Origin of the sequence: Acinetobacter sp. 22323 (genome assembly GCF_052044895.1) — a bacterium.
GTDB lineage: Bacteria > Pseudomonadota > Gammaproteobacteria > Pseudomonadales > Moraxellaceae > Acinetobacter > Acinetobacter schindleri.
In genome coordinates, this window is sequence record NZ_JBQEOL010000017.1 from 1 (window position 1) to 57,671 (window position 57,671).

A 57,671-nucleotide genomic window follows, 5' to 3' on the forward strand; every position below is an offset into this window, starting at 1 on the left:
TAAGCTGTCATTAAAAAGTAAACATGTATTCTTTTCCGAATTGGTTTGATACTCTCTCCACCCATTGCTCTATTTTATCAGCTGTCATGACTTGAAAATCTCGCCAATAATATTTCATCTGCTTCCATACCATCTCGATTCGATTTAACTCAGGGCTATAAGCTGGAATAAAATACAAATTCGTCGAAAAGTTACTTTTAAGTAGCTCTCTGTAATCAGCCATCTTTTTACTTCTATGAATCGAGGCATTATCAACAATAAGAACCAATGGAAGGTTATAAGTCTGTTTTACTTGTTGAGCTATTCCAGTTAAATAGGCATAAAACCAAGTGCTTGTAACAGACTCTTGTAAACAACTTGTCACCAGTTTCCCCGTTGAAAGCAAACACCCCATGACATTAACTCGTTTTAATCTTATTGCATCAACCGCATGAACATCACCTATCTTTGTCCACGCATAGCGGTTATCAGGTGTAGATGAAAACCCTGTTTCATCAACATAACCTAATATAATTTCACCACGTGCCGCTTGCTCTCGTAATTTTTCAATCTGCTGTGTTGCTTGTTCAAATGCAATCGGATCTCTTTTTTTTCAAGCTATGACGGGTACGCTTGAAGACCATACCTGAATCACGTAAAAACTTACGAATGGTTTCAACAGACACGGACACTTCGTATTCTTCATGTAGTTTGACTCGGATTTGTTCTGCATTGAGTGGACTTGTATTGACCCAATCTAGGATTTTCGCCTGATAGTCTGAGATCAATGTATTGGGCCGACCTGAGCGATGACCTTCTTTAATCGATTCAAACTCATACAATTCCCAACGTCGGCGTTGTAGCCTTATGGTTTCTGGGATACGTTCTTGTAGAGTGGCAACTTCCGCAACACTTTTACCTTCAGAAAGCCAGAGAATAGTTTGGGCACGTTGTCTTTCACGCCAATGTTTTGCATGCTTGGCCAGAAAAATGAGTCGTTCTCGCTGTTCTAAACTAAGTGGTACAGAAACAATTCGAGGCATGTGTGAACATCTGTTAACTAAAAAAACTTTTTCGCATGATTAGTTATTTTTGTCAACTTATATACATCGGTATCAAAACTCAGTTCACGCCCCGCCAGACCACTTAAAAAACGGCGCAATTGTTCGGCACGGGACACTGTCCGCTTATAGGGAATCAAGGAGTGGGTGGTAATTGCACCCGAATTGATCATCGGATTTTTTGGAATATTGGAATCCTTCTCCAGTGAAATCTGGTTAAAGGCTTCGCCCGAAGGTTCCACGCCTACTTTTTCCATGACCTTGGTCAAGCCAACTTTCTGCAAAGCCAGAGCATAAGCAAAGGGCTTGGACATGGACTGCATGGTAAACTCAACTTCGTCATCACCGGTGGAATAGATCGTGCCATCTACGGTAGAGAGCGCCAAAGCGAACTTATCCGGGTCTACGGCTGCCAGCTCAGGAATATAATCTGCCAGGGCACCTTTTTCATTGTCACGGCAGGAAGTTAAAACATGCTTGAGGTAGTCTGGCACCGGTGTTTTATCGAATGAGCTTATTCCAATTCACTATTATTTTTAATTAACATACCGGTTTTCAGCTTAAGTACCAGAGTGAAAAGGTAATTTTCTGCATATCCATGTTATCGGACGCATTCCCTGTACGGGCAATTCTCCAGAAATGAATTGCATTTTTAAGTATTGTTATTTTTATTGAAGTTTTAAGAGACATAAAAAAGGGCGCTCCTGCCCTTTTTTAATCTGGATGATTTATTTTACTTTGGTTTTACGGATCATCTTGTACAGAACTTTTGGTGAAATACGTGAAACCAGTACGCCCAGTTTTTCTTTCTTCCCACCGACCACAATGTATTCCTCGCCCTGCTGTAATGCTCTCACTGTCTGTTTAGCAAAATCATCAGCCTCTAAACCATTTTCAATCGCCTCGTCCTGCCTGGCTTGCGGTTTGCCTTCACCATTTAAGGCATTAAAAGAGACATTGGTTTTGACAAAGCCCGGGAAAATCACCGAGACCTGAATACCCTGATCCGCCACTTCAGCACGCAGGCTATTCGCCCACATATGTATTGCACCTTTGGCAGCGGAATAAGATGCGCGATACTGGGTGCCGAGCAAACCTGCTACACTGGAAATAAATACAATACGTCCAGACTGCTGTTTCAAGAAAGTTGGCAAGACCGTTTTAGTCAAATACACCTGCGAGAAATAATCCACTTCCATAATGGCGCGTTCAGTCTGCATGGTGGTGTCGGCAATCAGGGCACGCTGACTTAAACCGGCATTATTGATCAACCAGTCAATCCGGCCTTTATTTTCCAAAACCTTGGCATAGGCTTTTTCTACTTGGGTTTCATCGGTAATGTCAGCAATGACAGACAGATGCTGATCAGGATTAGGCAAACTGAGACGCACATTTTCCAGTTCTTCAAAACGGCGTGCCGTTAAAACTACCTGCGCTCCCTGTGACGCACATTCCTGCGCGACTGCCTTACCAATCCCTGAAGATGCTCCGGTGATCCAGACCACTTTTCCATTTAAACTTTCCAGCTTTGCCATTGATCCCTCTATCTCTTTTAAATATCCGATGTCTGTTTTACTTCATCTTCTAAAAACGCTAAAAAATGCTCAAAGTAATGACTGATGGTCGGTGCATCATACAGGCTTCCCAACTTGTCAAAACGCTTATAACCGAGCTGCGTAGTTAAATGAATCACACCATTCAGGGTTTTATCAACCACCATATTGAACTTCAGCATGTTTTTGGGTTGACGTACCAGATGGGTAACCCCCTGATCCACCACTTCAATAAAGGTCTTTAAGGCAGGTGAAACACAATGATGATTGCCACTTTCCATTTCTTTTACATAGCGGAGTAATTCGATCGCCAGCGTCTTCTGAATGGGATAACGCACGTAATAATCGCCTTCAATTTCATGGGTCATTTCATAAAGATAATTCACCATGGGAATCAGCCGTTCATTGCCAAAAAATGAGACTGACCATGGCATATATTTACGTGTAGTCTCGACAATTTGCTGGACGACTTTTTCAGACTCGCGATCCGCAGAATTTGAAAGACGCGCAAGGCGGCCAAAGACCTGATCAATAATTTCACAGGCAATATCCGTGAGGTTTTCACCCAAGGCTTTGGACAGACTGGTTTGATCACCACTATTGAGACGGGAATGAATATCGCGGAAACGATAGTGAGTTTCTGGCTGTATTTTCAGGGAAATGTTATAGCTCATCTTCTTATCCTTAATATTCATCTTGTTATTTAAATTTTGTGATGAGTTGTCTGGCGCTGTTGCTATCATACGATGAGTTCAGCTTACTGCCAATTGCTTAAAGTTTGCTTTTGGTTAAGCTGCCGCAGCCGCCATTTTTTTTGCTACAATAGATGCAATTTTTTATCCACTTTTGATCTGTTCGAACTATGACTGATTCAGCGCAAAATATTGCTACAACTTACGATCCGACCGAGATCGAGAAAAAATGGTACCAAACCTGGGAAGAGCGCGGTTACTTCAAGCCGTCTGAAAAAGGCGAGTCTTTCTGTATCATGATTCCGCCACCAAACGTCACCGGTAGCTTGCACATGGGTCATGGTTTTAACAATGCCATCATGGATGCCTTAACCCGTTATAACCGTATGTCAGGTAAAAATACGCTCTGGCAACCGGGGACTGACCACGCAGGTATTGCAACGCAAATGGTTGTAGAGCGTCAGTTGGGTGCACAAGGCATCAGCCGTCATGACTTGGGGCGTGAAAAGTTCATCGAAAAAGTATGGGAATGGAAAGAACAATCAGGCGGTAATATTACCCGTCAAATCCGCCGCCTAGGTTCTTCAGTTGACTGGTCTCGTGAACGCTTCACCATGGATGAAGGCCTATCTAACGCAGTGAAAGAAGTGTTCGTTAAACTGCATGAAGAAGGTCTGATTTACCGCGGTAAACGCTTGGTGAACTGGGACCCTAAACTGCAAACTGCCCTGTCTGACCTGGAAGTTGAGTCTGATAAAGAAGAACAAGGTTCACTGTGGCACTTTAAATATTTCTTTGAAGACAAGTCACTACGCACCCACGATGGTAAAGATCACATTGTTGTGGCGACGACTCGTCCTGAAACATTGCTCGGTGATACAGCGGTTGCGGTTGCCCTAGATGATGAACGCTATGCACACTTGGTGGGTCAAAACATCATCCTGCCGATTACAGGTCGTGCTGTTCCAATCGTTAAAGATGAATATGTCGACAAAGAATTCGGTACAGGCTGTGTAAAAATCACCCCTGCGCACGACTTTAACGACTATGAAGTGGGTAAACGTTGTGAATTGCCTATCATCAACATCTTCAATAAAAATGCTGAAGTTCTTGCTGAGTTTGAATACATCGCAAAAGCGGGCGAGCAAATTTCTAAAACCATTCCTGCACCTGCGGACTATGTTGGTTTAGAGCGTTTTGAAGCACGTAAAAAGTTAGTAGAACAAGCTGAAGCTGAAGGCTGGTTAGACCAAATTCAACCTTACACATTGAAACCACCTCGTGGTGACCGTTCAGGTGTGATCGTTGAGCCGTTATTGACGGATCAATGGTATGTGAAAATCGCGCCACTTGCGAAACCTGCAATTGAAGCGGTTCAAGATGGTCGTATCAAGTTCGTTCCTGAGCAGTACAGCAACATGTACATGGCGTGGATGAACAACATTCAAGACTGGTGTATCTCACGTCAATTGTGGTGGGGTCACCGTATCCCTGCTTGGTACGATGCAGAAGGCAATGTTTACGTGGGTCGTGACGAAGCTGAAGTACGTGCGAAAAATAACATTCCTGCCGATGTTCAATTGAACCAAGACGAAGATGTACTGGATACCTGGTTCTCATCTGGTCTTTGGACATTCTCAACCTTAGGTTGGACAGGTGACGCTGCGAAAGATAAAGAAAACTATTTCTTAAATACTTTCCACCCGACTGATGTATTGGTAACAGGTTTCGACATCATCTTCTTCTGGGTTGCTCGTATGATTATGCTTACGATGCACTTCATGAAAAATGAAGATGGTACACCTCAAGTACCGTTCAAAACTGTGTATGTACATGGTTTGGTACGTGATGGTGAAGGTCAGAAGATGTCTAAATCTAAGGGGAACGTGCTTGACCCCCTCGATTTGATTGACGGTGTTGATCTTGAAACTTTAGTACAAAAACGTACCACAGGTTTGATGAACCCGAAACAGGCAGCGAAGATCGAAAAATCAACCCGTAAGGAATTCCCTGAAGGCATTCAATCTTACGGTACGGATGCAGTTCGTTTCACCTTCTGTGCGCTTGCCAATACGGGTCGTGACATCAAGTTCGACATGAAACGTGTTGAAGGTTACCGTAACTTTGCCAACAAAATCTGGAACGCAACGCGTTTCGTGATGATGAATGTCGAAGGTCAAACGATTGGTTCAGAAGCACGTCAAGACCTTTGGGAATTGCCTGAACAATGGATCGTAAGCCGTCTGCAAAAAGCGGAACAAGCGGTGCAAACCGCATTTGCAACCTATCGTCTAGACTTGGCTGCGCAAGCGATTTACGAGTTCATCTGGAATGAATACTGTGACTGGTATGTTGAATTAACCAAACCAGTTCTGAACGATGAAAATGTGTCTGAAGAGCGCAAAGCTGAAGTTCGTCGTGTTCTTCTTTCTGTGATGGAAGCATCTTTACGTTTGGCTCATCCGTTGATGCCGTACCTGACTGAAGAAATCTGGCAAACCCTTGCGCCGAAACTGAACATTGTTGGCGAAACGGTTATGTTGGCGCCATACCCTGTTGCTGACGAAGCGTTGATGAATGACCAAGCTGAAGCAGATATGCAATGGCTACAAGGTTTGATTGGTGCGGTACGTAACATCCGTGGTGAGATGGGTCTAGGTAATGCTCGCTTGTTGCCTGTACTTCTTCAAAATACCACTGATGCTGAAAAAGCACAGATTGCTCGTATTGAACCGTTGTTTAAAGCATTGGCAAAAGTTGAAAGCATTACTTTCCTAGCTGATGCTGAACAACCGCCATTGTCATCATCGAGTGTTGTAGGTCACGTATCTGTATTCGTTCCAATGAAGGGCTTAATTGACCCTAAAGCGGAATTGGGTCGTCTACAAAAAGACTTAGACAAGGTTCAAAAACAACATGACCAAATTGCCACTAAACTTGGCAATGAAGGTTTTGTCGCGAAAGCACCTGCTGCTGTAGTTGAAGGCGAGAAAGTTAAACTTGCTGAATTTGCTGACCAGTTAGCGAAGATTAAGGCGAATATGGAGCAGATTGCAGCGCTTTAATGTGTTGTTAGTTTGATCTAATTTGTGTATAAAGGGCTGATTATTCAGCCCTTTATTTTTAAATATGAAAAAAATTACAGAAACTGAACTAGATAATCAGAAAATTTCACTTTTTCCCAAAGATGATTTAACTTCCAACAAAAATTCCTTTACAATTATAATTGGATCTAATAATTCTGGTAAAAGTAGACTTTTAAATAAAATAATTATGCTAGCTAGTAAAGAAGATTATAACTTTTCTAGAATAATTGGATTTTCTTCCGCACACTTCAATAAGCTCCCAACACCTTGGAAAATTAATAAAAATTATATTAAATTTTCTACAAATCCAGCAGATTTTGTTTTTGGACAAGATAAACATCATAAAGATTTAGCTAAATACAAAAATATAATAGAAAATTATATTAAATATAATGAGGTAGATTTCTCAATAAAAAATAACATTAGCTCTTTACATTTATTCCAGTTATTTGAAATTTTCATATCTTCCAATAAGAATCAATTACATAAATCACAAGATTGGAAAATTATTTCTAAATTCCTAAACCTACCAAACTCTATTGAATTCAAAATAACAAAGTCCACTCATTTTAAAAAATTAAAAAAATACTCAGAAGAAAATAAAAATGGATCAGAACTCAAGTTAGAAAAATTATGTAAAGAAGATAGTTTCATCATCTCTATAGAAAATATATTTTCATTAAAAAAAGAAATTATAGAACTACTACAACTTAAACTATTATCGATTACTAAAATTTCATACCCTAATGAAAACAAAAAACTACCTTTAACATCCTTAAGTTCAGGACAACTTTCGATTCTAACTCTAGGGTTAGCATTAATATCTTCAATTGAAAATGATAGCTTAGTATGTATCGATGAACCTGAATTGAACCTTCACCCACAATGGCAAACAGAAATAATTAAACTAATTGAGTTACTAAGTAAAAGTTATACAGGTTGCCAATTTTTTATTGCGACTCATTCACCACAAATAATATCAAATATTAATAGTGAAAATTCTTTTGTACTAAACTTAAATTCTAAAGAGTTAAAAAGTTCTAAAGAAATTATTAACCGATCTGCTGATTTTCAATTAACAGAAGTATTTAGTGCTCCAGGAAATAACAATGAATATTTATTAAGAAAAATACTCATTATTCTCAATAAGTTAAATACCAATGTAACTTTAAGCTTAGATGAAATCCATACTAAAGAGTTAGTTAAGAAACTTTATTATGAAAAAAAGTTTCAAGATAAAGATAAAGTTAAATCCTTAGTTGAAGTTTTATTAGATCTTGAGGAGGAATAATGAAAGTATTTGTTATTCCTTCAAAATTTCATAAATATATTAATACTTATGATAAACAAGATCACACATTTTGGAATAAGGAATGTAAAGAAATTCTAGAGCTTAAAAGCTTAATTCGAACTCATTATTTAACAGAAACTAATAACGTATGTTTCTATTGTAAGCATCAGATCCCATCTCAACATGGCAGATATTGGGATATAGATCATATTTTACCCAAATCACTTTACAGCAAATTTCTGTTTGAACCAGAAAACTTGATTGTGAGTTGTGTTGAATGCAATTCTGCAAAAGGAAATAAGAACCCACATAAGTCACGAAAAACTAATGTTAAAAACTTACCGCAAGGATCTGATAAATATATTTTCGTTCATCCTTTCTATGATAATTATGATGATCATATTCAGATCAAAAGAACAGCTGAACCTAATCATCATTTTCTAATTAAGAAAACTGATAAAGGTGCAAAAACTATAGAGTTCTGTAACTTGAGTCGCTTTTTTCAAAGTTACAGTGATTGGGATAGCGTGAGTTTCAAAACGATCGAAGTCACAGACGAATTGCTCGATTCAAACCAAACATTGTCTAAGCAAGATATTCAAGCTCTTATCAATAATCGCTTAAAAGAAGTTCAAGCATTATCTGCTCTACTTGTTGAAGCATAAAGATTTTTTAATTCAGTAAAGGATATTCCCTCTCCTGTTAGGAGAGGGTTAGGGAGAGGTATTTTTTAATTCAGTACACACCGTCCACAAATCCTCCAACACGACATCCGTCCGCCCCAACACGTCATGATTCCAATACCGAACTACTGTTAAACCTAAAGCCTCTAAAAACTTGGTTCGTTCAGCATCATATTAGATGGCATCATCCGTTCCATGCTGACTGCCATCTAGCTCAATCACCAAACCAATTTCATGACAGTAAAAATCCACAATATAAGGTTTGATCACATGCTGACGCCGAAATTTAAGATTCATAAATCGCTTAGCACGTAGAAGTTGCCACATTAAAGCTTCTGCATCAGTGGCGGTGTGACGCATGGATTTGGCGAAGATGAGTAGTTGGGGATCTGTCTTAATGTCACTTCAATAAGCACCATACAAAGATGATGCTTAATTCAGAATCAATGATAAAATTAATCCAATGACCAACTAAATGTCCTTTTTTTAAGTAAAATTTTTAAGTATTCAAAATCCTTGTAAGCATCTAAAAGATTTTTGTCTTTTAATAGTTTTTCTTGTATATCAATCAAATCTCTTTGATATTTCTTAGTCAAATCAATCGGTTTAAAGGTCTGTTTATAAAAACCAGAGCCGACCCAATCAAATGAATAAACAATATCATCTACCTCAAATTGCAATTGCTCAATTTGCTCTTCTAGCAATAGATTATAAAGTTTCAAATGCTCATTTGCGATTTTAACTGCCTGTTTTTGATCAACTTGTGCTGCATAAGCACGTAATTTTAACAAGGTCAGTAAATCTTTCTGCTCTAAAGCTGAATTGGCTTGCTGTAATAATGCTGTCTTTTCAATTTGTTTTTGCTCATCTTGCTCACGATCAGGATGAATCAGTGAAGCAATTTTTAAATAAATCTTTTTCAATGACTGCTCTGCCATTTTTTTTGCTTCTTCAAGCTGTGCTTGCTTTTTTAAAATCTTCTTTTTTTCTTTTTCAGCAAATTTTTGATAATCATTACGCTCATCTTCATTAAGTTGGTTTTGTAGAAAGTCAGCTTCTTCTCGATCTAATTTATCTTTCACTTTTTCCATAAACGCTTCGAGATTATCAAGATCTAAATCGAAGTCAAGCCAATCAACTGTCACCCCTAATTGATCTGCTAGAATTTCTTTCATGACTTGTTTCTTCATCATTTCATCAGCATCCTGTGCTTGATTCGAATGATCATTGACATGAATATCGACTTCCTCAGAGTGAGAATCCACTTCTATAAGCTCGTAATGTTGAGCGATGATAACCGTCAACTCATGTTGCTGTGCAGATAGATTAGGATTATTCAGAAGCTGACTCGCTAAAATTGAAATTTTTTCATCTAAACGCTGTAAATATGTTCTTGCGATTTTATGCGTATTTTTATATTGCCAGAGGGTCTCTAATTGACTAAATAAAATTTGGTGCCACTGACTATATAAAGGTAAAAGTTCTTTACTTGCCTCCTGTTGGACTTTTTGCTGCGCTTGTTGCCATTCTTCTAATACAGCTTGTAATTTCTCAATTTTATTAACCAAGCGATTAAACTTTTTCTGTTGTGGGGATAAATTTTCAGTTGCTTGATACGCACTTAAATCCAAAATGCTCATGATCTGACTTCATTACCTATTTCAATACTTTTAATATCTTAACATGATGAATCCTTAAGAACTTTTGACCTATTTAAAAATCTTAAGTTACTTATAAAATCCCATGCTCCATCAACATCTCCACCCCACTCACTTTCTTCATATACTTCAACCGTTCCTTTTCCCCTTTTAGCTGCTTTTTCAGCGCTGAAGTATCCGCATCCACCTGCTTATATAAATCGGTAATTTTGACCTTGCCTGTATGGGCTTTTTTATTCCAGCTCAACAATTGAATAATCTCTTCTATCTGGTCATCCAGTTTCTGGCTTTGTAGATCTAAAGCCAGTTGATAAAACTTTAGCTGCTCGGAACTTAAACCCTTTTGTGAAACATCCCGATTCTGCTCAATCTGGATTTGCAGTTTCAGCAAATAAAATAAATCCTGTGCTGCATAGGCTTCATTTGCCTGCTGCAACAGCTCAGTCTTTTCTATTTTTTTCGCTTCATCCGGTTCACGATCCGGGTGAATGGTTGCCGCAATTTTTAAATACACGGTTTTTAAGGACTGCTCGGCCAGCTTTGCAGCTTGCTCCAGTTTTTCCTGCTGGCGTTTTAACTTGGCTTGCTCACGTGCCTGACTGTACTTTTCTCTATCCCATTCCTCCAAGTCATCGGATGCTATCTGATCCGAATCACTTTCTTCATCGAAAAATAGCTCTATCTCCTGGGCGCTTTGCTTTTTATTTTTTCTGCCTTGCGTGTATTCAATATGCTGTTGATAATAATTGTAAATGTCGTCAACGATCTGGACATGTTGCCCTGATAAAGATTGAGAATCTTTTAAGTAAGCTGCAAGAGACTGGATTTTTACATCCAGCTGCGTCGCCTCGGCCTTGGAAAATTCAGCCTCATGCAAATGCGTCCAGAGCTGTTCCAGTTGCTGAAACAGCACTGTATGTAACTCATGATAGACCGGCATCAAGGTTTGACGGGTATATTGCTGAATCTGTTCCTGCGCCTGCTGCCACTGCTTCAGTTCAAGCTGCTGCTGTTCAATTTTATTAATCAAACGGTTCAGCTTTCTCTGCTGCGGTGAAAGCTCGGCATCGGGCTGAACAGTGGTTTTCAAATCAAAAGACATGGCAAACATGCAAAGCAAATAAATGCTATTTTATCCCTAAAACTTTTAAGTGACTGCTGATTTACTGCAAATAAAAAAAGCAGACCGCAGTCTGCTTAAGGGAGTTATCAATTAATTTTCAACAATAACCCGTCCATTTAAGGGCTGAATCGGACGATTATTCGGATGTCCCATAAGTTTTGAGAACGCTGCAATCTGTTGTGCCGAAGCCTGCTGAATATCTTTTAGAATTAGCCAGCGTACCCCTTCCGAACACGGCGGTGTGGTCAGTGATCCGCTAAAGCGATAATAATCAAGGTTTTTAGGCAGCATCTCATTTACCGGTTGCGGTTTGCTTAATACCACTTTTTCACCTTGTTTTTTCGGCAAACGGTTCCACATACGTTTGAGCATCTGGCTTTCTGCACCTTGTTCAAACATCATCCCCACTACAGCCAGCTCACCTTTGGCATTGGCATGTACAAAGTGAATTTCGAGTGGATAGCTTTTGCCCTTGATCAAGTTTTCACTCGGGCTATGCAAATGAAACTGTTTCAGTACAAAGGTATCGCCGTCCAGCTGCAATTCGCCACCTTGAGCAAAATCCACTTGTACGGTATGACCTTTATTCTCGATCGCATGAATCATGGTGTTATAGCTGAACTTTAAAGGTTCCAGTTCTGCCTTTACGCTGCCTTCGATATTAATAGGTGACTGATTTACGCTATTACATGCAGTATATTTATCGCTCAGTGAACCCCACTGATGGGTATGCTTATAATCCCAGTCTGCATCCGCATATGCCGTATTCATCAGTCCAAAAGCAACTGCACATAACATGGCCTTTTTCATCTATTCACCCACCCTTGTTATCAATCATCTTGTCAAAATGCATGAATATTCATACATTAATTTTCCATACGATATAATTAAGCAACTGATTTATTAATAAAATAATATCTATAATAATGATTATGATATTAAAAAATTCAGACGGGTATTATTAAAACAGAGCGGAAATTTGAAACAAGCACAAAAGATTCCATTCTCAAACTTGAATGTCGTTAGAGTTTTATAGTTTTGTTATTAATTGAAAAATATAATATTTTTAAATTGGTAATTCATGTTCATCATCGGCTAATTGATAACTGATGATACCGAGATCTTACCTGTATAAACATAATCACTAAACTTCACATCCAAGTTCATTGCTACACTCAGTTCACCTAAGGAAATATGAGCTAAGCCTATGGATTTTTTCACGATTTTTATCCATGACACTGACTGGACCTTTATTGGCGAAATTCTGCTGCGCTGCCTGGTCATGTATACCATGATCATTGTTTTCTTGCGCTTGACCGGTAAACGTGGGGTACGTCAACTTTCCATTTTCGAAGTCGCAATTATCTTGGCTTTGGGTTCGATCGCAGGCGATCCTATGTTCGATGAAACACTGCCTTTGCTGCAGGCGTTTATCGTCATGTCTACCATCATTATTTTATACCGTCTTACCACCTACCTGACCATGCAATATCAGTCCTTCGAAGATCTGCTCGAAGGCAAACCGCTTTATATTGTCGAAAATGGTGAAATGGTGCTTGAGCATATTTCCAAAGGCAAAATGTCGCATGATGAATTCTTTGCCGAAATGCGTCAGCAAGGTGCTGAACACTTAGGACAAATTCGTACTGGACTGCTGGAAAGCGATGGTAAATTCAGCATACTCTTTTACAGTCCCGAAGAAGTCCGTTATGGCTTGCCCTTATTTCCTAAAGCCCAAAAAGATCTCATTACAGAAGTTGAACCACATACTTATTATGCCTGTCTGCATTGCGGCAACGTAGAGTTGCTGTCTAGTCCAGATGCAATCTGCCAGCGCTGTGAATATTGCAAATGGATCAAAGCCATCAATACCCAGCGTCAGACTTAATGTTTGAGATAATCCAGCACTTGAGCCAAATTCTGGATCTTGTGTTCTATCTGCTGTAAAGGCGTATGGAATCCTTCCATCCATAAAGTCTGCATACCGGCATTCTGTGCACCCTGAATATCATTGACAGGATGGTCTCCAATATAAAGACAATGCTCTGGAGCCACAGCAAGTTTTTGCGCAGTATATTGAAAAATTTCAGGATTTGGCTTACTGATACCAACCAGACCTGAACTCATGATTTCATCAAAATAATGAGCAAAACCCAGCCCGTTAATAATATTCATCCGAGTGTCATGTCCACCATTGGAAATAATCGCCAGCTTATAATCTGAGGCTTTAAGTGATCGCAATAAGTTTTCTGCTTGCGGCATGGCGACTGCGAACTGGCCAAAATACTGGAACCAGAAATCACTCAATTCTTCTAATGCTGGCTGAGATTGCCAGGACAATTCTTGCAGAAGCGCAAAAGCGACTGATCCACCAATTGTGGAATGGGTCAGCAGTTCTTTTTTCGGATAGCCACCATTATCAATACGGCGTACGATCTCGGTAATTTTTGCGATATCGGCTAAATTTAGCATCTGACTATATTGCTCTGCCAGATAGCGACTATAAGCCTGTACACTCAAATCGCGATGCGTCAGTGTATTATCCAGGTCAAATAAAACAGCTCGTACAGTCATAATAGTTACATCAAACTTTTGTGTTTACTTTAACAGCTCAAATCCTGCTGCTAATGGGTTTAAACTCATAAGCTATACAAAATTCCATATAAAAAGGCGATGTAAAAACATCGCCTTTTTTTCAGATCACAAAATCTAAATTAGAATTTGTATTCAAAGCCTGTACCTACAAGAACCTGTTTGTCTTCATCAGAACCTTGTTCAATAGTCAGGTAACCAGCATGACCGTATGCTTTTACTTGTTTAGAAAATGCATAATCAAGACCTACTAAGAATTGATTCGCTTCAAAATCAGGAGCTGCTCCATTTTTGAAAGCTACAGTATTTTGGCTATATTGCCCTTTCACAGTCCATGCTTGAGCATTCGGCAGATTATATTCCGCACCAATTAACCAAGCTTGAGCATCATCAATTAAACCTGCTGTTGTTACTTCTTCAGCTGTTGGGCTTACAGAAGCTTTATTAACGTCAGATACTTGATATAAAGCACGCAAAGATAAGCCATTATCTAAATTTACACGACCAATTGCACGGATTGTGTCTGCTGAAGCTAGTGTATTTGTTGATTCATCTACTTCACGTTCAGAAGCTTTAGAATTTAGGAATCCTCGGCTTAAGAAACGACTTGGAATAGCTTTGTCATAGCCCAAACCAGCAAGGAAAGTTTTATCTGTATAAGTGATTGAAGAAGACCATGAATCACCTAAGCCACGACCAGCAACTTGAGCACCACCATTAGTTGTTTTAATACGGCTTTCATCTTCACCTGTAGCTAATAAAGCTTTCGCTTCAATTTTACCTTGACCAACGTTAAAAGCTGGTGTTTCGTATACAAGGACATTATCAATGCGGTTTTCACCTGTCATAATACCGTGTACATCTGCAGAGTTATCTACATAGTTATTAAAAGTATCAACTGCAGCAGAAAGCTGTTTTACTGGAGTATCAATTTTACCAGCTTTTAATGCACCTAATTTTGCATCTTTTAAACCAATTAAGATGTTACGTGGTACAAAAGTATCATTTCCTGAACCACCTTGACCGTCATCACCATAGAATGTGAATTCAGCTTGATATAATGCACTTAAACGATCAGTTAGCTTCTCATCGCCTTTTAGACCTAAAAATGAGTTATTAGAGTTAATTTCTGTAACATCACGATCGTTACCAGTCGCACTGTCAACTTTTACATAGTCAACACTTAAGTCAACTTCACCATAAAAAGTTGGTGCTGCAAAAGTTGTCCCCGCCAATAGGCTCAATGCAATCGCTGTCGCTAACTTGGTTTTCATTTCAATAATCCTTTGGTTTATTTTGTAACAAATCATACACAACGTCTTTATATTACAAAATTATTAAAAATGTATTTATATATTCTTTTTAGTACTTTAGGCTAATATCCAATCAAACATTTGATTTAGATAATTTTTCAATCAATTTTACGGTATTTTATCCAACCGTTTATCGGGATTAAGCACAATATTGCAGTAAAAACGATGCCATACAGATAATCCTGATAACCCAATCTATCCCCTAATATTCCACTTATGCTATAAAGCCCGCCACTTACCGTCGCCATGATCGCTACTTGAAACGTAAAGTCCGTTCCCGCCAGATGTTTACGGCTGTATTGCATAACTAAAGTCAGCATCACGACTAATAACATGGCAGAAATCATATCTTCAGCCGCATTAATCAAGTAAATCACCATGGGTGTAACTGACTGTTTGGCTTCGTATTGCATTGCCAGCCAGGTATACGCCATTAGGGTAATAATTTTGATAATTGAGAAAGCCATCAAAGTTCGGGCACGGGAAAATATTTTCAGGCACCAACCAGCCAACCCTGCTCCAATCAGTGCCGCAAATGCACCGAACATAGTCACGTAAACCCCGATCTGGCTAAAACTCAGCCCCATATCTACCATTAACGGTTTTAATAGAGGTCCAGACAGGCCATCCGCAATTTTAAACGTCACCAGAATCGCCAGCCACCAGCGTAAAGTAGGCTGTTGGAGAAAATATTGAAAATAGGTTTTTAACTGGAATTTATTTTGCTGGGCTTTGGCAATCTCGTTCAGGTTTTCATGTTGCGGCTCTTTAAATAAAAGTATGGGTAAAGTATTCAGAAAGACCAGAGCTGCTAAAATCAGGAACGTCGTTTGCCATTGCAGGATATCCAAAAGCCATAGGATGGCACCCCCACCGACAATAAACCCCAGACGTGAACCCATCACCTGAAAGGTATTACCCCAGTGTTGCTGGTCATTTCTCAGAATATTGACCGCGAGTCCATCCGTAGCAATATCCTGTGTCGCTCCAATACCATTCATAAATAACAGCGCCACAAAAAAAGCTAGCAGATAAACTGGCTGATTTAATGCCTCAATTGGTATAAAGGACAGGATGATGAGTACGATGACAGACAATAACTGTGCGGGAATAGTCCAGCTACGATAATGGCCTTTTGTAGAACCATAACGATCGACTAGAGGTGCCCAAAAGACTTTGATTGACCAAGGCAGCATCAGCAGGCCGAATCCCCCAATATGCGTCAAAGATACACCTTGAGCACGCAAAATTACTGGAAGTGCATGCGTCATAAATCCCACCGGTAAACCTTGCGCCCAGTATAAGGAAAATAGCAAAACATAGAGGTTGCGCATGGCCGGCATTAAAAGTCCTTGGCTGATCAAATATTCCAGAAAACATCATCTGGCATGGATATTTTGCCAGTGAAAAAATTATCACGAAGCAATAATATAATAAAAAACAAAGAATATTTTCGTAATTCAAGAGTCTTATAAGATGGCAAATACTTCCTTTCCTGACCTACCTGCTTTAGTCCCTGGGCGTGGCAGTAAATTCAGCCGGACATTTTATAAAAAGCTTTTTCTTGCTCAAGGCTGGAAAATGGAAGGTGAATTTCCAAATCTGCCAAAAGCAGTTGCCATCATTTCTCCGCATACCTCTAATATTGATGCCTGGTTGGGCTTTAATGCTCTGCTCGGTCTCGGCATTCAGATCACGATTTTTGGCAAGGACAGTTTATTCCGTACACCACTGAAACCGATTCTGGAATGGATTGGTGTGGTTCCGGTGGTACGTGATACTCCTCAAGGACATACCCGACAGATTGTTGATATCATTAACAAGACTGATCGAATCTGGATAGGCATGGCACCTGAAGGTTCGCGTAAGGCACCGGAAAAAATCCGTAGCGGTTTTTATCATATTGCCAAAGCTGCCAATCTGCCGATTGTGATGTTTTCTTTTGACTATGACATTAAAACCATTCATATCCTGGGCGTATACCATTTAACCGGTGATTATGAATATGATCTGGAGCAGATCTATGCCCATTATGAAGGCAAGATCTCGGCAAAAAACCCGGACTGGATTGCCAAGCCTTTACAAAAACTGGTGAAAAAACGCTAGGCAAAATGTCTTTTTTTTGCTCTGATAACCATAATTTGCTTATTTAATCCTCTATTTTTAGAATGAAATTAATTCGTTATGCAATGATTGGGTGTTTGGGCCTGAGCCTTGCAGCCTGCGACAGAAGCCCATCGAAACCTGTTGTTACCCCGACGCTTAAAGCCCGTGAACCTGTCATTGCCCTTGCCTTGGGTGGTGGCGGAGCGAAAGGTTTTGCCCATATCGGTGTGATTAAAGTCCTTGAATCACATGGAATTAAACCTAAAATTGTGACTGGAACCAGTGCCGGCAGTTTTGTCGGCAGTCTGTATGCCAGCGGTAAAACTCCATATCAGCTGCAACAAATTGCGCTTAATTTTAAAGAGGCGGATATTCGTGATCTGACTTTAAACCGTCAGGGCATTATCGCCGGTCAAAAGCTACAGGATTATGTAAATAAGAACGTGGCCAATAAACCCATTGAACAGTTCCCGATCCGTTTTGCTGCGGTAGCTACCCGCCTGGATAATGGCCGTAAGGCTGACTTTATCAAAGGCAATGCTGGTCAGGCGGTACGTGCCTCTTGCAGTATTCCAAATGTCTTTGTGCCAGCGGTGATTGGGGGTAACAAATATGTCGATGGTGGATTAGTCAGTCCAATTCCAGTGAAAACAGCCAAAGATATGGGAGCGGATATTGTCATTGCAGTTGATATCTCAGCGCGTCCGGATGCCAACAAAGCCATGAACATGTTTGGCCTACTGGATCAGACCATTAATATCATGGGTCAGCAAAGTATTAATGAAGAACTGGCTCAGGCTAACGTGGTCATTCAGCCGAAGGTCGGACATATTGGTACACTGGATCTGAAATCGAGTAATGAAACGATTCTGGAAGGTGAAAAGGCGGCCCAGTTAAAAATCCGGGCCATTGAAAAGGCCATCAGCGATTTCAGCAAGTCCCCAGCTGCATTACAACCGCCACGCAAGGCCAGGTTCTAAATCGGGATTGCAGGTATTCATCCGCTGCTGCATCTGCTACATTGAAGTGAAGATAAAAATCATGATGAATATTTAATTTTGAATTACATAGGTTAATTTATGCAATTTGTTCTTGAACCGTGGCACTGGTTTGTACTTGGCATTATCCTGATTCTGTCAGAGTTAATTCTGCCAGCATTTGCTGCACTCTGGTTTGGTATTGGGGCCATTATGGTGGGTATTCTGTACTGGATGTTCCCGATGATGGGACTGACCACGCAGCTACTGACCTGGATCGTTCTCTCTGTGCTGTGTACCCTGGCCTGGTTCAAGTTTATTAAACCGCTGTCTACAGACAAGACCAAAGCCGGACTGTCACGTGAGGCCACCATTGGCCAAGTGGGGATGGTGATTCAAACCAATCTGGATCACGGTCAAGTCAAAGTCCGCTTTCCGCTCCCTGTCCTCGGTTCAGATGAATGGGAATGTCGTACGCTCAGTCCGGTACAAGTTGGCGACCGGGTTCGTGTGGTCGATATTCTCGGCAATGACCTGGTGGTACAACCACATAGCAATAATTAAGAAAAGGAAAAGGTGAAAAAGACATGAGTATAAGTTCTATTATTGTATTGGCCTTGCTGGTCTTTGTGGCTGTCACCATCTTCAAAGGTGTACGAATTGTTCCTCAAGGCTATAAATGGATTGTACAGCGTCTGGGTAAATACCATTCTACCCTAAATCCTGGCTTGAACTTCGTGATTCCTTATATCGATGAAGTTGCTTATAAAGTGACGACCAAAGATATCGTGCTGGATATTCCTTCTCAGGAAGTGATTACCCGTGATAATGCAGTCTTGCTGATGAATGCCGTAGCTTATATTAACCTGACTACACCTGAAAAAGCCGTGTACGGGATTGAAAACTATTCATGGGCGATTCAGAACCTGGTTCAGACTTCATTGCGTTCGATTGTCGGTGAAATGGATCTGGATGATGCCTTGTCATCTCGTGATCACATTAAGGCACGTTTGAAAGCCAGTATTTCAGATGATATCTCTGATTGGGGGATTACCCTGAAAACCGTAGAAATCCAGGACATCAAACCATCGCATACCATGCAGGCAGCGATGGAAGAACAAGCAGCGGCTGAACGTCAACGTCGTGCCACAGTAACCAAAGCCGATGGTGAAAAACAGGCAGCCATTCTGGAAGCAGATGGTCGTCTTGAAGCCTCACGTCGTGATGCGGAAGCACAAGTCGTACTGGCTGAATCTTCACAGCGTGCTATTGATATGGTAACTCAGGCGATTGGTGATAAAGAAATTCCTGTGGCTTACTTACTTGGCGAGCAATATGTAAAAGCCATGCAGGATATGGCGAAATCTCAAAATGCCAAGACTGTGGTCTTGCCAGCAGATATTATGAATACCATTCGTGGCGTTATGGGTCGCAACAATTAACTGTTAAGAAATATGAATCAAATAGGCAGTCGAATGACTGCCTATTTTCATTTAAATCAAGAAAATCTCAGCAAAGATTGTGAAATTATGGTTAAATTTCGCGTTTATTTTTGAAATCTTCTGGATTTAATGTTGCATGGCTTTCGGATTAAAGACCATAACATTCGCCATAATCCTTATTTCGATCTACTGTCCAACTTAAAAATGGATACCGTATGAGCTCCCTAAATCCAACCTTAATCACCTTTCTATTTTATATTGTTGCCATGATCATAATTGGCCTGATGGCTTATCGCGCGACAACAAACTTTTCCGACTACATCTTAGGGGGCCGACGTTTAGGTAGTTTTGTTACTGCACTTTCTGCTGGTGCTTCCGATATGAGCGGCTGGCTGCTGATGGGTTTGCCCGGGGCAATTTATCTTTCAGGTCTGTCTGAAATGTGGATTGCAATTGGCCTGATTATTGGTGCCTGGCTAAACTGGCTCTTGGTGGCTGGACGTTTACGTGTACATACTGAAGTACAGCACAATGCCCTGACCTTGCCAGATTATTTCTCGAACCGCTTTAACGACCAGAAAAAAGTTCTGCGTGTGGTTTCTGCATTCGTGATCCTGATTTTCTTCGCTATTTATTGTGCTTCAGGCATGGTTGCAGGTGCACGTCTGTTTGAAAGCATGTTTGAACTGCCATACAGTACTGCCCTCTGGATTAGCGCGATTGCGACGATCAGTTATGTATTCATTGGTGGCTTCCTGGCCGTCAGCTGGACTGACACGATTCAGGCGGGTCTGATGATCTTTGCTTTGTTGTTGACACCAATTGTGGCTATTTTATCTTTCTCCGATATGTCACAAATCACTTTGGCACTTGAAGCGGCTCGTCCACAAGCCATGAATGTCATGGGTGATCTGAGCTTTGTTGCGATTATTTCCTTACTGGCTTGGGGTCTGGGTTATTTTGGTCAACCGCATATTCTGGTGCGTTTCATGGCAGCAGATTCGGTGAAATCAATTCCGAATGCACGTCGTATTGGCATGACATGGATGATACTGTGTCTGGGTGGTGCGGTCGCAGCCGGTTTCTTTGGTATTGCTTACTTCCAGGCACATCCAGAACTGGCAAGTGTAGTCAATGCCAATCCTGAAACCGTATTTATGGAACTGACTAAAATTCTGTTCAATCCATGGATTGCCGGTGTGGTTCTGGCTGCAATTTTGGCTGCGGTAATGAGTACACTCAGCTGTCAGTTACTGGTGTGCTCAAGTACTTTGACTGAAGACTTCTATAAATCTTTTCTGCGTAAAAATGCTTCTCAGAAAGAACTGGTTTGGGTAGGTCGTTTGATGGTGCTACTGATTGCCCTGCTTGCGATCTGGATAGCGGGTAATCCGGCATCTAAAGTGCTTGGTCTGGTTGCTTATGCTTGGGCTGGTTTTGGTGCTGCATTTGGTCCATTGATTATCCTGTCACTGTTCTGGAAACGCATGACCCTGAATGGTGCCTTGGCCGGTATGATTGTGGGTGCAACTGTTGTGATCCTATGGAAAAACCTGTTCGCTGCGACTGGACTGTATGAAATCATTCCAGGTTTCGTCTGTTCAATGATCACTATTATTGTGGTGAGCTTGATGGGCAAAGCCCCGACAGAAGAAATTACTGACCGTTTTGAACAGGCAGAACGTCTGTACAATGAAAGCAAATAAAATGAGCTAAAATAAAAAAGAGGACTAAATGTCCTCTTTTTTATGCGCTGTATCCCTATGAAAATTAACTTTTGCGATGTAACAAAAACTGTGTAATCTGAGTCAATTCTTCAGCCTGACCTTCGAAGTGAGCCAAAGCATTTAAGGCTTGATCATGCAACTGCTTAGCATACTGTTTTGCCTGCTCGAGTCCCATAAGCGCAGGATAAGTCGATTTCTCTACCTGTTCATCCTTGCCTGCCGTTTTTCCTAATACTTCAGTATCAGAAATGATATCTAGAATATCATCCTGCACCTGGAAAGCCAGACCAATGGCCTGACCAAATTCACGCAGTTTCGGAATCGCCAGATCGGTACCTTCAAAAATCGTCACCGCAGCCATCATGATGGCTGCTGAAATCAGTGCACCGGTCTTATTACGGTGAATGGTTTCTAATGCTTCCTGGTCAATTCGTTTTCCTTCAGACTGCAGATCTAAAACCTGACCATTGACCATCTTGGAAGATGCTGTAGCCAGAATCTGCATCTGCTTTAATACAATTGCTGGCTCAACTGCAGGGCCCTGATCAAACAGACGGCTGCCTAAAATTTCAAAAGCCATGGATTGCAGAATATCGCCAGCAAGCAACGCGGTATCTTCACCAAAGGCAACATGACAGGTTGGTTGTCCACGACGCAACAAATCATTGTCCATACAAGGCAGATCATCATGCGCCAGTGAATAGCAATGAATGAACTCGATTGCGACTGCAGCACGACGCACAGCAGCAGTGTTCTGATTCGGTTTAAGTGCGGCTGTGGCATAACACAAGGCTGGACGTACACGTTTTCCACCCAGCATCACTGCATGGTGTACGGCCGATTTCAGCGGCTCAGGAATGCCAAAAGCATCTAATGCTGTCAATAGGTCCTGTTGAATACGATGTTGTGCTTGAGTCAATGCATGGGTTGACAGCTCAGTTGTAGATGACACATTCGCCTCAGATCGGTTGTTCAATATATTTTCGATGACAAGAATAAAGAACTTGCCGCTTTATTCCTGCATTGTACCTCTAAATATCCTGAATTATCAGCTTGAATTCGTCTGCTGATTTTTTTCTATAAAGAGCAAAGTTCATTTTTAATGAAAAGAAGCTATCTAGAATGTTAAAGGTGCTGCCCTGAATATAAAAAACCATTGTACGGACAATGGTTTTTTATATAAGCAGATTTCATTAAATTAATTCTATTCTTTCAAAACTTCTGCAGGCACACGTATCCAGCCTTCCATCAAGACACGCGCACTACGGCTCATGATGGCTTTCTTCACTTTCCATTCACCATTTTCCTGAGTAGCTTGTGCGCCAACGCGTAAAGTCCCTGATGGATGACCAAATCGCACCGCTTCACGCTCACCACCACCTGCTGCCAGATTCACCAATGTTCCTGGAATCGCAGCTGCAGTGGCAATCGAAACCGCGACGGTTCCCATCATGGCATGATGCAGCTTACCCATCGATAAGGCACGTACCAATACATCGGTATCTAATTCGGTGATCGCTTTACCCCCTGAAGATACATAGGCCTTAGGCTGGGATACAAAAGCAATTTTCGGCGTATGCTGACGTTGAGCTGCTTCAGTAATATCTGAAATCAGCCCCATTTTTAATGCGCCATAAGCACGAATGGTTTCAAATTTAGCGAGCGCTACCGGATCACTATTAATATCTTCCTGTAGCTCTGTGCCCTGATAGCCCAGGTCTTCAGCTTTCAGGAAAATTGTCGGAATACCCGCCTTGATCAAAGTTGCTTCAAAGGTACCGTATTCTGGCACAACCAGCTGATCGACTAAATGACCTGTCGGAAACATGGCTCCACCCTCGGCATCATCATCGGCAGGGTCCAGAAATTCGATCTGAACTTCAGCTGCTGGAAAGGTGACACCATCTAGCTCAAAATCACCTAATTCCTGTACCTGCCCATTCACAATTGGCACATGGGCAATAATGGTTTTCTGAATATTGACCTGCCAGATCCGTACTGTGCAGATGCCGTTTTCCAAAATACGAGAGGAATCTACCAGACCATTACTAATCGCAAATGAACCTACACCCGCTGTCAGGTTGCCGCAGTTACCACTCCAGTCGACAAAAGGTCGGTCAATTGCAACCTGTCCAAACAGATAATCTACGTCATGATCAGGTTGCTGGCTTTTAGACAGAATGACCGTTTTGCTGGTACTGGAACTGGCTCCCCCCATCCCGTCAATCTGCTTACCATAAGGATCTGGGCTACCAATCACACGTAAGAGTAACTGGTCTCTGATTTTGCCCGGCTGTTGTGCTGCAGGTGGAAGATCTTCCAGCTTGAAAAATACACCTTTACTGGTACCTCCACGCATATAGGTAGCTGGAATCTTGATTTGCGGGGCAAAACTCATCGTTATTACCTTCCTTTGTCTGATCTTTATTTTGTAAATGCAATGTAACTGAGGTTGAATTTGAGTATAGTATATTTATATCGTGATAAATTGACTGCAAGACCTTTGTATAAAAAAACAACATATACAACGGCTGTCTTTTTAGTATTCGATGAGGAATATCAGATTCAATAAAATTAATATATTGATTCATTTATCTTTTATTTAATTTATTTTTATAATAATTTTTTATTAATCTGATAATAATTTTTCATTTAAGGCTTCTACTAGGCTTCTTTTGACTGATCAATTACAATCTTTCAACTTATTTTTACATTGTCGGGCTGAATACTTTGAATAACGAGTCTTCACAACTTCAGCGTGGCTTAAAGAACCGTCATATTCAGTTGATCGCCATGGGCGGTGCAATTGGCACAGGCTTATTCTTAGGTTCCGCACAGGTGATCCAATCCGCTGGTCCTTCGATTATTCTGGGCTATGCCATTGGTGGCTTAATTGCTTTCCTTATTATGCGTCAATTGGGTGAAATGATTGTTCATGAACCTGTTGCAGGTTCTTTCAGCCATTTTGCTTATAAATATTGGGGTAAATTCCCTGGTTTCCTCGCGGGCTGGAACTACTGGATCCTGTATATCCTGGTCGCAATGACCGAGCTTACCGCTGTCGCAAAATATATTAACTACTGGTGGCCCCATATTCCTGCTTGGGCATCGGTGCTGTTTTTCTTCATTGTGATTACCCTGGTCAACCTTGGCAATGTGAAATTCTATGGTGAATCAGAGTTCTGGCTTTCAATCATTAAAGTGACTGCCGTCATCTCGATGATTGTCTTTGGTTTATACCTGATCCTGACTGCAGATGCTTCATCTACTGCATCTTTTAGCAATTTATGGACCGCAGGTGGCTTCTTCCCAAATGGCTTTGAAGGTTTATTCTTCATGCTGGCCTTCCTCATGTTCGCCTTTGGTGGGATTGAACTGATTGGTATGGCAGCAGCAGAAGCGGAGAATCCGGAAAAGACCATTCCTAAAGCGATTAACCAGGTTGTTTTCCGTATTCTGATTTTCTATGTCGGTGCGTTGACCATCTTGTTATCATTAGTGCCTTGGAACCAGTTGGAACTCGGCGGTCTGGATAAAAGTCCATTCGTAATGATTTTCAGTCAGCTAGGTATTGACTGGGCAGCCCACCTGCTAAACTTCATTATTCTAACTGCTGCACTGTCTGTATATAACAGTGGTATGTATGCCAATAGCCGCATGCTTTACGGTCTGGCCAAACAAGGCAATGCACCGAAGCTCTTCCTGAAAGTAAATAAACAAGGTACGCCAATTCCTGCAGTACTCTTCTCTGCTGCTTTGATTTTTGGCTGCGTACTGTTGAACTACTTTGTACCAGAAGATGCTTTAAGCCATCTGATCTATGTGGTGGTAGGTGCCTTGGTCTTGAACTGGGCAATGATTTCGCTGACACATTTCAAGTTTATTCAGGCAATGAAAAAAGTTGGGGAAAAAACCAAATTTCCAGCACTTTGGTCTCCAGCAAGTAACATACTTGTATTAGGCTTTATTGCGACTATTCTTTACATTATGTGGACTCAGGGCTTCCAGGAATCTGTATACATGCTTCCGATTTGGGTCGTGATCATGTTTATCCTGTTTAAACTGCTCAAGACCAAAAATTAATTAAAAAGTTTTAATTGACTATTTTTTAAAGTTATTGCTTCGGCAATAACTTTTTTTTTCGTCTTTTTTGGAGTAGATTAGGGATCGTTTTGCGCCCTTAGCTTAACTGGATAGAGCAGTTGCCTCCTAAGCGACCGACGTGGGTTCGAGTCCCGCAGGGCGCACATATTTCAAATATGTGAACTAATTAACAAAAAATTTAAGCAATAATTCAATAAATCTATATTTTTTTCATTTTTTTTACTATCTCTCTATTTCTAATTAAATTTTTAAATTTCAAAAACTTATATCCTTACATTACTTTTCAATTAGTATTTTTACTCTAATTTGATGTTTTTTTGAACTACTCATTCAAACTAGAGCATTTACTCTTTTTTATATTGTGTTATTTTTGTCACATGGAGTAACAAATCAGCCATTGAAGGCATAGGAATGACTCCAAAAACAATACCAAGCTAATACCGAAAAAACGTTTTAAATACCCAAATTTGTACCTCAAGGGAAGATGAATAATGAAATTAAAAGCGCTTAGTACAGCAATGATTTTAGCAGCATTACCTATGTCAGGCGCATTTGCTGCAGCTATCGACCGTTCTGGTCAATCTATCGCAGCATTTTTACAGCCAGGTAACTATTTTGAAGCAGGGATTTCTGTTTTAGATCCAGATGTATCTGGGAAGGCTATTTCAACTGCTGGTGGCGGCAATCTTTCTGACATGGGAGATGATTACTACTTCCCCTCAGCTGCTCTTAAATTACAAGTAACAGACCACTTCTCATTTGGTTTGATCTATGACCAACCATTTGGTGCTGATGCTGCATACTCAACAAGTGACCCACTTGTTGGTCTCAATACAGGTTTGTTCCACTTAAACGGTGAAGCAACTGAAGTAGAAGTTGACACTCAAAGTTTGTCTATGATTTTTGGTTTCCAGCCAAATGAAAATTTCAACATTTATGCTGGTCCTGTTTATCAAACAATTAAAGGTAATGTTCAATTACGTGGTGCGGCATATGGTTCAGCTAACGGCCTTGGCTTATATAATGCTGATTTAGATGAAGATGGTGCAGTTGGCTGGTTAGCTGGCTTTGCTTATCAAATTCCTGAAATTGCTTTAAAAACATCTATCACTTATCGCTCTGAAATTGACCACAAAGCATCTGCTCGCGAATATGGTCAAAGTAACGTATTAGCATTTGTTGGCAGTAGCCCTGTTTACGATGTAGCAACAGATGCAAATATTACAACTCCCCAATCTGTTAACCTTGATTTCCAAACAGGGATCATGGCAAATACAGTTGCCTTTGCAAATGTACGTTGGGTGAATTGGAAAGACTTTTCTCTTGACCTAAAACAATTCGGAACTGTTGCAGATACTCTAGGTGCGCTAGGCCAGACTCCAGACAACCCAAATGGCTTTGATATTGTTGGTTATACTGATGACCAATGGTCAGCAAACGTAGGTGTAGGCCGTAAATTTAATGATCTATGGGCAGGTAATGTCTCAGTAGGTTGGGATTCTGGTGCAGGTAATCCTATATCAACTCTTGGCCCAACTGAAGGTTACTGGAATGTTGGCTTAGGACTTCAATATAGTCCAACACCTGCAACCTTTATCGCTGGTGGTGTTAAATACTTCTGGTTAGGCGATGCAAAAGCGCAAGCCGCATCTAACTTCGGATCAGATACTTATGTTGCAGAATTTGAAGACAACGATGCATGGGCATACGGTTTAAAAATCGGTTATCGCTTCTAATTCCTGTTAGTTAATAAAAACCACCTTCGGGTGGTTTTTACTGCCTCATTTATATTTTTATACACCCGCATACTATTCGATGCTTTTATCACCAATCAAATTTTTCCTGAGTTCAACTTTCTATATATTTTAATAAAAATCATTATTTGTTTATTTTCATCAAGTTAATTAAAAAAATATAGTATAAATACTCTAAGCAATCATTTTTTATAACCGCCATAGTTCATTTCTTCAACAGGGCTGAGCATTTACTCTTTTTAATTTTATGTTACTTTTCCACAACTTTTTTATTATCTTTATGAAACATTCAAGGACGAGCCATGAAACTTAAGCCAATTTCTACTGCAATTTTACTTGCAACCCTTCCAACAACAGCAGTTTTTGCAGGTGGTCTAGACCGTTCAGGCCAGTCTATTTCAGCTTTTTTACAGCCGGGGAATTATGCAGAAGCAGGCTTCACAGTTATTGATCCAACTGTAGAAGGTAAAGATATTGCAGGTAATAAAGTCAGCGATATGGGTGACGATTATTACTTCCCTAGCGCGGCGATCAAAGTACAGGCTACTGATAAAGTGTCTTTAGGTCTGTTATATGACCAGCCTTATGGCGCCGATGCAACTTATGCAGTGGAAAAGAGTGTTTTCGCTGAAAATGCTGTGAATCAAGGCACCAAAGTAGAAGTGAAAACCAATAACCTCACAGCACTCATTGGCTATCAGCCTAATGAAAACTGGAACTTCTATGCTGGTCCTGTTTACCAAACGGTAGAAGGTAAAGTATCACTTCGTGGTGCAGCTTATGGTGGCACATCAGCACTTGGTGGTTATGATATCGATCTAAAAGAAGCAGAAGCTTATGGCTGGCTTGCAGGTGCTGCATATTCTATTCCTGAAATTGCATTGAAAGCGGCAGTCACTTACCGTTCAGAAATCAAACATGATTTAGATACTGTAGAAACTTTTGGTTTAGGTGCGCTTGTCCGTCCAACCACTGAAACAGAAGTGGTTACACCCCAGTCAGTCAATGTCGATTTACAATCAGGTATTGCTAAAAATACTTTAGCCTTTGCCAATATTCGCTGGGTGCATTGGGATCAATTTGCTGTAAAACCGGCATATTTAGCTGCGGCTACTTTAGCTGCAAAAGGTAAAGCGCAAAACCTGATCGACTATAGTGATGACCAATGGTCTGTGAATTTAGGTCTTTCACGTAAATTCACAGAAAAATGGGCTGGTTCAGCAACTGTGGGTTGGGACTCAGGTGCAGGCAACCCTGTAACCACATTAGGCCCAACTGAAGGCTATTGGAGTGTAGGTCTTGGCGGCCAATACAGCCCTGCTGCGAATTATTTTATCGCTGCCGGTGTGAAATACCTATGGTTAGGTGATGCCAAAGCGCAAACAGGTGGCAATGTCGTAGGCAGCTTTGAAGATAACAACGCCTTGGCCTATGGCATGAAAATCGGTTACCGTTTCTAATTTTTATCTTAATAAAAAAGCCGCATTCAGCGGCTTTTTTATTTCATTCAGCTTCTAATATTTAAGCTGGAATATTACGCACAGAAGCATTACGGATCGCTTCTTTTAAAGCTGCATAACCATGAATAGGTGGGAATTGTGGGAATTCTGCAATGACATTTTCAGGTGCATCAAATAAGAAACCAGCATCTGCTTCACCCAGCATGGTCGTATCATTATATGAATCACCTGCCGCGATTACACGGAAATTCAGACCATGTAATGCTTTTACTGCTTGACGTTTTTGATCAGGCTGACGCAGTTTATATGCTGAAATCATACCATTTTCATCAGTTTCTAATTTATGACAGAAAATGGTTGGCCAGCCTAACTGCTTCATTAATGGATGAGCAAACTCATAGAAAGTATCAGACAGAATAATCAGTTGGAAATGAGTGCTTACCCATTCTACAAATTCTTTGGCACCTTCAAATGGCCCCATATCTGCAATTACTTCCTGAATATCATTCAGACCCAAGCCATGCTCTTTCAAAATATTCAGACGTTGTGTCATTAACACATCATAGTCAGGAATATCACGAGTCGTTGCTTCAAGCGCTTTAATGCCTGTTTTCTTTGCAAAATTAATCCAAATTTCAGGAACCAATACACCTTCAAGATCCAGACATACGACTTCCATGAATATTCCCCTCAGTTATCATCTAAAAAATTTTCCATATCATAGCTGAAGATTCATATTTTGCATTGTTCTTTTTTAAATCTATTTTTTTCATAAGTATTTATTTTTTAGTGATAAGACTGCCAATTCTCTTCTATTAAAATACATGTGAAATTAATTAATATAGGCAGAGTCATTCCAAGCCTATATCGCCAGGATTCTCATGACCACTATTCCTACTATTGATATTGTGGATGCGCTTGCATCTGAATATGCTGATAAATCTCCAAGTGAAATTTTGGCACTTGCCCTGAATCAACCAGGTGAAATTGCCATTTCATTTTCTGGTGCAGAAGATGTTGTACTGATTGACATGGCTTCCCACCTCGGTAAACCTTTCCGTGTCTTTAGTCTGGATACAGGCCGCTTGCACGCTGAAACCTATCAATTTATCGAACAAGTTCGAAAACACTATAATATTGATATTGAAATCTGTTTTCCTGAACGTGAAGCCATTGAAAATTTGACTACTCGTAAAGGAATGTTCAGTTTCTATCAAGATGGTCATCAGGAATGTTGTGGCATCCGTAAGGTTCAACCATTACGTAAAAAACTTGCAACGCTTGATGGCTGGATTACCGGTCAGCGTAAAGACCAGAGCCCGGGTACACGGAATGAAATTCCGGTGGTTCAGGCAGATCCAGGTTTTTCAGGTCCCGGTAAACAGCTGATTAAATACAACCCACTTGCCAATTGGTCGAGTGCCGATGTATGGAGTTATATCCGTATGATGGAAATTCCATATAACCCATTGCATGAGAAAGGATTTATTTCTATTGGTTGTGAACCATGTACTCGTCCCGTTTTACCGAACCAGCATGAACGTGAAGGTCGCTGGTGGTGGGAAGAAGCAACACATAAAGAATGTGGCTTACATGCAGGCAACCTGAAAAAGTAAAATTAAATCAGACTATGTATATTTGTAAAAGGCTATCCTGAATGAGGATAGCCTTTTTAACTACGAATCTTACATTTGGTGACAAGATATCAAGTCTCCTCTTTTACCATTCATCAGGAAAGATCCTGAGGATTATCAAAGAATTTATAAAATGTTATTGAATAGATTTATTTGCAAAAAAATGTGAAATTGAACTCAATACCATTCTTTTAATGATGCATAATTATTCAGTTATACTCCCACCAGACCTAAAAAACGTATTTTCAGCAGTAGCTTTAAAAACTAAAATTTTCACATTTCAAAAACTTAGGAAGGTATAAACCTCCATGTCAATTATTAATTTTTAACTTAACAGATTAAGATTAAGCAGTTCATTTCTACGTTAAAACAGCTATACTTTCTTTACTAAAGTAATAATTCTAACAAGGCTTTTCAGATAGAGAACAGCCATATAGAGTGCAGTGAGGCAATCCACGCTATGCGTCCATTACATCCAATTGATCTTATTTTTTTATCTTTAGAGAAACGGCAGCAACCTATGCATGTAGGTGGTCTTTTTTTATTTCAGATTCCCGATAATGCACCGGCAACTTTTATTCAGGAATTGGTGCGTGATATCCGTACTTCAAAATCTATTCCAATCCCACCTTTCAATAATTATTTAAATGGCTTGTTCTGGGACGAAGATCAACAGTTCGATCTGGATCATCATTTCCGGCATATTGCCCTGCCAAAACCGGGCCGCATCCGTGAATTACTCACCTATATTTCACAGGAACATAGTGCTCTGATTGACCGTGCCAAACCACTCTGGACCTGTCATATCATTGAAGGAATAGAAGGTAATCGTTTCGCGATGTACTTTAAAATTCACCATGCTATGGTCGATGGCATTGCAGGTATGCGTCTGGTCGAGAAATCACTGTCTCATGATCCACATGGAAAAAGTATTGTGCCACCATGGTGTGTAGAAGGACCACGTGCCAAGCGCCTGAAAGCACCAAAAGTTAGTCGCATTAAAGGCGTTTTATCTACGCTGAAAGGACAGCTGGAATCTACTCCGCGTGTCATCTATGAGCTATCGCAAACTGTATTAAAAGACATGGGACGTAATCCTGATTATGTCTCCAGTTTCCAGGCCCCTTCATCCATTCTAAATCAACGTGTCAGTGCATCACGCCGATTTGCTGCGCAATCCTTTGAATTTGAGCGTCTTCGTCGTATTTCTAAAGCCTTGGGTGTAACCATTAACGATATCGTGCTGGCAATCTGTTCTGGTGCCTTACGTGAATATTTAATCAGCCAAGATGCTCTACCAAAGAAACCGTTGATTGCCATGGTACCGGCTTCTGTACGTTCTGATGACTCTGATGTATCAAACCGTATTACCATGATTCTGGCGAATCTGGGTACACATAAGGAAGATCCTTTAGAACGCCTCAAGATCGTACGTCGTAGCGTACTGAATGCCAAAGAACGTTTTAAGCGTATGAATGCCAATCAGATTCTGAACTATAGTGCTTTTGTTTATGGCGCTGCAGGTTTAAATATTGCATCAGGTCTGATGCCAAAACGCCAGGCATTTAATCTGGTGATTTCCAATGTTCCAGGTCCACAAGAACCGCTGTACTGGAATGGTGCCCGTCTGGAAGCCCTCTACCCTGCCTCTATTGTGCTCGATGGTCAGGCACTCAATATCACCATGACCAGTTATTTAGACAAACTTGAAGTGGGTCTGACCGCCTGCCGTAATTCCCTGCCTAAAATGCAGAATCTGCTTACTCATCTTGAGGACGAAATCCAGCGTTTTGAACGGATTGTCGATGGTGGCAAAACCCCAAAGCTCGCAGCAGTAAGTTAGACTGCGATGAAGACTAAAATCAAGACTAAGTTTCTAGGCAAAAATAGGTATGAACATTTTTGCCAATAATTTCATGTAATAATAAAGGGGCATATGGTGCCCCTTTATTTTTATTTGATTATTTTTTATTCAAATCATTCAAGCAATATTCAAATTTTAACTTTTCACAGTACGACATTGTTTTAATAGCTGATGGCAGACCGTACGGATCATAGATGAAGTAATCTGAACCTCATTGCCGCGTTCGTCCACAATGTATCCCGCGTGGACAGTTTTCGGTTCAAGCACGTGTTTTAGACCCTTATTAATAACTGCTTTACTTATACTCATGACACACCTCATTTTTTGCTAAGCCAAAATATTGGGAGATTGGCTTTGGCTACTGGATGTGTCTAGTATTCAGAATTCACCTGCGCTTGTAAAATTCCAGTTGTAACAAGGGTTTTACGATATTCTGTTACAATTTCAGCTGAGAATGATATCGTATTGCTCTTGCGTATATAAATTCTCAACTTGGAACTTAATCACGCGATCAATAAAGTGTTCCAGATCCGCCACAGCCGGGGCTTCTGCAGTCAGCAGTCGATCAATCACTGACGGATGTGCCACTACAGTAAATCCACTTTGTGATTGATAAGCGCGTGCGTAACGTAAAATTTCACGGAATATTTCGTAACACACTGATTCTGCTGTTTTGACGTATCCACGTCCCTGACAGGTTGGACAGGATTCGCATAACAGGTGCTCTAGAGATTCACGGGTACGTTTACGCGTCATCTCGACCAGACCCAGTTCAGATACCTGGGTAATCTTGGTTTTGGCATGATCACGTTCCAGCATTTTTTCGAACTGGTTCATTACCTCGTCACGATGCTGTGCTTCCTGCATGTCAATGAAATCAATAATAATGATCCCACCCAGATTACGCAGTCGTAACTGACGTGCAATCACCTCAGTTGCTTCCATATTGGTTTTGAAGACGGTATCTTCCAGTGAACGACCGCCGACATAGGAACCGGTATTGACATCAATCGTGGTCATGGCCTCAGTCTGATCAATCATCAGATAACCACCAGATTTTAGTGCCACACGGGTTTGTAGAGCCTTCTGGATATCATCTTCAACATTATATAAGTCAAAAATCGGGCGCTCGCCTGGATAGTGCAGCAAACGATCATTCATGCTTGGCACAAATTCTTTAACAAACTCTTTCAGTTTGCCGTGGATTTCACGTGAATCGACATAGATTTTGGCAGTGTTTTCATTGGCCAGATCACGAATCACACGCTGTGGCAGCGGCAGTTCTTCAAAGATCAGTGATGGAACAGCAATGCTCTTCTGTTTGCGCTGAATGTAGTCCCAAAGCTTGGCCAGATAAGCCATATCCTGGGCAATTTCAGCTTCATCAATGCCTTCTGCCGCAGTACGGACAATCACCGAACCGGGCAGTTTATGCTGGGCCTGAATCCGTTCAATAATCGAACGTAAACGATTACGCTCTTCTTCAGATTCAATCCGTTGCGATACGCCAATATGATTGCCATAAGGCATCAAAACCAGATAACGTGAAGGAATGGAGAGATCAGTTGAAAGACGTGCGCCTTTGGTCCCGAGCATGTCTTTCATCACCTGCACCGTCAGAATCTGACCTGACTGCAGTAATTCAAACACATTCGGTGTCGGCTGCTGACGCGGCCAGACCATATCATTGATATGCAAAAAAGCAGTACGTGACAGACCAATATCGACAAAAGCAGCCTGCATCCCTGGCAGGACACGGACCACTTTGCCTTTATATACGTTCCCCACCAGACCGCGCTTCGCGGTACGCTCGATGAACAGTTCGTTCACCGTGCCGTTTTCGATTAACGCCACACGACATTCCATCGGTGTGAAGTTAATCAATAACTCGTCAGACATAACAACACTCAAAACATTATAAGAATTCTTTTTTCAGCAGTTAATTTAGTGCTTTAACCGTCTGTAATAACTGTACCGTTTCATATAGGGGCAAACCGACTACATTAGAGTAGCTCCCCTGAATCGCGGGGATATAACGTGCTGCAATGCCTTGAATGGCATAACCGCCTGCCTTGCCTACCGGTTCACCAGTCGCCCAATAACTTTCCATATCATGGGTGGTGAGTGATTGAAATTCAACCTGTGTTCTTACCACTATACTGTATTTTTCATTTTTTGTGCGTACGCAGACACCGCTAAATACATCATGTTTACGGCCTGATATTTTAGCCCACATTACAAAGGCATGCTGTTTGGATTCAGGCTTACCCAGAATCTCGTTATCAACCCCCAAACTTGTGTCTGCAGCAATAATAATTGCATCTGGATAACACTCGGCCACGGCATCCGCTTTGGCACGTGCCAAACGTTCAACATAAGCCGCAACTGACTCATTGGGCAATACGGATTCGTCAATATCAGGACTGTAAATCTCGAACTCTAATCCCAACTGTTGCAGCAGTTCACGGCGTCGAGGTGAACTGGAGGCCAGAATCAAATGCGCCATTTTCTGAGCAGATAATATAGAACAGGCCATACCATAACGCTAGTCAGTATCGGTAGCCAGTGACGTGGAATCGAGAACTGCACGCCGCTAATGATCTGAGCAAAGAAGGTCAGCATCAGATGGGCAACGAGTGCCAATGTAGCAATAATCCAGAGATTGCTAAAAGTCAGGATACGGCGCTCACGGGTCAGGAAGCGCGCCATAAAGGCAATAATAATAAAACTCAGCGCATTCAGACCTAAAGGTGCATCCAATAGCAGATCCAGCAAAATCCCGGTACTAAACGCGAACCAAATCCCGCACCAGGTCGGCTGGCAGAGCACCCAGAACAGCATCACCATCAGCATAAACTGCGGACGCCAGCCAGAGAGCGAATAAGATAAAGGATAGACCACCAGAACCGAGGCAAAAATTACTGAAATAATAATCGGGAATAATGGATCCCGATGGGTTCTGGACTGCATTTTAGCGATCGACATGTGGCTGCTCCATCGCTAATGAATCAGAGAACAGCACTACCACATGATGACCACCAGCCAGCTGTGCTGCCGGAATCACATCAATCTGGGCAAATTCACCTGAATTATGACGTTGTACTTTGGAGACGGTGCCAACCAGATAACCTGCCGGAAAATGCTGTCCCAAACCTGAGCTATAAACTTTTTCACCGACTTTGATGTTGGCACTGGTCGGTACATATTCCATTTTCAGACGCCCAAGATCACCCGTCCCCGAGACGATGGCACGCATTCCGGTGTGTTCCAGACGTACTGAAAGTGAATGTTCTTTATCTGAGAGCAGCATGACACGGCTACTATGCGGATAGACACTAATGATCTGCCCCATGATCCCCTTGTCATCCAGCACAGTCTGTCCTATCCGTAGGTGGCTGTTAGAACCCCGGTTAATCACGATGATATGACGCAGCGGATCGGCATCAGTACCAATCACTTCTGCAATTTCCATACGTCCATCAATAATTAAAGGCGTGTCCAGTAGCCCGCGCAGACGGGTATTTTCAGCAGACAGTTCAGAAATTTTTTGTAAGCGTACCTGCGCCTGTAACAGCTCAGCCTGCATCGCGGTATTTTCACGACGCAGTTGTGCTTCAGACTTGGTTTGTTGATTCAGCCATTCTCGCGACAATACAGGATAACTGGCCACGGCATATATCGGATTATATGCCGCATTCAGCACATCCCTTGCAGGTTGAACCAGATGAGGCATGCGCCAATCAAAGAAAAGCACCACCAGACAGGTCACCAACGCAATGACGAATGAGCGAAAAGATGGCGGTTGTCGAGAAAACAGATGTGTTTGCACCCGCCGTGTCCTGTTCTTAGCCTACGAATAACATGTCATGATTTGGGTTATCGAAGAATTCGAGAACCTTACCCCCACCACGTGTTACACATGACAGTGGATCTTCTGCAACCACCACAGGAAGACCAGTTTCTTTGGCAAGAAGCTTGTCCAGGTTACGTAGTAATGCACCACCACCCGTTAATACGATCCCGCGCTCAGCAATGTCTGAAGACAGTTCAGGAGGGGTTTGCTCCAGTGCAGATTTCACAGCAGACACGATATATTGCAATGGGTCAGAAATTGCCTGAGTCACTTCATCAGAAGTCACCGTAATTGCGCGCGGCACACCTTCAGCCAAATTACGACCACGAACTTCAATTTCCAGTGGTTTTGCACCTTCATCCGGAAGCGCCATACCGACTTCTTTTTTAATAATTTCAGCAGTCGTTTCACCGATTACGCAACCATGTGCTTTACGCACGTAGTTAATGATCTGTTCATCAAATACATCACCGCCAATACGCAATGAGTCTGCATAAACACAGCCCTGCAGCGAGATGATCGCGATTTCTGTTGTACCACCGCCCACGTCCACAACCATCGAACCACATGCCTGCTCTACCGGCATGCCAGCGCCAATTGCAGCTGCCATCGGTTCTTCAATCAAACGTACTTCACGCGCGCCAGCGTTATACACGGCTTCACGGATCGCACGACGTTCAACTAGAGTAGATTTACATGGAACACACACCACAACACGTGGTGCAGGCGGGAATAAACGTTTTTCGTGAACCTTGCCGATGAACTGATTCAACATGGTTTCAGTGACTTCAAAGTCTGCAATCACGCCATCTTTCATCGGGCGGATTGCTGAAATATTTGCCGGGGTACGACCAAGCATTTGTTTCGCGTCAAGACCTACGGCAGCAACAATTTTTTGTGAACCACTATGACGGATTGCTACAACCGTCGGTTCATTTAATATAATGCCTCGTCCTGGCGCATAAATAAGTGTATTTGCAGTACCTAAATCAATGGCTAGATCTGGCGAAAACAAGCCTATTAGTCGTTTTAGAATCACGGGGACGTTCTCAATTAAACTTTATATGGACGCAAGGTGGCAACTTTAACTAAATGTGATGCTTTGGACAAGTCAATCGCTTATCATAACGCATGATAATTTGATTTTTTTTTAATACTGATTAGGTAATGTTATGTCTACATCGGATGCACAGCATTCTGCAGATTTAAATGCAGAAACAGTTTCGGCTATTGCGAACCTTGCACGATTATCTCTGAATGATACGCAATCTGCTGAATATGCTCAAAGTTTAAATAAAATTTTAGGCATGATGGAAACGCTGAAAGGTATCAATACTGACGGTGTTGAACCATTAAAAAGCCCTTTCGACCATCCTCAGCCATTACGTGAAGATGTAGTGAGTGAAAGTAATCACCGTGATGAATATCAGGCAGTTGCGCCAGCGGTACAGGACGGCTTGTACCTTGTCCCTCGCGTAATTGAGTAATTACTATCCAGTTCAATCTTTTTATTAAATTAAACGTAAAGAATTATTTCTCATGACAGATTTACACCGCCTATCAATTCGTGAACTTACCGAAGGTTTGGCCAATGCTAAATTTTCATCACGCGAATTGACTGAACATTACTTAAAACGCATCGAAAAAGTGGATGCTCAAGTGAAGTCATACGTGACTGTGACCGCTGAGCAAGCACTGGCACAAGCCGATGCTGCTGACGCACTGCGTCGTGCTGGTAGCGCAAATGTGCTGACTGGTGTGCCCATTGCACATAAGGATATCTTCTGTACCCAAGGCATTAAAACGACTGCTGGTTCTAAAATGCTGGACAATTTTATCTCTCCTTACGACGCGACCGTTGTAGCGAAAGGTAAAGCTGCGGGCCTGGTGACACTTGGTAAAGTGAACATGGACGAATTCGCCATGGGTTCAACTTCCGAATCATCTTACTTTGGCGCGACCAAAAACCCTTGGGCACTGGATCATGTTCCGGGCGGTTCTTCAGGCGGTTCTGCTGCGGTTGTAGCGGCTGATCTGGCACCATTTGCAACCGGTACTGATACTGGTGGTTCGATCCGTCAGCCAGCCTCTTTCTGTGGTCTGACTGGTCTGAAACCGACTTATGGCCGTGTATCGCGTTTCGGTATGATTGCCTATGCTTCATCACTGGACCAAGGTGGTCCAATGGCACGTTCTGCGGAAGACTGTGCTTACCTGATGAATGTGATGGCAGGCCACGATGCTAAAGACTCTACTTCAATGGAAAAAGAAGTAGATGATTATGTGGCAAACCTGAATGGCACATCTGTGAAAGGCCTACGTATTGGTATTCCAAAACAGTACTTCAATGTTGAAGGTCTTGCCGCTGATGTAAAAGCACGCGTTGAAGAATCCTTAAAAAAACTGGAAGAAATGGGCGCTATTCTGGTTGAGATTGATCTCAACATGACGGAAGCCTATGTGCCGACTTACTATCTGATCGCACCTGCTGAAGCATCTTCTAACTTGTCACGCTATGACGGCGTGCGTTATGGCTACCGTTGTGAAGAGCCTAAAGATCTTCTCGACCTGTATAAACGTTCCCGTTCAGAAGGTTTCGGTTCTGAAGTTCAGCGTCGTATCCTGATTGGTACCTATGCCCTGTCTGCTGGTTATTACGATGCTTATTATGTAAAAGCACAGAAAGTACGTCGCTTGATTCAACAAGACTTCTTGAAAGCATTCGAATCAGTTGATGTGATTGCTGCCCCATCTGCGCCAACCACAGCATATAAAATCGGTGCGGATTTAACACCGGTTGAAATGTATCTGGGCGATATTTATACGCTTGCAGTGAACCTGGCAGGTCTTCCTGCGATTAACGCGCCTGTTGGTTTTGACCATAACAACTTGCCGGTTGGCTTACAGCTGATTGGTAACTACTGGTCAGAATCTCAACTGTTGTCTGTGATACACCAGTATCAACAAGCAACAGATTGGCATACAAAACGCGCTGCAATTGCTGAGGAGAACGCATAATGGCGAAGAACAACGCTAAACCTAAATCAAACCTGATTGATGGTTGGGAAGTCGTTATTGGTATCGAGATTCACACTCAGCTTGCGACCAAATCTAAAATCTTCTCGGGTTCATCAACTGAATTTGGTAATGATCCAAACACTCAGGCCAGCCTTGTAGATTTGGCGATGCCGGGCGTATTACCGGTATTAAACAAAGAAGTTGTGGATCTTGCAATTCGCTTTGGTCTGGGGATTGACGCTTACATTGACCAAGCATCTGTGTTCGCACGTAAAAACTATTTCTACCCGGACTCTCCAAAAGGCTATCAGATCAGCCAAATGGATAAGCCGATTGTGGGTTTGGGTCATATCGACATCCAGCTTGAAGATGGCACAACCAAACGTATTGGCGTGACGCGTGCTCACCTTGAGGAAGATGCAGGTAAATCGATTCATGACCAGTTTGAAGGCATGTCAGGCATCGATTTAAACCGTGCAGGTACACCTTTACTTGAAATCGTATCTGAACCGGATATGCGTTCGGTTGAAGAAGCGGTTGCTTATATCAAAGCGATTCATACCTTAGTGCGTTGGTTAGGGATCTCTGACGGTAACATGGCGGAAGGTTCGTTCCGTGCCGATTGTAACGTGTCTTTACGTCGTCCGGGTCAACCATTCGGTACACGTTGTGAGTTGAAAAACCTGAACTCATTCCGTTTCATTGAGCAAGCGATCAATGTTGAGATTGAACGTCAAATGGAAATTCTGGAATGGGACGGCACCATCGACCAGGAAACTCGTCTGTTCGACCCTGTGAAGATGGAAACCCGGTCAATGCGTTCTAAAGAAGAAGCGAACGATTACCGCTACTTCCCTGATCCAGACTTGTTGCCTGTGGTAATTCCAGATGCGCAAATCGAAGCGATTAAAGCGCAAATGCCTGAGCTGCCTGCTGCACGTCGTGCGCGTTTCGTGGCTGACTTCGGTGTGACTGAATACGATGCTCACGTACTGACACTGACTCGTGAAATGTCAGAGTTCTACGAAGAAGTTGTCGCTGCTGCTGGCGGTGCTGCGCAAGGTAAGATTGCTGCAAACTGGGTGATGGGCGAATTCTCAGGGGCGCTCAACAAAGCAGGCTTAGATTTGGCTGATTCTCCTGTAACTGCTGAAAAGCTTGGCGGTATGATCGCGCGTATTGTGGACAACACGATTAACGGTAAGATCGCGAAGCAAGTATTCGGCTTTATGTGGGACGAAGGCAAATCTGCGGACGAGATTATTGCGGGAAAAGGCTTGAAACAGGAAACTGATACAGGCGCAATTGAAGCGATTATTAAGGAAGTGCTTGCTGCGAACGAGAAGATGGTTGAAGAGTACAAATCTGGTAAAGAGAAAGCGTTCAATGGTCTTGTTGGTCAAGTGATGAAAGCAGCAAAAGGTAAAGCTAACCCTGCTCAAGTGAATGAGTTGATGAAGAAATTGATTGGTTGATTTAATCGCTAATTAATTGATTTCATGTTATAAAAACCTCGCTTAATGCGGGGTTTTTATTAGAGAATAGACATGTCATTTCAAACACCAATTACAATTGCATCAGCTTTAGACAAAATTGATAAAAATCAATACCTACTACCTGCTATTCAACGTGAATTTGAGTGGGAACATACAAGAATAGAATGGTTATTCGATTCGATTATGCGAGGTTATCCTATAAGTTCTTTCTTATTTTGGAATGTCAGTGAAAATACTGCTAAAAACTATAAATTTTATAAATTCATTAACTCATATCGTGAATTCTATAAAACACATAATGAAGAGTTTTCAACTAATGGTATTAACTCATTTCAAGCTATTCTTGATGGTCAGCAACGGCTTACCTCGCTATATATAGGTCTTAAAGGTAGTTATGCATATAAAGAGTATAGGAAAAAGTGGGAAAATACTGAATACTCCATTCCCACACGCCACTTATATTTAAATGTAACTCAACCACTTACTGATGACGAAGAAGGTAGAATTTATAATTTTTCATTTTTAAAGCAAGACGATACAAACCTTTCAGAACTATTCGATTATCAAAATAACTATTGGTTCAAAGTTAGTAAGATTCTTAATTATAATTCAGCTTCTGACTTGGATGACTTTATTGATAATATTGATGAAACTATTAAAGAAAGAGAAAAAGTTAAATTCGCGAAAAAATCAATCAGACAACTTAGAAAAAGCATTTTAGAAGATAAGCTAATAAATTACTTCCTTGAAGAAGAGCAGTCTCTAGACAAGGCTTTAAATATCTTTATACGTATTAATAGTGGAGCAAAACCACTTAGTTTCTCAGACTTACTAATGTCTATTGCTGTTGCGAATTGGGAAGTCAAAGATGCAAGAAAAGAAATCCACCAACTTGTTGATAACATCAGAGAAAAAGGATTTAACATTTCTAAAGATTTGATTTTAAAAACTTATTTGTATTTATATAGCAGAGACATTAAGTTTAGGGTCACTAATTTTTCAAAGCAAAATGCGCAAAAATTTGAGGCTGAATGGGAACAAATTCGAAACACCATTCTTGAAACATTCAATCTCTTGAAAACTTTTGGTTTCAATGAAGTGACTTTAACTTCTAAAAATGCAGTTTTACCAATTATTTATTACTTGTTTCATAGTAAAAAATATGAATCTTTCAGCAACAAAACCTGTTATAAAGAGGATAGAGAAAATATCAAAAATTGGTTACATAAAGTATTAATTAAACAAGTATTTGGTGGTACGTCTGATAATACACTTTCTCAAATTAGAAAAGCTTTTACAGAAGATTTCGATCAATATTATCTAAACCAAGATATCCAACAATTTCCATTGGGTGAAATTTTAAATCTCATTAAAAAAGATACTGCAATTAATCAAGAATTTATTGAGGACCTACTAAACTCTCAGATGGAAAATAAATACACATTCTCAATATTAAGTTTACTTTATCCAAATTTAGACTATAAAAACAATAACTTTCACAAAGATCATATTCATCCAGCGACAAGCTTTAAAGATTTATCCTTAGAAAACAAGTCTAAGTATGACTGGTATGCATACAATAGTATTTGCAACCTACAAATGTTAGATGCAAATGAAAATATGTCTAAGAATGGAAAAAGTCTTATAGAATGGGTTGATTTGGAAACAGAATCAAAAGACAGAGTTACCTTCCTGAAAAATCACCTAATACCAAATATTGATTTAGAATTAAATAACTTTGATCAATATTTTCAAAGCAGAAAATCCTTATTATCTACAAAACTTCTAGAACTTTTAATTTAATGGCTTGCTCAGTCAGATTTGAATCTCTAGCACTTGTTCAATTTTTAAATTAATTCTTTATACAGGGCATCCAAGTTTTTACTTTAAAAGGGAGACTTTGTCACGTTAGCCATTTGACACACATATTTCCCTCTCCTTTTAGGAGAGGGTTAGGGAGAGGTCTTAAAATCAAGCACAAGAGAGGGCTCTTTGCAAGCAAGCACAAGTAAGACCTAAAAAGCTCTTTAAATACTGCATACCACCACAACATAAACATATACCCCAAAGATCTTTGATTATTCACCTACCTGTCACCCAAAATTCAGGTACAAGGAGAAAAATCAATGATCAACCAACTTTGGAATACAGTCTGGGCTAGACATCATAAAACTAAGGATCTATTCAAACGTTTAAACCCTCATTTCATTTTGTCTCAACAGATTCAAGCGAATTCAGATTCAACTGACAACATTCAGTCTAATACTAAACAACGTAACGGATTCAACGGCTCATACAATAAAACCCAATGGCTCGGATTATTCCTCGGTCCATTGGTATTTGCATGGTTATACTTTGGCATGAGCTTTGAAGGCTTATCTTCAGAAGGCCAAGGTGTTTTAGCACTCACCGCCTGGCTTTCCATCTGGTGGATTTTAGAAGTTTTACCTTTAGGCATTACCTCTTTGCTGCCTATTGTCGTGATGCCTATGATGGGGACTTTGACCATCGCCAAAGTAACATCCAGTTATACTGACCCGAATATTTTCTTATTCTTAGGTGGCTTTGCAATCGCGATTGCGATTGAAAAATGGAATCTGCATGAACGCATTTCATTAGGCATTATCAGTTTTTCCGGGTCCACCGTAAATGGTCTGATATATGGATTCATGTTTGCAACAGCGTTTTTGTCCATGTGGATTTCAAACGTAGCAACGGTCATGATGCTATTACCGATCGGAATGGCAATTGTCTATAAAATCATTTCTTTACTTAAACAAGAAGCAAGTCACGATCCGGATGATGAGGTCAAATTTACTAAAGCGATTGTTTTTGCAATTGGATTTGGTGGCATTATCGGTGGCAGTGCAACCCTGATTGGTACCCCACCCAACCTGATTCTAGCTGGATTGGTCAAAGAAATTTATGGTTATGAAATTGGATTTGCGCAATGGTTCATTTTCGCTTTTCCCCTTTGCTTGATTCTAGCCATATTCACTACCTTCTGGTTGACCAAAATTGCCTATCCAATGAAAGCGAAGAAAATTACTGAAGGTAAGGCATTTATTCAGTCGGAAAAAACCCGCTTAGGCAAAATGTCCTATGAAGAAAAAGCGGTCGCAATCATATTTGCAGTAACTGCATTTATGTGGCTAACCCGTACATTTATCTGGAAAGATATTATTCCAGGCATTTCCGATACCATGATTGCTATTACAGCTGCTATGGCACTTTATGCAATACCTGCAACGGATGGGAAACGCCTTTTAAATGCAGATTCGCTTAATGAAATGCCTTGGGATGTTTTATTACTGGTCGGGGGTGGCCTTGCCTTGGCTGCTGGTTTTAGTAATACAGATCTTTCACAGTGGATTGGTCAGCAGTTACTGCTATTAAAAAATATGCCATATTTAATTGCATTATTATTAACAACAGCACTAACGATTAGTATTACTCAAGTCTCGCCAAATACTGCTGTAACGACAATTTTTGTGCCGATTGCCGCTACTTTGGCTCTAGCCCTAGATGTACACCCCTTACCTTTAATGACAGCTGCTGCACTGGGTGCCGGTTTTGCATTTATGCTGCCTATTGGCACACCATCTCAAGCCGTTATCTTTGCCACAGGTAAAGTGAGCATTCGGGATATGCTTATGCAAGGGACATTAGTCACCATTCTCGCTACCCTTTTAATCGTAGCTTCAGTCTATTTTATTTTCCCGTTTGCTTTTGGATTGGATTTATTCAGCTTCCCAGAAGCATGGAAATAAATACTTATATTTAGCACATCATAAAAATCCTCCAATATCGGAGGATTTTTTATTTCATATTATTTGCTTCTGATCGAACCCAACTTATTCCAAATATCTGGCGTTAAAAACGTGGTTACCAGCTTATTCAAATCTACATAACGCAATATACCTTTAAGCTGATTGTTGATTTCAGGATTCTTTAAAATTTCCTCACCTGTACTACGTCCGAGTCCCTGAAAACTATTCCCCACAGCCTCCAGACCTTCTGCCTGAATCACTGCTTTGGTCTGTGCTGAACATTGCTCCACTAAAATACGCTGCAATACCGTCGCCAGATTCTTATCCAGTGCTTCCTTTTGAGTCGCGGTCACATTGCTAAAAGCCTTTAAGTCAGGGTGTGCAGACAAGGCCACAAAGGTCCATTGCATCACCGTAGTTTTATCGGCAGTTGTAGTAGACCTCTCCAGACAATTACTGAGTTGATCGACCGTTGGGCCCGCATTTGCTATTTGCACTACTCCCAACAAGGCAGTTGCCATCAGCGCAGAACGAACGATTTGGGAAAATCTGTGGCTTACAAGGGAAACATAGCGAGACATAAGCAAACTCCGATGAACAGTTTGCCCTTTGTACCACAAAGCATAACAGTTCATCTGTTATTGCATTGCAAAATCAATCTGATTTTTAGCAAAGTACTTGGCGCGTTGATTACGCTAGGCATTCACCCAGTTTCAAAATAAAAATGCCACGTTTCTAAAGCGTGGCATTCTTATCGATTAAAGTTAGATTCTTTTAATTGAGCTGTTTCAACATATTCTTGGCACCCGCATGATTATATTGCGATGCCAGTCCGTTCAGGACGCGTTGAGCCTGTCCTTTGGCATTTGGAAAACGGCTGCTATACGTCGAAATACTGGTCAGACAACGCGCCACCAACATACCGGATTCAGTATAAACCCGCGTTCCTTCTGTGCCTTGCTGCTTACCATAGTTATAAGCACGCTGGGCATTATTACAGGCATTATTCAAATTTCTACCATTATTAATGTCACGCCGGGCAGTCACATACAACTTCATTTGCTGCTGTTGTGGGGTTTCGTTCACACTCGCACGTGGAGCGGCAACTGTCACCGGCTTAGGCTCTTTCTTCTCGACTTCGGCTTTGGCCAGTTCTTTGCGCTCAAGCTCTTTACGATCGTGGTCTTTCTGTTCTGCTGTTGGTTTTGCTGCTACAGACGTTTTGGCAGTAGCCGTTGCCTTCACCACATTGACCTGTTTCTTGGCTGTCTTTGCAGTGCTCGCAGCCGCCTGATAAAAATTATGTGCTTCAGCTGTTTTCATTAGTCGGGTCAGCAACCGAACGTTACGGGTCTTGCTATTATTTTCTGCCTGACGTTCCGCAACAGGTTCAATCGACACAATCCAGCTTTCCGCAAGATCACCCATCGTACATTTATAGGCACCGATTCCCTGTACAACACCTCGATTTGCAGCGAGACGTGTACGCTGGGCAGAATCATTCACCAGACCAAATTTGCTCTTATATAGCAGGGATAACTTACCCCCCTGTTCATGGCAATATTGCGTCATGACTGAACGTGGATACATGGCCTGAGTGGTATTATGGCGCTGTTGTTGATCCCATAGATAGACATAGTCTTTCGCCTTGCCATCTGACTGATTGATGCCCCGTTTCACAATCAATTCTTGGGGACTGTGAAAAGGATGTAATATATTTTTCTTTGCGCCTTGCATGCTATTACACGCTGTCAAGCTCATCGTTATTGTTATCAATAAAAATACTTTCAGTTTCACCGTAAATATCTCAACCCAAAGCATCTACATAAAATAATGCAAAACTGTGCAAACAACAAATACAAGCATCTGATTAATAGAATTATTTTCAAATTTAAAAATATCAAAAATGATAACTATGAGACATTTTAATGGTTATTTTTGAAATTATTTGCATTAACTTTCATGTGGTGCAGTATTATTTTTGAGATAAAACCTGCTCAAGAAAAAAGACCAAAGAAGGAAGTACGTACTTCTTTGGTCACTCATCTGGCAGGCTGGATCGAGCTTTTATACTTGTATAGCAAACCACTCTCCACCATACGCATTCAGTTTATGAGCATTAAAATACTTAATTTTCATCAACGTACATTTATTATTTTTATACGTCAGCGGGGTTGAAAATTAAGTACCAAACACGTTTGGCCCTTAGGATTCTAGTCAAGCGAATATTCACTGAATATCCCCAAATTGGGAGGTTTTACAAATATTTTGCCTATAATTGACCGTTCATCGGATACTCCGGCCAATCCTGAGTTGATATAAAAAAGACCCGCCATAAGGCTGGTCTTTTTAAAATACCAAACACTATTTTTTAATGAATATGAGATTCAAACGCTTTCAGACGCTTGTAGATCGACATTAACTCGATAATCTTTGGCCAAGACAAAATCAGGTACTGGAATGATTCACGGACCTTATTAAACACATTCAGGATCTGCATCATCAGACCCAAAGTAATTGCTCCCGCTGCAATACTCGGAAATAGCACAAACAGGCCATAGATATTGTCGAGCTGCAAATACCAGATCCGTACCATATTGAAATAGGCATAGTGGAAATACAGGCGGAAATAATTCCAGCGCACCCGGCTAAACAGCTCTTTTAGTGTCAATGGCTGGGCACGTTCGGCATGATCTTCCCCATATACCAGTTCTTTACGGTAAGCCGCTTCGACTTTCTGGTTATTAAACTCCAGTCCTGGCAGTTTCATACCAACGACCATTAATACCACTGTACCAAAGACCGCCCAGCCCAAGGATGCCCAGACCAGCGCGTGACTAATTTCACCTACAATCGGTAAGGTCTTGACGTGACTTGAAAGCTTGTACAGAACTGGCAAAAAAGCCATCAGCAACATAAACGATTCAATAAAGGAAACGCCAAGTTCTTCAGTGCTGCGAGCAAAGCGCATGGTATCTTCCTGAATACGCTGTGACGCCCCCTCAATATGCCGCAGCTTTTCCCAGTAAGCCGTATAGTAATCATTCATTGCTGTCCGCCAGCGGAACACATAATGACTGACAAAGAACATGTTAAATACTGCCAGGGTGACATAGATCATCGCGATATAGATAAAGACCAATGCGCCCTGATAGAGCAAAGTTACGTCCCCACCACCACTGGTCAGCATCTTCTGGATCTGGTCATAGAACGGACTGTACCATTCATTCAGCACAACATTGACCTGAACTCCAAACCAGATATTGAACAGGATAAAGGCCGAACCCCACACCGACCAGCGCTGCCAGGGATGGCGCGCTACCACATACCAGAATCCTGCAAAAAGCGCAGTTGCAGTCAGGAACCAGAGATAGAACCACAGGAATTTCTGTGACCAGAAACGGCTGATATCAATCGCCATCGTCGCTTCATGGTAGCCTTCGCTAAAACCCACATAACTGCCCCAGCTTGAACCTCCACTATGCCAGATCGCGAGGTTGATAAAGAACCACACCACCACGCTGAGAAAAAACCAGACGGGTTTTGGAAAGAAAGACTTAAACATGTCCTTTGCATGCTCCTTATTTTTAGTAGACCTCAGGTCAATCAATCATGATGAAATCTGCAGCAGTGTAAAGCAGTTCACAACAGGTTTTTCAACCTGATCAAAAAAATATCTGCCTGAAAACTGCTTATTTTTATCAATCTATTTATAAGCATGAATCATTATGTATGTAGTTAACTGAATACTTATGTGACGAATCCTGTGATCCATCCTTTGTTGGTTTTAACATCAGTTAACAAGCCTGTACAGAACAGATACGATATATGGTTATTTTCCATCCTACACTACAGCGATATGCACTATTGAAAGGGATCATTCCAATTTTTCATTTTGCAAAAACTATTAAATAACAAAGAAAAATTATGCTATCCTTGAATGAATAGTAAACATAATAACCGCGGGAAGTTAACTCATGGAAAGCTCTGTAATTGAACTACTGAAGCCAATCACCTTGGAAAAAGAAAACTGCACGCCAATTATTTATGAAGAAGGTACAGTGCTGAAAGTAGTTATGCAAACACCAACCAGTCTATTGGTCACTACAGACAACCAGTTTAACTTTACTGTTGCACTAAAAGATGAAAATACAATCTGGAGAGAATTGTAATTCTGCTGATTCAAAGTTTGGTCTGGGTTGTTGTATGTTTTACTTCTTCTCCTGAATACAGATCAACACCTGCCTGACAGTATTATTATTTTAATCCTAAAGCTGAAAACAGATAAAAAAACCTCCCATCACATCGGGAGGTTTTTTTATTGTCTTAAGAAAAATGTAGAATCTTGAGACCTACTACACAATCAATATGCCAGCTTTAGCAGGAAGCGGAAAAAGCCTGCAATGAGAGCCATTGTGACAAAGCCTGCAAGCCATAACACAATAAACCAACCTGCCCGATTCAGTTTCATCCTGTTTCCTCCACAAGCCTAATGATAGCCATCATCACCTACCCGTACCTTATCCCGGAACACCCAATAAGACAGACCGGTATAAAACAGGATAATTGGGATGAGGATCAATGCACCAATCAAGGAAAACAGCTGACTGCTTTGCGGTGCGGCGGCTTCCCAAAGGGTAACACTTGGCGGAATGATATAAGGCCAAAGGCTAATGAGAAAACCGGTATAAGCCAGGATCACCAGCGCCAAGGTATAGATAAACGGTGCAAATTCCTGACGGCGTTTACAAGCACGCAGCGCCATAAATGTAAATAATACAACCAGTATCGGCACCGGACTGAAATAGAAAATCTGTGGTTGACTAAACCAGCGCTCGGCAATCTGTTGATGTGCCAGTGGCGTATACAGACTAACTGCTCCAAAGACCAGTAATAACACAATGATAAGTTTTGGCATCAGCTGGAACATCTTGTCCTGTAACTCGTGGTCGGTTTTAAAGATCAGCCAGCCACAACCTAGAGTTGCATACAGGATTACCACACCTACTCCGGTAAACAGCGAAAATGGAGTCAACCAGTCCAGTCCACCACCGCTATAAATGCCATTCGTGGTTTTAATGCCCTGAATATAAGCGCCAAGAATTACGCCTTGCAAGAAAGAGGTCAGAAGCGAACCGCCAATAAAAGCGATGTCCCACCAGTGCCTGCCACGATGTGCCTTAAAGCGAAATTCAAAAGCAACTCCTCGGAAAATCAGTGAGATGACCATCAGGATAATCGGCATATATAGCGCGGACAGCACGGTTGAATAGACCAGTGGAAAGGCTGCAAACAGACCTGCTCCACCGAGTACCATCCAGGTTTCATTACCATCCCAAACCGGTGCCACGGTATTCATCATCACATCGCGTTCATGCTGATCCTTAAAGAAGGGAAACAGAATGCCTATACCCAGGTCAAAGCCATCCAGTACCACATACATCAGTACACCGAGCGCGATGATCGCAATCCAGATCAATGACAGGTCAATCATTTGTTATTCTCCTGATCACGTTGAGCACGGTCATCCTCTTCATTTTGCTCAAAGGTACTCATTGGACGTTTAGACGCACGGATGACTTCACCCTCAGTATGCGGACGGGCATGGATAAATTCTGGTCCCTTATGCATCATTTTCAGCATGTAATAAATCCCGACACCAAATACGACACAATAGACCACTACAAAGATAATCAGAGTAAGTCCTACCTGTTCAGCTGATACAGGTGAGAGTGCATCACGAGTGCGCATAACCCCATAGACCACCCATGGCTGACGGCCCACTTCCGTAGTAAACCAGCCTGCCAGTAAAGCAATAAATCCGGAAGGTCCCATGAAAAAGGCGAATCGGTGCAACCAGCGGGCTTCATAGAAACGACCCGTTTTACGCAAGATCAGACCCGCCAGCGCCATCAAAAGCATCAGCATGCCCAGACCGACCATGATGCGGAAGCTCCAGAACACTACCAGCGAGTTTGGGCGGTCTTCAGGCGCAAAATCTTTTAGACCCTGCACTTCACCGTCCATACTATGGGTCAGAATCAGGCTGCCCAAGTTTGGTATGCCGATAGCATATTTGGTTTCTTCGGCTTCCATATCTGGAATACCAAACAGATAAAGTGGCATGCCTTCACCACGGTTAGTTTCCCAGTGTCCTTCAATCGCAGCAATCTTGGCTGGCTGATATTCACGGGTATTTAAACCATGAAAATCTCCTACAATTACCTGTAGGGGTGCCAGCACCAGAATCATCCACATCGCCATGGAAAAAGACTTTTTGACCAGTGCATCACGGCGACCTTTAAGTAGATGCCAAGCAGCTGTAGCCGCTACCAGCAGTGCCGAAACCAGAAAGGCAGCAATCCCCATATGCAATAGACGATACGGAAAAGACGGGTTAAACACGATAGCAAACCAGTCCTGCGGCATGATGATGCCATTTTCAATAATAAAACCCTGCGGGGTCTGCATCCAGCTATTAGAGGACAGAATCCAGAACATGGAAATACAAGTGCCGAGGGCAACCATTACCGTAGCAAAAAAATGGGTTTTCGGACCGACCCGATCCCAGCCAAAGAGCATGATACCGAGGAAACCGGCTTCCAGGAAAAAAGCCGTTAAGACTTCATAAGCCAGTAGCGGTCCAGTGACACTTCCAGCCACCCTGGAAAATTCACTCCAGTTGGTGCCGAACTGATAACTCATGACCACACCAGAGACCACCCCCATACCGAAGGCCAATGCAAAGATTTTGATCCAGAATTTAAACAGATCCCGGTAAACTGGATCCTGGGTTTTCAGCCAGCGCCATTCCAGGACGGCCAGAAAGCTGGCCAAACCGATGGAAATCGCAGGGAAAATAATATGAAAGGAGACAGTAAAGGCAAATTGGATACGTGCCAGTTCCAGCGCAGTTAAACCTAAATCCATGTCATCACCTTATTGTAGAAGTTGTTGGTGAGAGAACTTCAGCTTAAACAGCTGAAATGGCTTCATTATTTTGTAGTCTAGGCCGTATACGATTTTCACAATGTTGCAAATCTGTAGGACTTTAATATCTGCATTCTGCCCTTTTTCCAAGCTGAGCGGCTTCGCTCCGCCATGGGTCAACCATGCGAAATTTGTGATGTTCATGTTATTTCACTCTTTAAAACGTTTTAGATAGCGGCAAGGTCATGCCTTACCGGACTTGGCGTATTAAAGCGTGACAGGAGGTGCCCTGCCTTGCGGTAGCAAATACAGCCGTTGCAGGGAAAAATAGACATGTCGGTAAGCCGATTTATAGAAACTCAGCTTGACCTGAATCCGGTCAATGACCTCATCAATACCAAAATTAAATGGCAGAACAATGTCACCATATACGGTACAGTACTGGCATTGATGGTTATGTTCATTATGGTCATGATGATGGCCGGATTCGGCCCCCAGATGGTCAATCAACGCATGATAGCTTGCGTGTACATGCTGATGCTGCTTCGGTGAGAGAAGATTATGTGTAATAGAGAGACAGACCGGGGCAATATGGTATTGCTCCGGTAATAGCGGCTGTAAATATACAGCAAACTGTAATAGCAGCGTTGCACATGCCAACAGTAACCCACTACGTTTCAGCAAAACATTCTCTCGAATTGACCGAAGTGAAGAAATATTGAGGCTGAGCTTAGATCAAAATCCAAGCATTATACTCAACTTTAATATTACAACCTTATAATATATATATTTATTATGAAAGCCTTATTTTCATTCTTAATTTTTATAAATTTTTGAATATAAGAAATTAATTTTCATGTTCCAGAGCTTATTCATTTCAGGAAAAGTACAACCGCATACTTTGAACAGGAATGCGCCAAGCCACAAAAATAATATCTAAATTGAGAATTTCATCTTGTTACAGTAGCAGGATCAGACAGAGAGCTACGCTTCAACTTAAAATACTTTCTGGCAGAAAAAGGTTTAGCTGAATGACTACCCTGTCCGGATCAGGCAGGCTTTTGTTGCAGTACGCTATAAATTTCACATTCTCGACAGCTCAAGTCCGGTCAACAGAAAATGTTCCGGATGAATTTTCTTTATTGCATAGCGCCATACTACCAGGCTAAAAAAGAGATTCAGATTTCCTGAAATACCGGAATATCCAGCCACTGTGCATTTGGAAAATCCTTTTGCAAACATTGCTGCAGATACTGAATAGTATCCTGTGCAATGACTGCATCCTGAGCATCATCGGCATGGTTAAATGCCAGCGCATACAGCTCAATCTTACGCTGTTTGAGCAGTTCCAGACTGAGCAGAGTGTGATTGATACTGCCAAGACGACCTGAGGTTACCAGAATGACAGGAAGCTGCTGTGCGGCAATATAGTCTACGGTGAGCAGGTCTTCTGTCAGTGGCACCATCAGACCACCTGCTCCTTCCAGCAGAACACGGTCAAACTGTGCGGCCAGTTGCTGTGTGGCCTGTTCAATTTTTTGAAAGTCTACTGGACGCTGGTCCAAACGTGCTGCCAGATGGGGTGATGCCGGATAGCTATAAATTTCCGGCATAGTCAGCTTTTGCTGATCTTCTGGCAGCAAGCCGCAGCCCATAATCTGGCGATGCTGTTCGATATCTTCAGACAGATCAGTGTTGCCAGTCTGGATCAACTTCTGGGTAATAGTACGAATGCCATGCGCATTCCAGATTTTGGCCAGAAAACCGGTGGCATAGGTCTTGCCAATACCGGTATCTATACCGCTGACAAAATAGATGTTTGCGTTCATGAGCGCTTCCGTGCAATGAGATAAATCGGGTGATAGGTCAAAGGATACTTCTGGCTATCATCTGGTAGCTGGAATTGTTGATATTGCTCATAAAAAAGCCGCAAAGAAGATTTGCTCCAGCGGAAACCATCTGCCGTCGCCTGTACGCCGGTGGCCTTGATATGTTTCAGTACCTCGCGAGGATGTTCAAACTCCAGAATCAGGCGCTGTTCCTCCTGCATCAGGACCTCATAACCACAAGATTCCAGCAGTTCAACCATTTGTGGAAGTGAGCGATATTTCAGCCCCTGTCCAGTCAATACTTTAATTTCTTTTAAATTGTCCTGTGCATAGCTGGCAAAGCAGAACCAGCCAGACGGATTTAAAGCCTGATGAATTTTCACAAATAAAGCGTCCAGATGCTGCACCCATTGCAAGGCAGAACAGGACACCACCAGATCCAGCGATTGTGGAAGTGGCAAAGTTTCGATATTGCCAATTCCCCAGTAAATCCGGCCATCTTCCTCAAAATGCTGTTTAACTTCTGGATAAAGGTCATTTAAAAACAACTGGTCGAAACTGTAATGCTGCATCAACTGGCGGGTAAACAGGCCTGAACCACAGCCAATTTCCAAGATACGCTGTAAATTTACCGCAATATGCGCTTGCATATACTGGACCAGTTCCATTGCTACCCGACGCTGGGCAATAGCATGCTCTTCATAGCTGGACTGTGCCTGAGCAAAGCGCTGCGCGACCTGATCAGTTTTCATCGTGGCAACTCCTGCAGAGCATCCTGCAACTGTTGCAACTGTGCCGGACTGACCTGCTGATGTAAACAGATTCGCAATCTGGAAGTGTTTTTCGGTACAGTCGGTGGACGTACTGGCAGGACATAAAAACCCTTTTGCTGTACATATTCTGCTGCAGCGACGGTTTTGGCTGCATCGCCAATAATTACCGGTACAATTTGAGAACTGGATGGACAAGCATAACCCAAGGCCTGAATGCCCTGATGACAGCGACTAGCCAGACTGGCAAGCTGTTGGCGCTCTTCCTGCATTTCTTGCATTTTCTGGAAAATAAAATGCGTCCAGGCCATACAGATTGGGGGCTGTGCAGTACTAAAAATTAGCGGACGCATGCTGTTGATCAGATATTCACGAATAAGCGGATGACAGACCAGATAGCCACCGACTGAAGCCAGTGCCTTGCCAAAAGTCCCGACCAGCAGGTCAATCTGGTCTATGACCTGATACTGCTCGGCACAACCCAACCCGCGTTCACCACGCACACCAATAGCATGGGCTTCATCCACATACAGCATGACCTTATCAAACTGCTGTTTGAGTGCCACCAATGCACCGAGATCCGTTTCATCACCATCCATACTAAAAATGGATTCAGTGACGACAATGATGCGCTGAATATTTTCATCTGCCTGACACTTTACTAAAAGCTGCTGTAGATGTTCCAGATCATTATGCCGGTAGCGTACATAGCTGGCATTGGATAAACGGATACCATCAATAATGCTGGCATGTACCAGCTTGTCGGCAATAATAACGGTCTTGCTATCCGCCAATGCTGGTAGAATCCCGATATTCATATGATAGCCACTATTAAACAGCAGCACCGAACGACCAAAAGCCTGTGCCATGCTGGTCTCCAGCTGTTTATAGGCCGGGAAATTTCCAGTCAGCAGGCGCGAAGAACTGGCACTCATCTGTCGTTCAGCAAGCGGTGTCAGGTCAAAAAATTCTTCCCGCAGCTGCAGATCGGCCGCCAGACCAAGATAGTCATTGGATGCCAGATTCAGCATCTCCATCCCATTCAGCTGAAGATAAGGCTGGCTGGAAATCCCCTGTTTAAACTGGCGATACTGGCCCTGCTGTTTCAAATCATCCAGCTGCTGCTGAAAATATTCCAGATGCTGCTGAAAATATTCCAGATGCTTCATGCTGTTGCTCCCATTGCCTGAATCATCTCGCACATATGCACCAGTAAAGTTTTAAGTTGTTCAGCAGAAATCACAAATGGTGGCATCACATAGACCAACCGACCAAAGGGACGAATCCATACGCCACGGCGTACACATTCTGCCTGGAAGCTAGCCAGATCAACAGATTGCTGTAACTCCACGACTCCAATCGCGCCAAGTACGCGGATATCCGCAACCTGCGGCAAGGCATTTAATGGCTGTAAATGGTCTTTTAATACTTGTTCAATCTGTTGCACTCTTGCCTGCCAGTCCTGTGACAATAAAAGCTGGGTGCTTTTGAGTGCCACAGCACAGGCCAGTGGATTCGCCATAAAGGTCGGGCCATGCATAAATACGCCAGCTTCACCACTGGAAATGGTTTCTGCGACATGCACAGTTGTCAGTGTAGCTGACAAGGTCATATAACCGCCAGTCAGCGCCTTGCCCAGACACATGATATCTGGGCTAATACCCGCATGTTCACAGGCAAACAGTTTGCCGCTCCGGCCAAAACCAGTCGCGATTTCATCCAGAATTAACAGAATATTGTAACGATCACACAGCTGACGTACCTGGCGCAGGTATTCCGGATGATACAGGCGCATACCACCTGCTCCCTGCACGATCGGCTCAATAATCATGGCTGCAATCTGTTCATGCTTTTCTGCTAATAATTGTTCCAGTGGCTGGATATCATCAGCTTGCCATTCACCATCAAAACGGCTTTGTGGTGCCGGAACAAAATAACGGTTCGGCAGACTAGAACCAAAAATCTGGTGCATGCCCGTGACCGGATCGCAGACCGACATAGCATTCCAGGTATCGCCATGATAGCCAGAACGTGTAGTAACAAAATTGCTTTTCTGTGCCTGACCACGGGCATGCCAGTATTGTACCGCCATTTTCAAAGCCACTTCCACAGCAACCGAACCGGAATCGGCATAGAAAATCCGATCCAGTGGCTCTGGAGTAATCTCAATCAGCAATTTAGCCAGATCAATCGCTGGCTGATGGGTCAGGCCACCAAACATGACATGTGACATGGATTGCAACTGGGTCTGCACCGCCTGATTCAGCTCTGGATGGTTATAACCATGGATCGTGCACCACCAGGACGACATCCCATCAATCAGCTGCGTACCATCTTCCAGTTCAATTACAGCACCATGTGCCGCCCTCACCTTGTAACAAGGCAAAGGATGACTCATGGAAGTATAGGGATGCCAGATATGCTGCTGATCAAAAGAATCGTGCACGGAAAATAACCTAAACAATAGCGCTGTCCTGATCTTAACGGTTTAATTCTGAAATGAACATCCAGTGGATATTCAGAGACTTTTTGATTAACGAAGTTCTGGTAAAAATTGCAAGATTGGCTCAATGACCAAACTGGTATCGAACAGGATAGCATCGTGCGCAGCTGAAATTTTTACCAAGTTCAGATGATCTGCATTGAAATGTGCAATATTTTGTATAACTTTGTAGGGAACTAACATATCGTTCTCAGAACTTATAAATAGCATCTTGCCAGGATAGCTTTTTAAGATATCTACCAAACTTAATTGTTCTAAAAGATAGAGATGAGCCTGCTGATAGGATAAATCAATATTTACCAACTGCTCTTGTAAATGTTTTGCCCGTTCTCGTGGTGCTACTGAACCCAAAGTGACCAGTGCACAGAAGCGTTTTAGAGCCTGTTGAGGTTGTAACATCACCGCCTGTTTAAACTGCTCATACTGCGCTTTAGGCATCGCGTGAGGCCAGTTCTCTTGCGCCACAAAGCAAGGGTTTGACATACAGGCAATTACGGGCTTGGCGACTTGTATCTGCTGATAGATTGCATTAGCCAATAACAATGCTAACTGCCCGCCAAGTGACCAGCCAATCAGTACATCTTTATCAGCTGCAGCCTGTACCTTTTCTGCCAGTACTGCTGCATTATTCGGGTCAAAGATATCCCAGACTTCGATCTGATGCTGTGGTGTTAACTGCTGTTCTAGCTGCTGTACAAATTCATTCAGTACCTGAGTCCCCAGTCCCCAGCCGCTGATGAGCAGAATTTTCATCAATCCTGTTCCCTATTTTTTGTCATCTATTCAATAAAAAAGGGATCAATCTCTTCCGGAATGATCCCTGATATACAGCTGCAAAATTTAAGCAGGCTGCATGGCATCCATAGCAAGCTCGCGGCCGGTTTTCTTCGGTGCTTCCGCTTTTAGCCCCAGTTTGGCAAACAGGGCTTTGTCCTTGCCTTCACCACTATTCGGTGCAGTCAGTAATTTATCACCTGAGAACAGTGAGTTAGCACCTGCCATGAATGCCAGGGCCTGATCGGAATCAGATAGAGACTCACGGCCTGCAGACAGACGGATATAGCTTTTTGGCATGATGATACGTGCTACGGCAATCGTCCGGATCCAGTCAATCACATCCAGCTTTTCTACATCGGCGAGCGGTGTTCCTTCGATTGGCACCAGCATATTAATTGGTACCGATTCTGGGTGAATTGGCATGGTCGCCAGTTCAAACAATAATCCCACACGGTCCTGTTTACCTTCACCTAACCCGACAATCCCGCCACTACATACATTAATTCCAGCTGAACGGACATGGTCTAAAGTATTTAAGCGATCGTCAAAAGTTCGGGTGCTAATGACATTCGCGTAATATTCACGCGAAGTGTCGAGGTTATGATTGTAATAATCCAGTCCAGCAT

General features: G+C 41.9%; 53 protein-coding genes, 1 tRNA gene and 1 pseudogene (1 of these 55 running past the window's edge). 21 read left to right on the top strand and 34 right to left on the bottom strand.

The window, feature by feature from the left end:
- Positions 1-10 precede the first annotated feature (10 nt).
- From ACTJIX_RS11440 to ACTJIX_RS11460, 5 genes are all read right to left on the bottom strand, one after another.
- The gene (locus ACTJIX_RS11440; RefSeq protein ID WP_121533679.1) at positions 11-577 is read right to left on the bottom strand and encodes an IS630 family transposase; all 567 of its coding nucleotides are present in this window, start codon (positions 575-577) and stop codon (positions 11-13) included.
- Positions 567-1,022: a helix-turn-helix domain-containing protein gene (locus ACTJIX_RS11445; RefSeq protein WP_004973749.1), complete on the bottom strand. Its 456-nt coding sequence runs from the start codon at positions 1,020-1,022 to the stop codon at positions 567-569. Before ACTJIX_RS11445 ends, ACTJIX_RS11440 begins: the two co-directional genes overlap by 11 nt.
- Positions 1,023-1,039: 17 nt before the next feature.
- Entirely contained in the window at positions 1,040-1,558 is a 519-nt protein-coding gene (locus tag ACTJIX_RS11450; protein ID WP_440611474.1) for a glutaminase, read from the bottom strand.
- 210 nt (positions 1,559-1,768) lie between these two features.
- Positions 1,769-2,575, bottom strand: coding sequence for an SDR family oxidoreductase (locus ACTJIX_RS11455; protein ID WP_111810521.1), 807 nt, complete (start codon positions 2,573-2,575; stop codon positions 1,769-1,771).
- Between the two features lie 17 nt (positions 2,576-2,592).
- Positions 2,593-3,267, bottom strand: coding sequence for a hypothetical protein (locus tag ACTJIX_RS11460; RefSeq protein WP_004810923.1), 675 nt, complete (start codon positions 3,265-3,267; stop codon positions 2,593-2,595).
- Between the two features lie 188 nt (positions 3,268-3,455).
- Here ACTJIX_RS11460 and ACTJIX_RS11465 point away from each other — a divergent pair, with 188 nt between their 5' ends.
- The 3 genes from ACTJIX_RS11465 (at position 3,456) to ACTJIX_RS11475 (ending at position 8,327) form a co-directional block, all read left to right on the top strand.
- Positions 3,456-6,350 carry a valine--tRNA ligase gene (locus tag ACTJIX_RS11465; RefSeq protein ID WP_111810522.1) on the top strand — a complete coding sequence of 965 codons (2,895 nt, stop codon included), beginning with the start codon at positions 3,456-3,458 and terminating at the stop codon, positions 6,348-6,350.
- 64 nt (positions 6,351-6,414) lie between these two features.
- Complete coding sequence (locus tag ACTJIX_RS11470) at positions 6,415-7,662, top strand: ATP-binding protein (RefSeq protein WP_111810523.1); 1,248 nt, start codon at positions 6,415-6,417, stop codon at positions 7,660-7,662.
- The gene (locus tag ACTJIX_RS11475) at positions 7,662-8,327 is read left to right on the top strand and encodes an HNH endonuclease (protein ID WP_111810524.1); all 666 of its coding nucleotides are present in this window, start codon (positions 7,662-7,664) and stop codon (positions 8,325-8,327) included. The genes ACTJIX_RS11470 and ACTJIX_RS11475 overlap by 1 nt, the downstream gene beginning before the upstream one ends.
- Positions 8,328-8,375: 48 nt before the next feature.
- Here the strand turns inward: ACTJIX_RS11475 and ACTJIX_RS11480 are convergent.
- The 4 genes and pseudogenes from ACTJIX_RS11480 to ACTJIX_RS11495 form a co-directional block, all read right to left on the bottom strand.
- Positions 8,376-8,744: pseudogene (locus ACTJIX_RS11480) on the bottom strand (endonuclease domain-containing protein).
- A 56-nt stretch (positions 8,745-8,800) separates the two neighbouring features.
- A complete protein-coding gene (locus ACTJIX_RS11485; protein WP_111810525.1) occupies positions 8,801-9,985 on the bottom strand; it encodes a molecular chaperone DnaJ in 1,185 nt (394 codons plus the stop codon).
- A 91-nt stretch (positions 9,986-10,076) separates the two neighbouring features.
- Positions 10,077-11,105, bottom strand: coding sequence for a molecular chaperone DnaJ (locus ACTJIX_RS11490; RefSeq protein ID WP_111810752.1), 1,029 nt, complete (start codon positions 11,103-11,105; stop codon positions 10,077-10,079).
- Between the two features lie 111 nt (positions 11,106-11,216).
- The gene (locus ACTJIX_RS11495) at positions 11,217-11,936 is read right to left on the bottom strand and encodes a carbonic anhydrase (RefSeq protein ID WP_111810526.1); all 720 of its coding nucleotides are present in this window, start codon (positions 11,934-11,936) and stop codon (positions 11,217-11,219) included.
- 397 nt (positions 11,937-12,333) lie between these two features.
- Between ACTJIX_RS11495 and ACTJIX_RS11500 the strand changes: the two genes are divergently transcribed.
- Complete coding sequence (locus ACTJIX_RS11500; protein WP_111810527.1) at positions 12,334-13,014, top strand: DUF421 domain-containing protein; 681 nt, start codon at positions 12,334-12,336, stop codon at positions 13,012-13,014.
- On the opposite strand, the gene ACTJIX_RS11505 is transcribed toward ACTJIX_RS11500, so the two are convergent.
- The 3 genes from ACTJIX_RS11505 to ACTJIX_RS11515 form a co-directional block, all read right to left on the bottom strand.
- Entirely contained in the window at positions 13,011-13,700 is a 690-nt protein-coding gene (locus ACTJIX_RS11505; protein WP_348903047.1) for an HAD family hydrolase, read from the bottom strand. The two genes, ACTJIX_RS11500 and ACTJIX_RS11505, sit on opposite strands and share 4 nt — an antisense overlap.
- A 140-nt stretch (positions 13,701-13,840) precedes the next feature.
- Positions 13,841-14,992 carry a porin gene (locus ACTJIX_RS11510; RefSeq protein WP_111810529.1) on the bottom strand — a complete coding sequence of 384 codons (1,152 nt, stop codon included), beginning with the start codon at positions 14,990-14,992 and terminating at the stop codon, positions 13,841-13,843.
- 137 nt (positions 14,993-15,129) lie between these two features.
- Positions 15,130-16,374, bottom strand: a complete 1,245-nt coding sequence (locus ACTJIX_RS11515; protein WP_111810530.1) for an MFS transporter — start codon at positions 16,372-16,374, stop codon at positions 15,130-15,132.
- 133 nt (positions 16,375-16,507) lie between these two features.
- On the opposite strand from ACTJIX_RS11515, the gene ACTJIX_RS11520 reads away from it, so the two are divergent.
- The 5 genes from ACTJIX_RS11520 to putP all read left to right on the top strand — a co-directional run bounded on the left by ACTJIX_RS11520 (position 16,508) and on the right by putP (position 21,262).
- Positions 16,508-17,137, top strand: coding sequence for a 1-acyl-sn-glycerol-3-phosphate acyltransferase (locus ACTJIX_RS11520; protein ID WP_048881392.1), 630 nt, complete (start codon positions 16,508-16,510; stop codon positions 17,135-17,137).
- A 62-nt stretch (positions 17,138-17,199) separates the two neighbouring features.
- The gene (locus tag ACTJIX_RS11525) at positions 17,200-18,117 is read left to right on the top strand and encodes a patatin-like phospholipase family protein (protein ID WP_034592511.1); all 918 of its coding nucleotides are present in this window, start codon (positions 17,200-17,202) and stop codon (positions 18,115-18,117) included.
- Between the two features lie 99 nt (positions 18,118-18,216).
- The gene (locus tag ACTJIX_RS11530; protein ID WP_004810952.1) at positions 18,217-18,678 is read left to right on the top strand and encodes an NfeD family protein; all 462 of its coding nucleotides are present in this window, start codon (positions 18,217-18,219) and stop codon (positions 18,676-18,678) included.
- Between the two features lie 23 nt (positions 18,679-18,701).
- The gene (locus ACTJIX_RS11535) at positions 18,702-19,556 is read left to right on the top strand and encodes an SPFH domain-containing protein (RefSeq protein WP_111810531.1); all 855 of its coding nucleotides are present in this window, start codon (positions 18,702-18,704) and stop codon (positions 19,554-19,556) included.
- A 215-nt stretch (positions 19,557-19,771) separates the two neighbouring features.
- Positions 19,772-21,262, top strand: a complete 1,491-nt coding sequence (gene putP / locus ACTJIX_RS11540) for a sodium/proline symporter PutP (RefSeq protein ID WP_111810532.1) — start codon at positions 19,772-19,774, stop codon at positions 21,260-21,262.
- Between the two features lie 64 nt (positions 21,263-21,326).
- Here putP and ACTJIX_RS11545 read toward each other — a convergent pair whose 3' ends face one another.
- Together ACTJIX_RS11545 and prpF are read right to left on the bottom strand one after the other, a co-directional pair.
- A complete protein-coding gene (locus tag ACTJIX_RS11545) occupies positions 21,327-22,235 on the bottom strand; it encodes a polyprenyl synthetase family protein (RefSeq protein WP_440611472.1) in 909 nt (302 codons plus the stop codon).
- Positions 22,236-22,487: 252 nt separating this feature from the next.
- Positions 22,488-23,681, bottom strand: coding sequence for a 2-methylaconitate cis-trans isomerase PrpF (gene prpF, locus ACTJIX_RS11550; protein WP_004810957.1), 1,194 nt, complete (start codon positions 23,679-23,681; stop codon positions 22,488-22,490).
- A gap of 332 nt (positions 23,682-24,013) precedes the next feature.
- On the opposite strand from prpF, the gene ACTJIX_RS11555 reads away from it, so the two are divergent.
- From ACTJIX_RS11555 to ACTJIX_RS11570, 4 genes are all read left to right on the top strand, one after another.
- Positions 24,014-25,366 (top strand): amino acid permease, encoded by a 1,353-nt coding sequence (locus ACTJIX_RS11555; RefSeq protein ID WP_004810960.1) that lies wholly within the window; start codon positions 24,014-24,016, stop codon positions 25,364-25,366.
- Positions 25,367-25,457: 91 nt separating this feature from the next.
- Positions 25,458-25,530 (top strand) — tRNA-Arg (locus ACTJIX_RS11560).
- A 348-nt stretch (positions 25,531-25,878) separates the two neighbouring features.
- Complete coding sequence (locus ACTJIX_RS11565) at positions 25,879-27,123, top strand: OmpP1/FadL family transporter (RefSeq protein ID WP_440611473.1); 1,245 nt, start codon at positions 25,879-25,881, stop codon at positions 27,121-27,123.
- A 320-nt stretch (positions 27,124-27,443) separates the two neighbouring features.
- On the top strand, positions 27,444-28,601 hold the full coding sequence (locus ACTJIX_RS11570; protein ID WP_348906642.1) for an OmpP1/FadL family transporter: 1,158 nt from the start codon (positions 27,444-27,446) through the stop codon (positions 28,599-28,601).
- A 61-nt stretch (positions 28,602-28,662) separates the two neighbouring features.
- Here the strand turns inward: ACTJIX_RS11570 and thrH are convergent, their stop codons facing one another.
- Positions 28,663-29,280, bottom strand: a complete 618-nt coding sequence (gene thrH / locus ACTJIX_RS11575; RefSeq protein WP_348906640.1) for a bifunctional phosphoserine phosphatase/homoserine phosphotransferase ThrH — start codon at positions 29,278-29,280, stop codon at positions 28,663-28,665.
- 202 nt (positions 29,281-29,482) lie between these two features.
- Here thrH and ACTJIX_RS11580 point away from each other — a divergent pair, with 202 nt between their 5' ends.
- Together ACTJIX_RS11580 and ACTJIX_RS11585 are read left to right on the top strand one after the other, a co-directional pair.
- The gene (locus ACTJIX_RS11580) at positions 29,483-30,217 is read left to right on the top strand and encodes a phosphoadenylyl-sulfate reductase (protein WP_048881385.1); all 735 of its coding nucleotides are present in this window, start codon (positions 29,483-29,485) and stop codon (positions 30,215-30,217) included.
- A gap of 478 nt (positions 30,218-30,695) precedes the next feature.
- Complete coding sequence (locus ACTJIX_RS11585) at positions 30,696-32,078, top strand: WS/DGAT/MGAT family O-acyltransferase (protein WP_048881384.1); 1,383 nt, start codon at positions 30,696-30,698, stop codon at positions 32,076-32,078.
- A 156-nt stretch (positions 32,079-32,234) separates the two neighbouring features.
- Here the strand turns inward: ACTJIX_RS11585 and ACTJIX_RS11590 are convergent, their stop codons facing one another.
- From ACTJIX_RS11590 to ACTJIX_RS11615, 6 genes are all read right to left on the bottom strand, one after another.
- The gene (locus ACTJIX_RS11590) at positions 32,235-32,408 is read right to left on the bottom strand and encodes a PA1571 family protein (RefSeq protein WP_004810972.1); all 174 of its coding nucleotides are present in this window, start codon (positions 32,406-32,408) and stop codon (positions 32,235-32,237) included.
- Between the two features lie 135 nt (positions 32,409-32,543).
- Entirely contained in the window at positions 32,544-33,998 is a 1,455-nt protein-coding gene (gene rng, locus ACTJIX_RS11595; RefSeq protein WP_262467305.1) for a ribonuclease G, read from the bottom strand.
- Between the two features lie 40 nt (positions 33,999-34,038).
- A complete protein-coding gene (locus tag ACTJIX_RS11600) occupies positions 34,039-34,605 on the bottom strand; it encodes a Maf-like protein (protein WP_262467362.1) in 567 nt (188 codons plus the stop codon).
- Positions 34,593-35,084: a rod shape-determining protein MreD gene (mreD, locus tag ACTJIX_RS11605; protein WP_004893383.1), complete on the bottom strand. Its 492-nt coding sequence runs from the start codon at positions 35,082-35,084 to the stop codon at positions 34,593-34,595. The genes ACTJIX_RS11600 and mreD overlap by 13 nt, the downstream gene beginning before the upstream one ends.
- Positions 35,071-35,928 (bottom strand): rod shape-determining protein MreC, encoded by an 858-nt coding sequence (gene mreC, locus ACTJIX_RS11610; protein WP_004810981.1) that lies wholly within the window; start codon positions 35,926-35,928, stop codon positions 35,071-35,073. The genes mreD and mreC overlap by 14 nt, the downstream gene beginning before the upstream one ends.
- A gap of 16 nt (positions 35,929-35,944) precedes the next feature.
- Complete coding sequence (locus ACTJIX_RS11615) at positions 35,945-36,991, bottom strand: rod shape-determining protein (protein ID WP_004893381.1); 1,047 nt, start codon at positions 36,989-36,991, stop codon at positions 35,945-35,947.
- 133 nt (positions 36,992-37,124) lie between these two features.
- Between ACTJIX_RS11615 and gatC the strand changes: the two genes are divergently transcribed.
- The 5 genes from gatC to ACTJIX_RS11640 all read left to right on the top strand — a co-directional run bounded on the left by gatC (position 37,125) and on the right by ACTJIX_RS11640 (position 44,236).
- Positions 37,125-37,439, top strand: coding sequence for an Asp-tRNA(Asn)/Glu-tRNA(Gln) amidotransferase subunit GatC (gene gatC, locus ACTJIX_RS11620; protein WP_005221175.1), 315 nt, complete (start codon positions 37,125-37,127; stop codon positions 37,437-37,439).
- Between the two features lie 52 nt (positions 37,440-37,491).
- Positions 37,492-38,970: an Asp-tRNA(Asn)/Glu-tRNA(Gln) amidotransferase subunit GatA gene (gatA, locus tag ACTJIX_RS11625; RefSeq protein ID WP_262467303.1), complete on the top strand. Its 1,479-nt coding sequence runs from the start codon at positions 37,492-37,494 to the stop codon at positions 38,968-38,970.
- On the top strand, positions 38,970-40,445 hold the full coding sequence (gatB, locus tag ACTJIX_RS11630) for an Asp-tRNA(Asn)/Glu-tRNA(Gln) amidotransferase subunit GatB (RefSeq protein ID WP_262467302.1): 1,476 nt from the start codon (positions 38,970-38,972) through the stop codon (positions 40,443-40,445). The genes gatA and gatB overlap by 1 nt, the downstream gene beginning before the upstream one ends.
- Positions 40,446-40,517: 72 nt before the next feature.
- The gene (locus ACTJIX_RS11635; protein ID WP_076753196.1) at positions 40,518-42,269 is read left to right on the top strand and encodes a DUF262 domain-containing protein; all 1,752 of its coding nucleotides are present in this window, start codon (positions 40,518-40,520) and stop codon (positions 42,267-42,269) included.
- A gap of 323 nt (positions 42,270-42,592) precedes the next feature.
- A complete protein-coding gene (locus ACTJIX_RS11640) occupies positions 42,593-44,236 on the top strand; it encodes an SLC13 family permease (RefSeq protein ID WP_076753195.1) in 1,644 nt (547 codons plus the stop codon).
- Positions 44,237-44,295: 59 nt separating this feature from the next.
- On the opposite strand, the gene ACTJIX_RS11645 is transcribed toward ACTJIX_RS11640, so the two are convergent.
- The 3 genes from ACTJIX_RS11645 to sbmA form a co-directional block, all read right to left on the bottom strand.
- A complete protein-coding gene (locus tag ACTJIX_RS11645) occupies positions 44,296-44,757 on the bottom strand; it encodes a hypothetical protein (RefSeq protein WP_167367466.1) in 462 nt (153 codons plus the stop codon).
- 253 nt (positions 44,758-45,010) lie between these two features.
- Positions 45,011-45,997, bottom strand: coding sequence for a hypothetical protein (locus tag ACTJIX_RS11650; RefSeq protein WP_348903039.1), 987 nt, complete (start codon positions 45,995-45,997; stop codon positions 45,011-45,013).
- Between the two features lie 610 nt (positions 45,998-46,607).
- Positions 46,608-47,801 (bottom strand): peptide antibiotic transporter SbmA, encoded by a 1,194-nt coding sequence (gene sbmA, locus ACTJIX_RS11655; RefSeq protein ID WP_004810997.1) that lies wholly within the window; start codon positions 47,799-47,801, stop codon positions 46,608-46,610.
- 412 nt (positions 47,802-48,213) lie between these two features.
- Here sbmA and ACTJIX_RS11660 point away from each other — a divergent pair, with 412 nt between their 5' ends.
- On the top strand, positions 48,214-48,408 hold the full coding sequence (locus ACTJIX_RS11660; protein WP_004810999.1) for a hypothetical protein: 195 nt from the start codon (positions 48,214-48,216) through the stop codon (positions 48,406-48,408).
- A gap of 191 nt (positions 48,409-48,599) precedes the next feature.
- On the opposite strand, the gene ACTJIX_RS11665 is transcribed toward ACTJIX_RS11660, so the two are convergent.
- The 10 genes from ACTJIX_RS11665 to bioB all read right to left on the bottom strand — a co-directional run.
- The gene (locus ACTJIX_RS11665) at positions 48,600-48,707 is read right to left on the bottom strand and encodes a hypothetical protein (RefSeq protein WP_017401650.1); all 108 of its coding nucleotides are present in this window, start codon (positions 48,705-48,707) and stop codon (positions 48,600-48,602) included.
- A gap of 18 nt (positions 48,708-48,725) precedes the next feature.
- On the bottom strand, positions 48,726-49,730 hold the full coding sequence (gene cydB, locus ACTJIX_RS11670; RefSeq protein WP_004811002.1) for a cytochrome d ubiquinol oxidase subunit II: 1,005 nt from the start codon (positions 49,728-49,730) through the stop codon (positions 48,726-48,728).
- Entirely contained in the window at positions 49,727-51,166 is a 1,440-nt protein-coding gene (locus ACTJIX_RS11675; protein ID WP_004811005.1) for a cytochrome ubiquinol oxidase subunit I, read from the bottom strand. The genes cydB and ACTJIX_RS11675 overlap by 4 nt, the downstream gene beginning before the upstream one ends.
- Positions 51,167-51,433: 267 nt before the next feature.
- Positions 51,434-51,850, bottom strand: coding sequence for a hypothetical protein (locus ACTJIX_RS11680; protein WP_004811008.1), 417 nt, complete (start codon positions 51,848-51,850; stop codon positions 51,434-51,436).
- 494 nt (positions 51,851-52,344) lie between these two features.
- Positions 52,345-52,995, bottom strand: a complete 651-nt coding sequence (bioD, locus tag ACTJIX_RS11685) for a dethiobiotin synthase (RefSeq protein ID WP_076753189.1) — start codon at positions 52,993-52,995, stop codon at positions 52,345-52,347.
- Positions 52,992-53,747, bottom strand: coding sequence for a malonyl-ACP O-methyltransferase BioC (bioC, locus tag ACTJIX_RS11690; RefSeq protein WP_076753188.1), 756 nt, complete (start codon positions 53,745-53,747; stop codon positions 52,992-52,994). Before bioC ends, bioD begins: the two co-directional genes overlap by 4 nt.
- Positions 53,744-54,934, bottom strand: a complete 1,191-nt coding sequence (locus ACTJIX_RS11695; protein ID WP_262467299.1) for an 8-amino-7-oxononanoate synthase — start codon at positions 54,932-54,934, stop codon at positions 53,744-53,746. The genes bioC and ACTJIX_RS11695 overlap by 4 nt, the downstream gene beginning before the upstream one ends.
- Positions 54,931-56,211, bottom strand: coding sequence for an adenosylmethionine--8-amino-7-oxononanoate transaminase (gene bioA, locus ACTJIX_RS11700; protein WP_262467298.1), 1,281 nt, complete (start codon positions 56,209-56,211; stop codon positions 54,931-54,933). The genes ACTJIX_RS11695 and bioA overlap by 4 nt, the downstream gene beginning before the upstream one ends.
- Before the next feature lie 87 nt (positions 56,212-56,298).
- Positions 56,299-57,021 (bottom strand): alpha/beta hydrolase, encoded by a 723-nt coding sequence (locus ACTJIX_RS11705; RefSeq protein ID WP_348892356.1) that lies wholly within the window; start codon positions 57,019-57,021, stop codon positions 56,299-56,301.
- An 87-nt stretch (positions 57,022-57,108) separates the two neighbouring features.
- Positions 57,109-57,671 carry the 3' portion of a biotin synthase BioB gene (gene bioB / locus ACTJIX_RS11710; RefSeq protein ID WP_008305604.1) on the bottom strand. It continues 427 nt past the right edge of the window, so the window shows 563 of its 990 coding nt (coding positions 428-990); the start codon falls outside the window, past its right edge — the gene reads right to left on this strand; its stop codon occupies positions 57,109-57,111.

What these genes read in the sequence shown, in the direction of transcription:
- ACTJIX_RS11505 (WP_348903047.1), bottom strand. Translation starts at nt 13,700, where the DNA reads ATGACTGTACGAGCTGTTTTATTTGACCTGGATAATACACTGACGCAT.
- ACTJIX_RS11515 (WP_111810530.1), bottom strand. Translation starts at nt 16,374, where the DNA reads ATGCCGGCCATGCGCAACCTCTATGTTTTGCTATTTTCCTTATACTGG.
- ACTJIX_RS11675 (WP_004811005.1), bottom strand. Translation starts at nt 51,166, where the DNA reads ATGGATTTAGGTTTAACTGCGCTGGAACTGGCACGTATCCAATTTGCC.
- ACTJIX_RS11470 (WP_111810523.1), top strand. Translation starts at nt 6,415, where the DNA reads ATGAAAAAAATTACAGAAACTGAACTAGATAATCAGAAAATTTCACTT.
- ACTJIX_RS11660 (WP_004810999.1), top strand. Translation starts at nt 48,214, where the DNA reads ATGGAAAGCTCTGTAATTGAACTACTGAAGCCAATCACCTTGGAAAAA.
- ACTJIX_RS11525 (WP_034592511.1), top strand. Translation starts at nt 17,200, where the DNA reads ATGAAATTAATTCGTTATGCAATGATTGGGTGTTTGGGCCTGAGCCTT.
- sbmA (WP_004810997.1), bottom strand. Translation starts at nt 47,801, where the DNA reads ATGTTTAAGTCTTTCTTTCCAAAACCCGTCTGGTTTTTTCTCAGCGTG.
- cydB (WP_004811002.1), bottom strand. Translation starts at nt 49,730, where the DNA reads ATGATTGACCTGTCATTGATCTGGATTGCGATCATCGCGCTCGGTGTA.
- thrH (WP_348906640.1), bottom strand. Translation starts at nt 29,280, where the DNA reads ATGGAAGTCGTATGTCTGGATCTTGAAGGTGTATTGGTTCCTGAAATT.
- ACTJIX_RS11705 (WP_348892356.1), bottom strand. Translation starts at nt 57,021, where the DNA reads ATGAAAATTCTGCTCATCAGCGGCTGGGGACTGGGGACTCAGGTACTG.
- gatA (WP_262467303.1), top strand. Translation starts at nt 37,492, where the DNA reads ATGACAGATTTACACCGCCTATCAATTCGTGAACTTACCGAAGGTTTG.
- ACTJIX_RS11460 (WP_004810923.1), bottom strand. Translation starts at nt 3,267, where the DNA reads ATGAGCTATAACATTTCCCTGAAAATACAGCCAGAAACTCACTATCGT.
- ACTJIX_RS11530 (WP_004810952.1), top strand. Translation starts at nt 18,217, where the DNA reads ATGCAATTTGTTCTTGAACCGTGGCACTGGTTTGTACTTGGCATTATC.
- ACTJIX_RS11580 (WP_048881385.1), top strand. Translation starts at nt 29,483, where the DNA reads ATGACCACTATTCCTACTATTGATATTGTGGATGCGCTTGCATCTGAA.
- mreD (WP_004893383.1), bottom strand. Translation starts at nt 35,084, where the DNA reads ATGTCGATCGCTAAAATGCAGTCCAGAACCCATCGGGATCCATTATTC.
- ACTJIX_RS11475 (WP_111810524.1), top strand. Translation starts at nt 7,662, where the DNA reads ATGAAAGTATTTGTTATTCCTTCAAAATTTCATAAATATATTAATACT.
- ACTJIX_RS11520 (WP_048881392.1), top strand. Translation starts at nt 16,508, where the DNA reads ATGGCAAATACTTCCTTTCCTGACCTACCTGCTTTAGTCCCTGGGCGT.
- ACTJIX_RS11570 (WP_348906642.1), top strand. Translation starts at nt 27,444, where the DNA reads ATGAAACTTAAGCCAATTTCTACTGCAATTTTACTTGCAACCCTTCCA.
- ACTJIX_RS11565 (WP_440611473.1), top strand. Translation starts at nt 25,879, where the DNA reads ATGAAATTAAAAGCGCTTAGTACAGCAATGATTTTAGCAGCATTACCT.
- ACTJIX_RS11535 (WP_111810531.1), top strand. Translation starts at nt 18,702, where the DNA reads ATGAGTATAAGTTCTATTATTGTATTGGCCTTGCTGGTCTTTGTGGCT.
- ACTJIX_RS11650 (WP_348903039.1), bottom strand. Translation starts at nt 45,997, where the DNA reads ATGAGCTTGACAGCGTGTAATAGCATGCAAGGCGCAAAGAAAAATATA.
- ACTJIX_RS11665 (WP_017401650.1), bottom strand. Translation starts at nt 48,707, where the DNA reads ATGAAACTGAATCGGGCAGGTTGGTTTATTGTGTTATGGCTTGCAGGC.
- ACTJIX_RS11585 (WP_048881384.1), top strand. Translation starts at nt 30,696, where the DNA reads ATGCGTCCATTACATCCAATTGATCTTATTTTTTTATCTTTAGAGAAA.
- prpF (WP_004810957.1), bottom strand. Translation starts at nt 23,681, where the DNA reads ATGAGTTTTGCCCCGCAAATCAAGATTCCAGCTACCTATATGCGTGGA.
- ACTJIX_RS11510 (WP_111810529.1), bottom strand. Translation starts at nt 14,992, where the DNA reads ATGAAAACCAAGTTAGCGACAGCGATTGCATTGAGCCTATTGGCGGGG.
- ACTJIX_RS11455 (WP_111810521.1), bottom strand. Translation starts at nt 2,575, where the DNA reads ATGGCAAAGCTGGAAAGTTTAAATGGAAAAGTGGTCTGGATCACCGGA.
- ACTJIX_RS11645 (WP_167367466.1), bottom strand. Translation starts at nt 44,757, where the DNA reads ATGGCAACTGCCTTGTTGGGAGTAGTGCAAATAGCAAATGCGGGCCCA.
- gatC (WP_005221175.1), top strand. Translation starts at nt 37,125, where the DNA reads ATGTCTACATCGGATGCACAGCATTCTGCAGATTTAAATGCAGAAACA.
- gatB (WP_262467302.1), top strand. Translation starts at nt 38,970, where the DNA reads ATGGCGAAGAACAACGCTAAACCTAAATCAAACCTGATTGATGGTTGG.
- putP (WP_111810532.1), top strand. Translation starts at nt 19,772, where the DNA reads ATGAGCTCCCTAAATCCAACCTTAATCACCTTTCTATTTTATATTGTT.
- ACTJIX_RS11465 (WP_111810522.1), top strand. Translation starts at nt 3,456, where the DNA reads ATGACTGATTCAGCGCAAAATATTGCTACAACTTACGATCCGACCGAG.
- ACTJIX_RS11635 (WP_076753196.1), top strand. Translation starts at nt 40,518, where the DNA reads ATGTCATTTCAAACACCAATTACAATTGCATCAGCTTTAGACAAAATT.
- ACTJIX_RS11640 (WP_076753195.1), top strand. Translation starts at nt 42,593, where the DNA reads ATGATCAACCAACTTTGGAATACAGTCTGGGCTAGACATCATAAAACT.
- bioD (WP_076753189.1), bottom strand. Translation starts at nt 52,995, where the DNA reads ATGAACGCAAACATCTATTTTGTCAGCGGTATAGATACCGGTATTGGC.
- ACTJIX_RS11590 (WP_004810972.1), bottom strand. Translation starts at nt 32,408, where the DNA reads ATGAGTATAAGTAAAGCAGTTATTAATAAGGGTCTAAAACACGTGCTT.
- ACTJIX_RS11485 (WP_111810525.1), bottom strand. Translation starts at nt 9,985, where the DNA reads ATGAGCATTTTGGATTTAAGTGCGTATCAAGCAACTGAAAATTTATCC.
- ACTJIX_RS11600 (WP_262467362.1), bottom strand. Translation starts at nt 34,605, where the DNA reads ATGGCGCATTTGATTCTGGCCTCCAGTTCACCTCGACGCCGTGAACTG.
- ACTJIX_RS11490 (WP_111810752.1), bottom strand. Translation starts at nt 11,105, where the DNA reads ATGTCTTTTGATTTGAAAACCACTGTTCAGCCCGATGCCGAGCTTTCA.
- ACTJIX_RS11495 (WP_111810526.1), bottom strand. Translation starts at nt 11,936, where the DNA reads ATGAAAAAGGCCATGTTATGTGCAGTTGCTTTTGGACTGATGAATACG.
- ACTJIX_RS11445 (WP_004973749.1), bottom strand. Translation starts at nt 1,022, where the DNA reads ATGCCTCGAATTGTTTCTGTACCACTTAGTTTAGAACAGCGAGAACGA.
- ACTJIX_RS11695 (WP_262467299.1), bottom strand. Translation starts at nt 54,934, where the DNA reads ATGAAGCATCTGGAATATTTTCAGCAGCATCTGGAATATTTTCAGCAG.
- ACTJIX_RS11500 (WP_111810527.1), top strand. Translation starts at nt 12,334, where the DNA reads ATGGATTTTTTCACGATTTTTATCCATGACACTGACTGGACCTTTATT.
- bioC (WP_076753188.1), bottom strand. Translation starts at nt 53,747, where the DNA reads ATGAAAACTGATCAGGTCGCGCAGCGCTTTGCTCAGGCACAGTCCAGC.
- rng (WP_262467305.1), bottom strand. Translation starts at nt 33,998, where the DNA reads ATGTCTGACGAGTTATTGATTAACTTCACACCGATGGAATGTCGTGTG.